At 35.9% G+C, this 55,865-nt stretch carries 49 protein-coding genes, 1 tRNA gene and 1 pseudogene; 18 read left to right on the top strand and 33 right to left on the bottom strand.

Annotation, left to right across the window (positions count from 1 at the left end; all coding sequences use genetic code 11):
• The 3 genes from BUB96_RS06435 to ant(9) form a co-directional block, all read right to left on the bottom strand.
• The coding region (locus tag BUB96_RS06435; protein ID WP_143274291.1) for a helix-turn-helix domain-containing protein at window positions 1-198 on the bottom strand (198 nt) is incomplete at its 3' end.
• A gap of 84 nt (window positions 199-282) precedes the next feature.
• Window positions 283-495: a MerR family transcriptional regulator gene (locus tag BUB96_RS06430; protein ID WP_073297970.1), complete on the bottom strand. Its 213-nt coding sequence runs from the start codon at window positions 493-495 to the stop codon at window positions 283-285.
• Between the two features lie 162 nt (window positions 496-657).
• Window positions 658-1,410, bottom strand: coding sequence for an aminoglycoside nucleotidyltransferase ANT(9) (ant(9), locus tag BUB96_RS06425; RefSeq protein ID WP_063246869.1), 753 nt, complete (start codon window positions 1,408-1,410; stop codon window positions 658-660).
• Window positions 1,411-2,267: 857 nt separating this feature from the next.
• Here ant(9) and BUB96_RS06420 point away from each other — a divergent pair.
• The 4 genes from BUB96_RS06420 to BUB96_RS06400 all read left to right on the top strand — a co-directional run bounded on the left by BUB96_RS06420 (window position 2,268) and on the right by BUB96_RS06400 (window position 4,835).
• Window positions 2,268-2,690, top strand: coding sequence for an RNA polymerase sigma factor (locus BUB96_RS06420; RefSeq protein WP_073297968.1), 423 nt, complete (start codon window positions 2,268-2,270; stop codon window positions 2,688-2,690).
• Between the two features lies 1 nt (window position 2,691).
• Window positions 2,692-2,922, top strand: coding sequence for a helix-turn-helix domain-containing protein (locus tag BUB96_RS06415; RefSeq protein ID WP_073297966.1), 231 nt, complete (start codon window positions 2,692-2,694; stop codon window positions 2,920-2,922).
• 492 nt (window positions 2,923-3,414) lie between these two features.
• Window positions 3,415-3,615 (top strand): DUF3173 domain-containing protein, encoded by a 201-nt coding sequence (locus tag BUB96_RS06405; protein WP_073297964.1) that lies wholly within the window; start codon window positions 3,415-3,417, stop codon window positions 3,613-3,615.
• A 26-nt stretch (window positions 3,616-3,641) separates the two neighbouring features.
• The gene (locus BUB96_RS06400) at window positions 3,642-4,835 is read left to right on the top strand and encodes a site-specific integrase (RefSeq protein ID WP_073297962.1); all 1,194 of its coding nucleotides are present in this window, start codon (window positions 3,642-3,644) and stop codon (window positions 4,833-4,835) included.
• Between the two features lie 67 nt (window positions 4,836-4,902).
• On the opposite strand, the gene guaA is transcribed toward BUB96_RS06400, so the two are convergent.
• Window positions 4,903-6,456, bottom strand: a complete 1,554-nt coding sequence (guaA, locus tag BUB96_RS06395) for a glutamine-hydrolyzing GMP synthase (RefSeq protein ID WP_073297960.1) — start codon at window positions 6,454-6,456, stop codon at window positions 4,903-4,905.
• A 41-nt stretch (window positions 6,457-6,497) separates the two neighbouring features.
• The gene (gene coaA / locus BUB96_RS06390; RefSeq protein ID WP_073297958.1) at window positions 6,498-7,421 is read right to left on the bottom strand and encodes a type I pantothenate kinase; all 924 of its coding nucleotides are present in this window, start codon (window positions 7,419-7,421) and stop codon (window positions 6,498-6,500) included.
• A 204-nt stretch (window positions 7,422-7,625) separates the two neighbouring features.
• Here coaA and mvk point away from each other — a divergent pair, with 204 nt between their 5' ends.
• The 4 genes from mvk to fni are packed head-to-tail and all read left to right on the top strand — an operon-like array spanning window position 7,626 to window position 11,732.
• A complete protein-coding gene (gene mvk, locus BUB96_RS06385) occupies window positions 7,626-8,579 on the top strand; it encodes a mevalonate kinase (RefSeq protein ID WP_073297955.1) in 954 nt (317 codons plus the stop codon).
• Complete coding sequence (gene mvaD, locus BUB96_RS06380) at window positions 8,572-9,552, top strand: diphosphomevalonate decarboxylase (protein ID WP_073297953.1); 981 nt, start codon at window positions 8,572-8,574, stop codon at window positions 9,550-9,552. The genes mvk and mvaD overlap by 8 nt, the downstream gene beginning before the upstream one ends.
• A gap of 23 nt (window positions 9,553-9,575) precedes the next feature.
• Window positions 9,576-10,664, top strand: coding sequence for a phosphomevalonate kinase (locus BUB96_RS06375; RefSeq protein WP_159431728.1), 1,089 nt, complete (start codon window positions 9,576-9,578; stop codon window positions 10,662-10,664).
• Between the two features lie 12 nt (window positions 10,665-10,676).
• Window positions 10,677-11,732, top strand: a complete 1,056-nt coding sequence (gene fni / locus BUB96_RS06370) for a type 2 isopentenyl-diphosphate Delta-isomerase (RefSeq protein WP_073297951.1) — start codon at window positions 10,677-10,679, stop codon at window positions 11,730-11,732.
• A gap of 393 nt (window positions 11,733-12,125) precedes the next feature.
• Here fni and BUB96_RS06365 read toward each other — a convergent pair whose 3' ends face one another.
• The 11 genes and pseudogenes from BUB96_RS06365 to tsaE all read right to left on the bottom strand — a co-directional run bounded on the left by BUB96_RS06365 (window position 12,126) and on the right by tsaE (window position 25,907).
• Window positions 12,126-13,025, bottom strand: a complete 900-nt coding sequence (locus BUB96_RS06365; RefSeq protein ID WP_073297949.1) for an ROK family protein — start codon at window positions 13,023-13,025, stop codon at window positions 12,126-12,128.
• Window positions 13,026-13,117: 92 nt separating this feature from the next.
• Complete coding sequence (locus BUB96_RS06360; protein ID WP_073297946.1) at window positions 13,118-14,422, bottom strand: pyrimidine-nucleoside phosphorylase; 1,305 nt, start codon at window positions 14,420-14,422, stop codon at window positions 13,118-13,120.
• A gap of 27 nt (window positions 14,423-14,449) precedes the next feature.
• On the bottom strand, window positions 14,450-15,124 hold the full coding sequence (gene rpiA, locus BUB96_RS06355; RefSeq protein ID WP_073297944.1) for a ribose-5-phosphate isomerase RpiA: 675 nt from the start codon (window positions 15,122-15,124) through the stop codon (window positions 14,450-14,452).
• A 156-nt stretch (window positions 15,125-15,280) separates the two neighbouring features.
• Complete coding sequence (locus tag BUB96_RS06350; protein WP_073297942.1) at window positions 15,281-16,351, bottom strand: ABC transporter substrate-binding protein; 1,071 nt, start codon at window positions 16,349-16,351, stop codon at window positions 15,281-15,283.
• The gene (locus BUB96_RS06345; RefSeq protein ID WP_073297940.1) at window positions 16,348-17,160 is read right to left on the bottom strand and encodes an ABC transporter permease; all 813 of its coding nucleotides are present in this window, start codon (window positions 17,158-17,160) and stop codon (window positions 16,348-16,350) included. The genes BUB96_RS06350 and BUB96_RS06345 overlap by 4 nt, the downstream gene beginning before the upstream one ends.
• Complete coding sequence (locus BUB96_RS06340) at window positions 17,153-17,995, bottom strand: ABC transporter permease (protein ID WP_073297938.1); 843 nt, start codon at window positions 17,993-17,995, stop codon at window positions 17,153-17,155. Before BUB96_RS06340 ends, BUB96_RS06345 begins: the two co-directional genes overlap by 8 nt.
• A 2-nt stretch (window positions 17,996-17,997) precedes the next feature.
• Window positions 17,998-19,098 (bottom strand): annotated as a pseudogene (locus BUB96_RS06335) (ABC transporter ATP-binding protein).
• Between the two features lie 648 nt (window positions 19,099-19,746).
• Window positions 19,747-20,667, bottom strand: coding sequence for a UDP-N-acetylmuramate dehydrogenase (gene murB, locus BUB96_RS06330; protein WP_073297935.1), 921 nt, complete (start codon window positions 20,665-20,667; stop codon window positions 19,747-19,749).
• A 181-nt stretch (window positions 20,668-20,848) separates the two neighbouring features.
• Window positions 20,849-22,243, bottom strand: coding sequence for a hemolysin family protein (locus BUB96_RS06325; protein WP_073297933.1), 1,395 nt, complete (start codon window positions 22,241-22,243; stop codon window positions 20,849-20,851).
• Between the two features lie 236 nt (window positions 22,244-22,479).
• Complete coding sequence (locus BUB96_RS06320) at window positions 22,480-25,179, bottom strand: cation-translocating P-type ATPase (RefSeq protein WP_073297930.1); 2,700 nt, start codon at window positions 25,177-25,179, stop codon at window positions 22,480-22,482.
• 263 nt (window positions 25,180-25,442) lie between these two features.
• Window positions 25,443-25,907, bottom strand: coding sequence for a tRNA (adenosine(37)-N6)-threonylcarbamoyltransferase complex ATPase subunit type 1 TsaE (tsaE, locus tag BUB96_RS06315; protein WP_143274290.1), 465 nt, complete (start codon window positions 25,905-25,907; stop codon window positions 25,443-25,445).
• Window positions 25,908-26,107: 200 nt separating this feature from the next.
• Here tsaE and BUB96_RS06310 point away from each other — a divergent pair, with 200 nt between their 5' ends.
• Window positions 26,108-26,737 (top strand): MBL fold metallo-hydrolase, encoded by a 630-nt coding sequence (locus BUB96_RS06310; protein ID WP_073297928.1) that lies wholly within the window; start codon window positions 26,108-26,110, stop codon window positions 26,735-26,737.
• Window positions 26,738-26,833: 96 nt separating this feature from the next.
• Here BUB96_RS06310 and BUB96_RS06305 read toward each other — a convergent pair whose 3' ends face one another.
• Entirely contained in the window at window positions 26,834-27,577 is a 744-nt protein-coding gene (locus tag BUB96_RS06305; protein WP_073297925.1) for an acyl-[acyl-carrier-protein] thioesterase, read from the bottom strand.
• A 222-nt stretch (window positions 27,578-27,799) separates the two neighbouring features.
• Here BUB96_RS06305 and BUB96_RS06300 point away from each other — a divergent pair, with 222 nt between their 5' ends.
• Together BUB96_RS06300 and alr are read left to right on the top strand one after the other, a co-directional pair.
• Complete coding sequence (locus tag BUB96_RS06300; protein ID WP_073297923.1) at window positions 27,800-28,135, top strand: hypothetical protein; 336 nt, start codon at window positions 27,800-27,802, stop codon at window positions 28,133-28,135.
• An 18-nt stretch (window positions 28,136-28,153) separates the two neighbouring features.
• Window positions 28,154-29,284, top strand: a complete 1,131-nt coding sequence (gene alr / locus BUB96_RS06295) for an alanine racemase (protein WP_073297920.1) — start codon at window positions 28,154-28,156, stop codon at window positions 29,282-29,284.
• 649 nt (window positions 29,285-29,933) lie between these two features.
• Here the strand turns inward: alr and groL are convergent.
• Together groL and groES are read right to left on the bottom strand one after the other, a co-directional pair.
• Entirely contained in the window at window positions 29,934-31,562 is a 1,629-nt protein-coding gene (gene groL, locus BUB96_RS06290; RefSeq protein WP_073297918.1) for a chaperonin GroEL, read from the bottom strand.
• Between the two features lie 59 nt (window positions 31,563-31,621).
• Window positions 31,622-31,906 carry a co-chaperone GroES gene (groES, locus tag BUB96_RS06285; RefSeq protein ID WP_073297916.1) on the bottom strand — a complete coding sequence of 95 codons (285 nt, stop codon included), beginning with the start codon at window positions 31,904-31,906 and terminating at the stop codon, window positions 31,622-31,624.
• 258 nt (window positions 31,907-32,164) lie between these two features.
• Between groES and BUB96_RS06280 the strand changes: the two genes are divergently transcribed.
• Window positions 32,165-32,383 (top strand): hypothetical protein, encoded by a 219-nt coding sequence (locus BUB96_RS06280; RefSeq protein WP_073297914.1) that lies wholly within the window; start codon window positions 32,165-32,167, stop codon window positions 32,381-32,383.
• 175 nt (window positions 32,384-32,558) lie between these two features.
• On the opposite strand, the gene BUB96_RS06275 is transcribed toward BUB96_RS06280, so the two are convergent.
• Window positions 32,559-33,212: a redox-sensing transcriptional repressor Rex gene (locus tag BUB96_RS06275; RefSeq protein ID WP_073297912.1), complete on the bottom strand. Its 654-nt coding sequence runs from the start codon at window positions 33,210-33,212 to the stop codon at window positions 32,559-32,561.
• A gap of 298 nt (window positions 33,213-33,510) precedes the next feature.
• Between BUB96_RS06275 and BUB96_RS06270 the strand changes: the two genes are divergently transcribed.
• Window positions 33,511-35,508, top strand: a complete 1,998-nt coding sequence (locus BUB96_RS06270; protein ID WP_073297979.1) for an ABC transporter ATP-binding protein — start codon at window positions 33,511-33,513, stop codon at window positions 35,506-35,508.
• 73 nt (window positions 35,509-35,581) lie between these two features.
• Here BUB96_RS06270 and BUB96_RS10410 read toward each other — a convergent pair whose 3' ends face one another.
• From BUB96_RS10410 to tsaB, 5 genes are all read right to left on the bottom strand, one after another.
• Window positions 35,582-37,330: a DUF2207 domain-containing protein gene (locus BUB96_RS10410; protein WP_159431727.1), complete on the bottom strand. Its 1,749-nt coding sequence runs from the start codon at window positions 37,328-37,330 to the stop codon at window positions 35,582-35,584.
• A 68-nt stretch (window positions 37,331-37,398) separates the two neighbouring features.
• The gene (gene tsaD / locus BUB96_RS06260; protein WP_073297910.1) at window positions 37,399-38,400 is read right to left on the bottom strand and encodes a tRNA (adenosine(37)-N6)-threonylcarbamoyltransferase complex transferase subunit TsaD; all 1,002 of its coding nucleotides are present in this window, start codon (window positions 38,398-38,400) and stop codon (window positions 37,399-37,401) included.
• A 62-nt stretch (window positions 38,401-38,462) separates the two neighbouring features.
• On the bottom strand, window positions 38,463-38,957 hold the full coding sequence (rimI, locus tag BUB96_RS06255; protein WP_073297908.1) for a ribosomal protein S18-alanine N-acetyltransferase: 495 nt from the start codon (window positions 38,955-38,957) through the stop codon (window positions 38,463-38,465).
• Complete coding sequence (rimI, locus tag BUB96_RS06250; protein WP_084136937.1) at window positions 38,935-39,537, bottom strand: ribosomal protein S18-alanine N-acetyltransferase; 603 nt, start codon at window positions 39,535-39,537, stop codon at window positions 38,935-38,937. Before rimI (BUB96_RS06250) ends, rimI (BUB96_RS06255) begins: the two co-directional genes overlap by 23 nt.
• A complete protein-coding gene (gene tsaB, locus BUB96_RS06245) occupies window positions 39,524-40,261 on the bottom strand; it encodes a tRNA (adenosine(37)-N6)-threonylcarbamoyltransferase complex dimerization subunit type 1 TsaB (protein WP_073297906.1) in 738 nt (245 codons plus the stop codon). Before tsaB ends, rimI (BUB96_RS06250) begins: the two co-directional genes overlap by 14 nt.
• Before the next feature lie 238 nt (window positions 40,262-40,499).
• Between tsaB and BUB96_RS06240 the strand changes: the two genes are divergently transcribed.
• The 3 genes from BUB96_RS06240 (at window position 40,500) to BUB96_RS06230 (ending at window position 44,918) form a co-directional block, all read left to right on the top strand.
• The gene (locus tag BUB96_RS06240) at window positions 40,500-43,391 is read left to right on the top strand and encodes an insulinase family protein (protein WP_073297903.1); all 2,892 of its coding nucleotides are present in this window, start codon (window positions 40,500-40,502) and stop codon (window positions 43,389-43,391) included.
• A gap of 220 nt (window positions 43,392-43,611) precedes the next feature.
• Window positions 43,612-44,403, top strand: a complete 792-nt coding sequence (locus BUB96_RS06235; protein WP_073297901.1) for a tryptophan-rich sensory protein — start codon at window positions 43,612-43,614, stop codon at window positions 44,401-44,403.
• 44 nt (window positions 44,404-44,447) lie between these two features.
• Window positions 44,448-44,918, top strand: a complete 471-nt coding sequence (locus tag BUB96_RS06230; protein ID WP_073297899.1) for a glutathione peroxidase — start codon at window positions 44,448-44,450, stop codon at window positions 44,916-44,918.
• Window positions 44,919-44,978: 60 nt separating this feature from the next.
• Here the strand turns inward: BUB96_RS06230 and BUB96_RS06225 are convergent, their stop codons facing one another.
• Window positions 44,979-46,013 (bottom strand): patatin-like phospholipase family protein, encoded by a 1,035-nt coding sequence (locus BUB96_RS06225; RefSeq protein ID WP_159431726.1) that lies wholly within the window; start codon window positions 46,011-46,013, stop codon window positions 44,979-44,981.
• A gap of 690 nt (window positions 46,014-46,703) precedes the next feature.
• Between BUB96_RS06225 and BUB96_RS06220 the strand changes: the two genes are divergently transcribed.
• A tRNA-Lys gene (locus tag BUB96_RS06220) sits at window positions 46,704-46,776 on the top strand.
• Between the two features lie 276 nt (window positions 46,777-47,052).
• Here the strand turns inward: BUB96_RS06220 and BUB96_RS06215 are convergent.
• From BUB96_RS06215 to BUB96_RS06205, 3 genes are read right to left on the bottom strand one after another with little or no spacing between them, the layout of a single operon-like run.
• Entirely contained in the window at window positions 47,053-47,745 is a 693-nt protein-coding gene (locus tag BUB96_RS06215; RefSeq protein ID WP_084136931.1) for an SGNH/GDSL hydrolase family protein, read from the bottom strand.
• A gap of 14 nt (window positions 47,746-47,759) precedes the next feature.
• Window positions 47,760-49,256 carry a UDP-glucose--hexose-1-phosphate uridylyltransferase gene (galT, locus tag BUB96_RS06210; RefSeq protein WP_143274289.1) on the bottom strand — a complete coding sequence of 499 codons (1,497 nt, stop codon included), beginning with the start codon at window positions 49,254-49,256 and terminating at the stop codon, window positions 47,760-47,762.
• Between the two features lie 21 nt (window positions 49,257-49,277).
• On the bottom strand, window positions 49,278-50,444 hold the full coding sequence (locus BUB96_RS06205) for a galactokinase (RefSeq protein ID WP_073297895.1): 1,167 nt from the start codon (window positions 50,442-50,444) through the stop codon (window positions 49,278-49,280).
• Between the two features lie 152 nt (window positions 50,445-50,596).
• Between BUB96_RS06205 and BUB96_RS06200 the strand changes: the two genes are divergently transcribed.
• Window positions 50,597-51,307 (top strand): zinc metallopeptidase, encoded by a 711-nt coding sequence (locus BUB96_RS06200; RefSeq protein WP_073297893.1) that lies wholly within the window; start codon window positions 50,597-50,599, stop codon window positions 51,305-51,307.
• Between the two features lie 106 nt (window positions 51,308-51,413).
• Here BUB96_RS06200 and BUB96_RS06195 read toward each other — a convergent pair whose 3' ends face one another.
• From BUB96_RS06195 to cdaA, 4 genes are all read right to left on the bottom strand, one after another.
• Complete coding sequence (locus tag BUB96_RS06195) at window positions 51,414-52,193, bottom strand: DUF975 family protein (protein WP_073297891.1); 780 nt, start codon at window positions 52,191-52,193, stop codon at window positions 51,414-51,416.
• Window positions 52,194-52,279: 86 nt separating this feature from the next.
• Window positions 52,280-53,632: a phosphoglucosamine mutase gene (gene glmM / locus BUB96_RS06190; RefSeq protein ID WP_073297888.1), complete on the bottom strand. Its 1,353-nt coding sequence runs from the start codon at window positions 53,630-53,632 to the stop codon at window positions 52,280-52,282.
• 35 nt (window positions 53,633-53,667) lie between these two features.
• Window positions 53,668-54,627, bottom strand: coding sequence for a CdaR family protein (locus BUB96_RS06185; RefSeq protein ID WP_073297886.1), 960 nt, complete (start codon window positions 54,625-54,627; stop codon window positions 53,668-53,670).
• Window positions 54,628-54,649: 22 nt separating this feature from the next.
• Entirely contained in the window at window positions 54,650-55,516 is an 867-nt protein-coding gene (cdaA, locus tag BUB96_RS06180; protein WP_073297884.1) for a diadenylate cyclase CdaA, read from the bottom strand.
• Between the last annotated feature and the right edge of the window lie 349 nt (window positions 55,517-55,865).

Below are 55,865 nucleotides of genomic sequence, written 5' to 3'. Positions count from 1 at the left end.
ATTCTGTATCTGTTTACGTTTTTGAGTAAACGACCCTTTTTTAATCGCATTATTAATCGTTTGAGGGCTACGGCCAAGCAAACGAGCAATCGCCCTATTTGAGCGATTTTCTGCCTTATAACCTTCAATCTTATCCATTTCACTTTTTGTAAGGTGTGTTCCTTTGTGTGGTTTTGTGTTAGTATTATTTTGGGTCATGTGAATTCTCCTTATATTGGTTAGTGGTATATTCAATATAACATGAATTTCACATGACTTTTTTATTTTAGGTGACTAACTTCATTATACAATCTTCATATTTAAAGGAACACCTAACTTTTTGTAAAATAATATCTGCTGAAGTTTTATTAAGTCTTTTTTAGTATAGTATCTTTTTTTGCTACTTTCTTGTCTATTCGCCTTTAATAAACCTATTTTATCGTAATATTGAATTGCTCTAATGGTAGTGCCTGAAATTTCAGCTAATTCTCCTACAAAATAAATTTTTTCAGTCATAGTATAACCTCCTTATCATTATTAAAACATATTACGTCGCGTCATATGCAAGGGTTTATTGTTTTCTAAAATCTGATCACCAATTAGAATGAATATTTCCCAAATATTAAATAATAAAACAAAAAAATTGAAAAAAGTGTTTCCACCATTTTTTCAATTTTTTTATAATTTTTTTAATCTGTTATTTAAATAGTTTATAGTTAAATTTACATTTTCATTAGTCCATTCAATATTCTCTCCAAGATAACTACGAACTGCTAACAAAATTCTCTCCCTATGTTCTAATGGAGAAGATTCAGCCACTGCATTTCCCGCAATATCTTTTGGTATGATTTTACCCGTGTCCATAGTTAAAATCATACGGCATAAAGTTAATATAGAGTTGGTTTCATCATCCTGATAATTATCTATTAATTCCTCTGACGAATCCATAATGGCTCTTCTCACATCAGAAAATGGAATATCAGGTAGTAATTCCTCTAAGTCATAATTTCCGTATATTCTTTTATTTTTTCGTTTTGCTTGGTAAAGCATTATGGTTAAATCTGAATTTAATTCCTTCTGAGGAATGTATCCTTGTTCATAAAGCTCTTGTAACCATTCTCCATAAATAAATTCTTGTTTGGGAGGATGATTCCACGGTACCATTTCTTGCTGAATAATAATTGTTAATTCAATATATCGTAAGTTGCTTTTATCTCCTATTTTTTTTGAAATAGGTCTAATTTTTTGTATAAGTATTTCTTTACTTTGATCTGTCAATGGTTCAGATACGACGACTAAAAAGTCAAGATCACTATTTGGTTTTAGTCCACTCTCAACTCCTGATCCAAACATGTAAGTACCAATAAGGTTATTTTTTAAATGTTTCCGAAGTATTTTTTTCACTTTATTAATTTGTTCGTATGTATTCAAATATATCCTCCTCACTATTTTGATTAGTACCTATTTTATATCCATAGTTGTTAATTAAATAAACTTAATTTAGTTTATTTATAGATTTCATTGGCTTCTAAATTTTTTATCTAGATAATAATTATTTTAGTTAATTTTATTCTAGATTATATATGATATGATCTTTCATTTCCATAAAACTAAAGTAAGTGTAAACCTATTCATTGTTTTAAAAATATCTCTTGCCAGTCACGTTACGTTATTAGTTATAGTTATTATAACATGTATTCACGAACGAAAATCGATGAAAAATTAATTATTAAGGGTTCCAAAGAAATCAAAAGAAAAAAAATATCCATATTATTATTAAATCTCAAATTTTTGCTAACAGATCATTATAAAAGTACTACCACTGGTAATAAAAAATGTAATTCAGTAGGCCTTTTTATGAAAAAAAGTATTAATTACTTTAAAATGACGGTTTAAAAGTCATCATTTTTATGTTATCTAACTTTTGATAGAAAAGTAATTTCTTTAAGATATTAGTATTTAAATGGCGACTATTGGAGGTTAAGTTGCCATGAAATATACTAATTATTTTCAATTCTTTCTTAGTGTTATTATTAAAAACAATTATCTATCATTTATAGATAAATATAACTATCAACGTGAATTTTCGTGTCAAATTGAAAGAAATAATAAAGCATGTAAACAGATAAATCAATCTGCTTACGTGCTTTTTTTGTTGTTAAATCATTTATTTCAAAGATTTTCAACTATTTATGCAACAAATCCCTCTTTCCTGTCGGGACTAAGTGTGAAGGGAGATAGAGATACAAGCTCACTTCCTTTTACGACAAGAAAGGGGGTGAGAAGCTATGAAGCCATCTACTTTCCAAACCACAATCGAGAATCAGTTTGATTATATTTGTAAACGAGCTATGGAAGATGAACGAAAAGATTATTATAAATATCTTTCCAGACTTTCAAAACATGAGATTTCATTTTCAGATGTAGGAGATCATATTGTCAGTCAATTTTTCACACTAGATAACAGAAACGAGACAACGGATTTTCAAATTTGTACACTCAATGGGATAACCGTAGGTATAGAACATGACTTATTGAGTGAAGCATTACGTGAGTTGCCAGAAAGGAAACGTGAAATTCTACTGATGTATTATTTTATGGACATGAGTGATTCTGAAATTGCTGAATTATTGAAATTAAATCGCTCCACAGTTTATAGACATAGGACAAGCGGACTAGATTACATTAAGAAATTTATGGAGGAAGAATAAAATGAGAAAAGCTTATCAGATGATTCCTTTTTCCTTAATTGTAAAGGCCACAGATGGCGATACAGAAGCACTCAATCATATTCTAAAGTATTATAAGGGTTATATTGCTAAACGTTCCCTACGCCTAATGAAAGACGAATACGGACATCAAAGTATGGTCGTTGATGAAGTCTTACGAGGAAGAATGGAAACAAGATTGATTACAAAGATTTTAGCATTTGAAATTAAATAATACCCACTCTCTTTTCGTGGAAGTGTGCTATTAAGTTCCACGCTTCCCGAGTAGAGAGGGTTTGTTACTCAATCAAAACATATTGCTTTTTCAGTATGTTTTGATAGGCTAACGAGCCATAGTTCTTTGACAACTTAATAAAGTAATCGAATACATTTCGATAAGAAAAAAGCCAACGGACTAATACGCCATGACCTATCAAGATAGCGAGCGGTTCATGTTAGTGATCCGTGAGCAATCTTTTGCAGGATTGTAGCCATGACTTTCTTATCGTGATAATGATACTCCCGTATAGCCACAGTCCGAGCGTTAAAAGCGTCGCAGGCAATGGGTGCGGCTACATGAGAACCATGCAGGGGTAAAATTCCCGTGAGCTTTGCTAAAGCTGTTCGATTACTCGGGTTATTTTTATAACTACATTATTATAAAATCTTTGATATAATTATAGGTGAATATTGGATTTTTCCTAGCCTATAATGGAAAGGAGTATTTATGGTAACAATCACTAAAAAAGACTTGATTGAGCTAGGATATGGAACTTCTTTTTCGGCTGATATTATAAAAAAAGCAAAAGAATTAATGATTACTAAAGGACATTCTTACTATGAATCCAGAAAATTGGATAGAGTCCCTCGTGAAGCTGTAGAAGAAATTCTTGGAATTAAGTTTTCAAATGAAAACAGGTCTGATTAGTTTTTGCACGGTAAGGAGTAAAAACTATGGCTAAAGACCCAATTAAAAAAGCAAAGAATGGAACATATTATTTTCGTGCAAATTTAGGTTACGATTTCACGGGAAAAAAGATACAGAAATATCGTAGTGGTTTCACTACTAAAAAAGAAGCAAGAGAAGAATACTCAAAGCTAATTCTAATGAAACCAGAAGAATTGAGCGAAACTAAAGATAAAATGATGTTTGAAGATTACATTTTAGAAATATTTCTTCCTTGGTATAAAACGCAAGTAAAACTAAGAACTTATGAGAATCGCTTACCAAGTGTTAATAAGCATTTTCCTTACTTTTACAAAATGGCAGTTTCTGATATTGAACCAATTCACGTACAGAATTGGCAATTGAAACTATCAAAGAATCTCAAATCTTCCTATGTAAGAGCGGTTCAAGGGCTATTTTCCATTGCTATGGATAGAGCAATTGTACTAGGTATTACAACAACCAACCCGTCTAAAATTATAGGTAATGTAAAAAAACAAAAACCCAAGATAGAATTTTGGACAAAAGAAGAATTTGAAAAGATAATTTCTTTGATTTATAAAGAAGATTACTACCAACATTTTCTTTTTATTTCTCTATGGTTCTTGTTTATGACAGGAATGAGAATTGGTGAAGCTGCTGCCATCCAGTGGGAAGATATTGATTTTGATTCAGGAGTACTGACTATTAATAAAAATCTTTACTATAAAAATCAAACAAATTATCGTTTTGTTGAACCGAAAACAAAGTCAAGTGTCCGCAGTATTGTATTAGATGAGGGTACTTTAAATTTCTTATCAGAATGGAAGAATATCCAGCAAAACTTAATCAAAACAAACTTTGTAATGAGTTATAATGGTATTCCTACACAGAAGCATACTCTCGCTCATGCAATTGACCGATATGCTAAATTGGCAGGTGTTCATAGAATCACAATTCACGGATTGCGTCACTCCCACGCTTCATTATTAATCAGTATGGGAGAAAATCCTCTTATCATTAAAGACCGTTTAGGACATGAAGATATTCAAACGACATTAGGAACTTATGGACATCTTTATCCTAACAGTAATTTTGAAGTAGCGAATAAGTTAAATGGAGTTATTACCTTTAAAGAAGCAAAACAAAACTATGATTCTTCTCCTAAAAATCAATTTACTGTAGATTATATAAGGAATAAAAAAATTAAAATAGTGCAATGAGAGTGCAATTTTTAAAAAGTAAAAGCTCCAAACCCTTGTTATATAAGGGTTTGAAGCTCTCCTGTAACTACTCCCACTCTACCGTTGCTGGCGGCTTGCTGGTGATATCATACACGACGCGGTTAATCCCGTCCACTTCATTTGTAATTCGTTTAGAAATTTTATCCAGTAAGTCTAATGGGATTCTTGCCCAATCAGCGGTTACTCCGTCAACTGAGTTAATGGCACGAATTCCAATGGTGTAGTCATAAGTTCGTTTATCATCTGTTACACCAACTGTTTTAAATCCTGGTAATACTGTGAAGTATTGCCAAATATCTCGTTCAAGTCCTGCATTTTTAATTTCTTCTCGTAAAATGGCGTCACTTTCACGAACCACTTCTAATTTTTCACGAGTGATTTCTCCTAATACACGGACACCCAATCCTGGTCCTGGGAAAGGTTGACGCCATACTAAATCGGCGGGCATACCGAGTTCTTCGCCTAATGCTCGAACTTCATCTTTAAACAATGTATTCATTGGCTCAATTAATTCGAATTCTAAATCTTCAGGAAGTCCTCCCACATTATGGTGAGATTTAATAGTTTCAGCTGTTTCTGTACCACTTTCAATAATGTCTGTGTACAAAGTTCCTTGAGCTAAGAACTCTACTCCATCCAATCTACGGGCTTCATCACTAAAGACTTCGATAAATTCGTTTCCGATGACTTTTCGTTTTTCTTCTGGATCACTTACACCTACTAGTTTTGAAAGGTAACGGTCTTGGGCTTCAACATGCACAATATTTAGTCCAAATTTACCAGACAAGTTTTCCATCACTTGTTCCGCTTCGTTTTTACGAAGTAAGCCATGGTCTACAAAGATACAGACGAGCTGATCCCCAATGGCTTTGTTTAGTAAAACACCTGTCACAGAAGAATCTACGCCTCCTGATAACCCAAGTAAGACTTTTTTATCGCCCACTTGTTTGCGGATTTTCTCAACTTCTAAGTCGATGAATTGACCCATATCCCAGTCACCTGCAAACCCACAAATATCTTTTACGAAGTTTTCGATAAGTTGTTTCCCTTTTTCCGTCTGACCCGTTTCTGGATGGAATTGAACCCCATAAAAGCTCTTTTCTTTATTGAAAATTACGGCATTTTCATCATGGTCTGCATTCGCTATCACTTCAAATCCTTCAGGTAAAGCTGCAATTTGATCGCTAACACTTTGCCAAACTTTTTCTTCAGCATTTAAACCTTTAAATAGGGAATTATCAGTCTCTAAAAGGTTTAGCGTTGCAACTTCTGTTTCGCTATGTTCAACTTCTTTGACCATTCCACCAAGTTGGTCGACCATTAATTGTGCGCCATAATCAATCGCTAAAATAGGTAAACCTAGTTCATATATCGCAGGATCTACCTTAAAAGCATCCGCATGTAAAACTCGTCTTGGGCCACCTGTAAAAATTAGCCCTTGAACATTATTCTCTTTTAAAGTCTCCATTGAAACATTGTATGGAAACAATTCAGAATATACGCCTAGTTCACGAACTCTTCGCGCAATGACTTGATTAAACTGACTTCCAAAATCAATGACGGCTAGTGTCGGTACATTTTTTGTGACTAATTCATCCATTTTATAAAAACCTCCAGTTTATTGAGTAACTCAATCTTTCATTAGTGTTTACGAAGTAAGATTTGGTCGATATAGTGATCGGTTGTCTTATGTATTATAGCATCTGCTCGAAAACGTGTGGGTAAAATATAGTCAACCAAATTTCTAAGATTTACTTCTTTCCACACACTCTGTGCAAAATCAAAAGCTTCCACCCGATCAATGTCTGTGAATCGGTTATAATAATTCGTTGGGTCTTTAAAGGCCGTATCGACTAAAATTCCAAATCGCTGCAAGTACCATTTTTCGACATTTTCCGGTTCAGCATCTACATAAAAACTAAAATCAAAAAAATCACTCGCATAAATTTTTTCATTGGCAGGTAATTGCAAAGTATTGATTCCTTCCACGATCAAAATATCGGGTTGGTCAATCATCTGAAATTGTCCAGGTACAATATCATAAATATTATGTGAATATTTTGGGACTTGCACCTTAACTTTTCCGCTTTTTACATCCCCCATAAAAGTAATCAATCGATGCATATCATAACTTTCAGGAAATCCTTTTCGATTCATGATTCCTTTTTCTTCTAGTATTTCATTAGGATACAAAAAACCATCCGTTGTGATCAAATCAACCTGCTGATCTTTATAATATTGCGCAAGGATTGTTTGGAGTAACCGCGCTAATGTACTTTTTCCAACCGCTACACTCCCAGCAATACCAATAATATAAGGTGCTCTTTTTTGTGGGGTATTTAGTAATTTTCTTAATTGCTCTTGTTCTTTATTATAACTTTTTATAAATACGTCTAAAATCGATGCGAGAGGTACATATATTTCACGTACGTCTTTAAGCGAAACGTTATCATTCAAGGCACTCAACGCTTCTAATTCTTCATCGGTCATTGAGAAGTTCTCGGCAGTATTTAAAGATTTCCAATCTTCTCGATCGAATATATAAAAAGTATTCGATTTTTGCATTGTCTTCCTCCCGTCCCCCTGTTAATCGCCATTATAGTGTAACAAAAAAAGCGGAAAATGAGTATCTTGAAACGAATTTTCTTTCATTTCTTAAAACATTTTTAAGGTTCAAATGATAATATGTTAAAGTACGAGAGTAATTATACTATAATAATAAAGATGAGAAATATATTTTTTCGTTTTTTTAATAAACAGGAGGTAAATATGAAGGTTCTATCAAATACAGCATCTGGGCATGCTCATGGAAAAATAATTTTGATCGGTGAACATGCTGTCGTGCATAATGAACCCGCAATTGCTATTCCGTTTACTTCAGCAAATGTAAAAGTAACGATTGAACACATCTTGGGTGAAAGTACTATTGATAGTATTTATCACACAGGAAAATTAACCGACGCACCAAAAACGCTAAATAATTTAATAAAAACTTTAGAAGCCGTTTGTCTTCATTTTGAAACAAGGCCAGATAATATGCATATCAAAATTACTAGCAATATTCCTGCAGAACGTGGAATGGGATCTAGCGCGGCTGTAGCTACGGCTTTAGTTCGTGCTCTATTTAATTATTTTGATGCGGAATTAACTGATGAATTATTAAATGATTTTGTGTCCATTTCTGAAATGGTTGCGCATGGAAATCCAAGCGGTCTCGATGCAAAAGTCGTTCGCTCAGAAGAATCGGTATATTTTGTCAAAAATCAAGGCGCTGAGTTTTTCAAAGTTGAGTTACCGGGTTACCTGATTGTTGCCGATACGGGACAATATGGGGAAACGGGAGTAGCCGTTACCGATGTAGGGACATTAGTCGCGGATGTAAAAACGTGTGCGAAAGCAATGATTTCGGAACTTGGGGAATTAACGAACCAAGCACGAAAAAAGATTGAAGACAAAGATATGAAAGGTTTAGGAAAGATCCTTTCTGAAGCGCAACTTCGTTTAGAAAAACTTACGGTCAGTAATAAAACTCTTGATTTATTCGTAAATACAGCCAATCGTCATGGGGCTTTAGGTGCCAAACTTACAGGTGGTGGACGCGGAGGCTGTATGATCGCTCTTGCGGATTTACCAGAAACGGCCGAAAATATTGCTAAATCCCTACTCGATGCTGGGGCTGTTGATGTCTGGATTCATTCGCTAGGAGTGCAAACGTATGATTAAACAATCAAAATGGGTACGTGCCCATACAAATATTGCTTTTATAAAATATTGGGGAAAGGAAAATGAAGAACTTATTCTTCCTAAAAATAATTCCTTATCTCTTACCTTAGATGCTTTTTATACCGATACACAAGTGAGCTTTGATGAGGATTTAAATAAAGATATTTTGTTTATTGATGGTGAGGAACAAGATGAAAAAGCTTTAAACAAAGCGCAAGTGATTTTAGATTTAGTGCGTGAGGAAGCTGATATTCATGATTTTGCAAGAATTGACTCTAAAAATCACGTGCCTACAGCAGCTGGACTTGCTTCTTCGGCTTCAGGCTTAGCTGCTCTAGCAGGTGCTGCAAGTTTAGCAGCTGGTTTGGATTTATCAAAAGAAGAGCTTTCTCGATTGGCTCGCCGCGGATCTGGGTCAGCTTCACGGAGTATCTACGGTGGCTTTGCTGAGTGGGAAAAAGGAACTTCGGACTCTAATTCTGTCGCTATCCCTATTGATAAAGCGGATTGGGATATTGGCATGCTCTTCATCATTGTCGACGACGGAAAAAAAGATGTATCGAGCACGGAAGGAATGCGTCGAGTCGTTGAGACCTCTCCTTATTATGAGGGGTGGATTTCTTCGGCAACGGAGGATTTGGCGGCCATTAAATCGGCGATTAAGAAACAAGATATTGTGGAAGTTGGTGAAATTGCTGAGCGAAGTGCATTGAAGATGCATGCGCTGAATTTGAGTGCAAATCCCCCCTTTAATTATTGGTCACCGGAGAGTATTGTGGCTATGCGAAAGGTTGAGGAATTTCGCAATCAAGGTTATTCTGTATACTTAACGATGGATGCGGGGCCAAACGTGAAATTGATTGGTAAAGCTTCTCAAATGGATGAGTTATATCAGGCATTGCTAGAAACGTTTCGTAAAGAGCAACTAGTTATTGCAAAACCTGGACCCGGTATTCAAATATTAGAAGATTGAGGTTTGGATTAGGAGAATTTAGCGTGAAAAATATTCAAGTAAAAGTTCCTGGAAAATTATATGTTGCTGGTGAATATGCTGTTGTTGAGCCTGGTTATTCAGCCATTGTGACTACGGTTGATTTATTCCTTCATTTAAAAATATTTGAATGTATAGAAAAACGTGGGAGCATCTTCTCTAAAGACTTTACGGCTCAACCCCTATGGTGGAACCGAGTGAATGATAAAGTTCAATTGGAACACCCCTCGTCAGCTATGAAATATATTTTAGCTGCCATACATACAGTTGAAGATTACGTACAGGAGCTTGAAATTCCTTTACGCTTTTATCATATTGAAGTAAACAGTGAGTTAGATAGTCAATCGGGCCAAAAATTTGGTTTAGGATCTTCCGGTGCGGTAACAGTAGCGATTGTCAGAGGACTTCTTCGATTTTATGAAATAGAAGCACATGATTTACTTGTATATAAGTTGAGCGTTTTAGCACAATTACACTTAAGTGTTAATAGTTCTTTTGGCGATTTAGCTGCAATTACTTATACAGGTTGGATCAAATACACAAGCTTTGATCGCCCCACTGTTTTAGCCATGCTTCGCGAAATGACTGTGAAAGAAATTGCTGAAACGACCTGGCCTTCTTTAGATATTCAACGATTAAATGTCGCAAGTGATGTGCACTTGTTAATTGGTTGGACAGGCTCCCCTGCTTCAAGTAATGATTTAGTTGGCAATGTACAAAAAAGAAAGCAACAAAGCGAAAAACAGTATCAACATTTTTTAAATGAAAGTAAAGTCAATGTAGATCTTTTACTTGAAGCATTAAAAACGAATGATTCTCAAAAGATAAAAGAAGCTGTTGAGAGAAATCGGCAAGCCCTATTGAAAATGGGACAGCAGACAAATGTACTCATTGAAACTCCACAATTGACAAAGCTATGTGATATCGCAAAAACATATGGTGGTATTGCGAAAACATCTGGAGCTGGCGGCGGCGACTCAGGAATTGCATTTGTATTTGATCATAAGACTGCCCTTCAAATTATTGAAGCTTGGAAAAATATTGGAATCACAAATTTACCACTCTCAATTTATGATAAAGAAAGTATAAATTAATGGAGGATATTGATGCCTAAGCAAACAAATCGTAAAAATGAACATGTTTCACTTTCAGAAAATTTTTATAAAGATGGAGATTCATCTTTTAAAGATATCCATTTTGTTCATCACTCTTTCCCAGGAATTAACGTTGCAGATATTGATTTATCTGTTTCCTTAGGAGAAATGGAATTTAGTGCTCCTTTCTTTATCAATGCTATGACGGGTGGTAGCGATTGGACAGGAAAGCTGAATCAAAAACTAGCAATCGTTGCGCGAGAAACTGGACTTGCTATGGCCACTGGATCAATCAGTGCTGGTTTAAAACATCCCGAATTTGCCAATTCTTATAAAATTGTGCGCGAGGAAAATCCAAATGGTTTAGTCTTTGCTAATCTTGGGGCTGGCCACGGCCCTGAAAATGCGAAAAAAGCAATTGATTTAATTGATGCAGATGCCCTACAGATTCACGTTAACGCTCCACAAGAAGTAGTCATGCCTGAAGGAGATCGCGAATTTGACCAATGGATTACAAATATTCAAGACATTTTAGGAAATATTGATGTGCCATTAATTGTTAAAGAAGTTGGTTTTGGAATGAGCCGGGAAACAGTCACTCTCCTTCAAAACATCGGAGTAAAATATATCGACATCAGTGGAAAAGGCGGTACGAATTTTGCACAAATCGAAAATTTCCGCCGCAGAGAGAAAAAACTTGATGGTTTAGAATCTTGGGGACAAACGACCACTGTTTCTTTATTAGAAGCAATGGAGGTTCAAAAAGACAGCCATATTATATCTTCAGGTGGTATTCGAACGGCTCAAGATATCATTAAATCATTAGCACTAGGCGCTTCCCTTGTCGGAATTTCTAGTGAATTTATGCATATGATTTTAACGGATATTGACACTGCAATTGATCGTGTATATGAATGGAAACTTGAATTAGAACGCACGATGACTTTGCTTGGTACTAAAACTGTGCCAGAATTAACAAATACGGATGTCATTATTTCTGGAGAAACCGCTCATTGGGGAGAATTACGAAGAATCAATTTACAAAAGTATGCAAATCGATCAATATAGTAATTTATTATTTATATAAGAAGTAGTAGAAGTAGTAGAAGTAGTAAAAGTAGGATTTTTATCCTACTTTTTTCTTTTGAGATGATGTAGAAAATTTCAGCAGAAATTTTCATCTTTTGAATGATTTTTAGTGTTTTATGACGACGTTCACTCATTTTTTCTATATCGAGGGTGCTCGGACTTCAAATAAGTTGCTCGCGGTCAAGCTCGCTGCGCTTGAACGTCGACAAGAAGGTTGGCGGGCGGACTTGCTGACCTTGAACGTGAACGAGAGGGTTGGCGGTCAAGCTCCATAATTTTAGCTTATTCTCCTCTATTTTCCTCTCAATTAAATATTTAAGCATTATACTATCAAAAAACCTGGCAACTTTCTGTCAGATTCTAAAAATTCCATTAAATTTTATCTTGTTCTAGTAACAATTGATACAAGGCACCTAATAAGTTGGCATTACTTGAGAATTTACAAGAATCGATAGATAGAGGTTCAAAGTCATTTCTAAAACGAGGAATATTTTCACGGATGAGGTTGTATTGATGATTTAGCTCTTCGATTAAAATGGGTTGATTACTAATTCCTCCACCAATGACCACATGTGAAATATCTAATGTTGCTTGTAAATTACACATGAAAATGGCAAGTCGTTTACAATATGCCGCAAATATTTTATTCACTTCTTCATTTTCACGTGAATTAATGACTTCAAATACCCCTTGCCCATCGGTTTTGTCTTCTAGCCCGATAACATCCGCGAGTTCTGCAACTAATTTTACTGCTGAATTCGTATAAGCTAAATTATGCATAAGCGGCTCCTCTGTTGGGAGGACATAGCTAAACTCTCCCGCCATGAAATTTCTACCTTGTATTACTTTTCCGTCTACAATCATTGACCCACCAATACCTGTACCTAAAGCAATGGCAGCGGCATTCTTTACTCCTTTTAAATTTCCTAGCCAAAGTTCTGCTTGCCCTGCTGCTTTTCCATCGTTTACAAGAGAAGCAGGTAAATTATATTTTTCTTTGAAATATTTTTTGAAATTAATATGATCTAAATAAGGAAGGGCACGACCGATGTGAATCACACCTTCTTCTACATCAATACGTCCAGGTGCGCTAATCGCTACTCCAGAAATTTTTTCTGGTTGTTCAGTCACTAATCGATCAAAAATTTTAGCTATTTCTTCCCATGTTTGAGGCGTTACTACTTGGCTATTACTTAAAATTTCCCCTTCTCCAGTAACAATTCCATACTTAATCGCACTCCCACCAATATCTAACACTAAGTATTTCTCCATTTTTCCACTCCTTGATTTCTTAACAATCTATTTCTCACAAAAATATTCCTCAAGATTTTCATCGAGGAATATTTTTATAATATTTTACAATTTTAATGAATAACCTCATGAATTAACGTTACTGGCTCTGCATGGTCACTAATTTTAATATTATTTTTAATAATTTTAACGGATGCATCAACATCTTTCTTATTGGAATGAATGGTCAGAAGACTGTCGCCTTTTTTCACTTCATCACCAATTTTTTTATGTAACATTAATCCTGCCGCTAAATCTAACTTGCTGTTGATGGTTTCACGTCCAGCTCCTAAAATCATGGCTGCTACTCCAAGCTCTTCTGCATCTACTTCGGAAATGATACCATCTCTGTCCGCAGTCACTTCTACTTGATAGCTTGCTCGTGGTAATAACTCATCTGGATGATCAGCAACTTTAGGATTTCCCCCCTGAGCTTCTATAAATAACTTAAATTGTTCGAGAGCTTTTCCGTTTTTAATATTTGCTTCAAGCTTTGCTCGAGCATCGTCGAGATTATCACCCACACCACCTAAGTAGGCCATTTGACTTCCTAAAACTAAACATAATTCTGTTAAATCTTCTGGGCCTTCGCCTTTCAAGGTGTTAATGGCTTCTTTCACTTCCATTGCATTCCCTATCGCTTCTCCTAGAGGTTGACTCATATCGGAAATAACAGCCATCGTATCACGACCGACTGAATTTCCAATTTCTACCATCGTTTCAGCAAGTTCTTTGGCCTCTTTAATATTTTTCATAAAAGCGCCGGTACCTACTTTTACGTCTAAGACAATCGCATCCGCTCCTGAAGCAATTTTTTTACTCATAATGGAGCTTGCAATTAATGGGATAGAACCTACCGTGCTTGTCACATCACGTAAAGCATAGATTTTTTTATCGGCAGGGGTTAGATTACCCGATTGCCCGACCAAGGCTAATTTATTTTTATTGACGAGATCTACAAATTCATCTTGAGTAATTTCAATATGAAAACCTTCTATCGATTCTAATTTATCTAGAGTTCCTCCGGTATGACCCAAGCCTCTTCCACTCATTTTCGGAACGGGAACACCAACGCTGGCAACAAGAGGTGCTAACACAAGTGTTGTCGTATCTCCGACTCCACCTGTGGAATGTTTATCAACCTTAACTCCCTTTATTGCAGATAAATCAATTTCGTCCCCTGATTTGACCATCGCTACTGTTAAATCGCGCAATTCTTCTTTGGCCATTCCTTGAAAATAAATGGCCATCAACATGGCACTCATTTGATAGTCTGGAATCTCACCTATTGTATAGCCTTCGATCATCCATTTTATTTCTTCGGTTGTTAATGTTTCGTGCTCTTGTTTTTTTTCAATAAGATCTACCATACGTACCATTACATGCATTCCTCCTTATTCAATCGGTTATTTTGTCTTCACTTCAATTTCTCCAGTCGCTGTTCCAGCAATGACTTGATCAACAATATCAATGAATAAGCCATGTTCTACCACACCGACTTCGCTTTTTAGTTCATTTGCGAAGGTTTTAGGGTCTTCGATTTTATTCAAATATAAATCAATAATTAAATTTCCAGAATCTGTAACGAATTTGGTATCTGCATCGTCTTTTCGATATTCTGGTTGATACCCTTTTTCTACAAATTTTCTAAATACATGCTCACTACCAAAAGGAACTACTTCAACAGGCAAAGGAAATTTGCCTAATGTGTCGACCAATTTTGAATCATCCACAATCCAAATATTTTTCTTTGAATTCGTGGCTACAATTTTTTCATAAAGTAAGGCTCCGCCGCCACCTTTAATGCCATGAAAGTCTGGTGAGATTTCATCCGCACCATCTATGGTCAAATCAATTTCATCAACTTCAGACAAATCTTTCATATTTAAGCCCAAACTTACTGCTAATTCTTCTGTGGCTTTTGATGTCGAAACACAAACAATGGAAAGATTTTCATTTTTCACTCGTTCAGCCAAGGCTTGAACCATAAATATAGCCGTTGACCCTGTACCTAGTCCAACAATCATTCCATCTTCAACAAAAGTTGCCGCTTTTTCGCCTACTAATTGTTTTTGATTCATTAAATCTTCCAGCTCCTTATTAAAACGTTCTCAATTATACTCCCATAGTATAGCATAATTCCCTGGAAAAATTGAGCTTTAATCCGTGTTTTATCCTCAGAGATTCCATGAAAAAGGCATCTTGTCTTTTTTAAACAAGATGCCACTTTTTTGCTGCTAGTTCATTTTAAATTCCAAAAATAAATCATTATAAACTTCAATAAATTCTTGTCCTAAATTCTCATAAACTTCCAAATTCTTAATGTTGTCTAAGGGAGGGTAGAACTGTTCGTCGTTAACAATTTCTTTATCCAAATAGTGTTCAATCGCGGTCTGATTAGGTGAGCTGTAACCAATATATTCTGCATTCAAGGTCGCATTTTCAGGACGAAGCATGAAGGAAATAAAGGCATATGCGCCTTCTAGATTTTGGGCGTTTTTTGGAATGACCATATTATCGAACCATAAATTTGAACCTTCCTTAGGCAGTACGTAATGTAAGTGTTCATTTTCAGTCATCATATCGGCGGCTTCTCCCGAAAAAGTTACCGCAATGGGGGCTTCTTCTTGAATCATGTACATTTTGATTTCATCGGCTACGATCGCTTTTACATTTGGGGCTAGTGTGGACATTTTATCTTTAGCTTCTTTTAATTCTGTTGGGTTTTTCGAATTTAATGAATAACCTAAATTTTGTAACGTTAATCCAACAATTTCTCTTGCGCCATCTATCAGCAGTAAATTATTTTGATATTCTGGCTTCCATAAATCTTCCCAGGAAGTGATCTCGTCTGGTGCAATCATTTTATCATTATAAATAATCCCTAGTGTCCCCCAAAAATAAGGAACAGAATATTGATTACCTGGATCAAAAGGTAACTCTCGAAAATCTTCAATCAAATGATCCATTCCTTCGATCTTTGAGTCATCAAGTTTATATAATAAATCTTCATCAATCATCCGCTCAATCATATATTCACTTGGAATAACGATATCATAAGCTGTTCCGCCTTGTTGGACTTTTGTGTACATGGCCTCATTTGAGTCAAACGTTTCATAAATAACTTGAAGGCCGGTCTCTTTTTCAAAGGCAGTAATCAAACTTGGATCTATATAGTCGCCCCAATTATAAATTGTTAGCGTTCCTTCAGCAGAATGGGACGATGACTGGGTCATATAGCGATCCATTCCAAGCAATAACAATATAAGTGCTAGAATGACTAGTATAAGCTGAACAACTTTTTTCATTTCCCTGTCACCGCCTTTTTCTTTTTATGCATCTGGCGACTATATTGTGAAATATAGTAATAACCAAAAACCAACAACAAAGATGCGATAAACAATAACGTACTTAAAGCGTTGATTTCTAGGCTAATTCCTTGTCGTGCTCGAGAATAAATTTCTACAGATAACGTTGTAAAGCCATTCCCCGTCACAAAAAAAGTTACCGCAAAATCATCTAAGGAATACGTAAAAGCCATGAAAAATCCAGAAAATATTCCAGCTGTGATATTTGGTAAAATGACTTGGCTAAGTACTTGCCAACGATTTGCGCCTAAGTCTTCTGCTGCTTTAATCATGGATTGATTTAATTCCTCTAAGTTTGGCAACACCATCAAGACCACAATGGGAATACTAAAAGCGATATGCGATAAAATAACGGACATATAGCCTAGTTGATAACCAACAAGCGTAAAAAGTAATAGAAAACTTGAACCAATAATAACATCTGGCGAAACCAGTAAAATATTATTTGCATTAAGGAGAGCTTCTTTGAGTTGGCTACTTTTAACAAAATGAATACCAATAGCACCCAGAGTACCAATTATGGTTGCCACGGTTGACGAAATTAAGGCAACAAGTAGCGTGTGTATGACAATTTGAATTAAACGCTGGTCTTGTAAAACATTTGAATAATGTTCAAGAGTAAAACTCGTAAATTCATTCATGGTTCCTCCTTCGTTAAATGAAAAATAAACCAAATATAAAATAGGTAAGTAAAGTAATACGAAGACAAAAAAGAGATACAGTTTGGACCATTTTAAAGAATTAGTCATTGCTTACACCTCTTCTCGCTTTCTTATTACTCGTTAGCTTTATGACGATAAACATCAAGACAATTAAAATGATCCCAATAGTTGAACCCATCCCCCAGTTTTGGGTGACTAAGAAATGTTGTTCAATTGCCGTCCCAAGTGTAATTACACGATTTCCGCCAATTAAACGAGTCAACATAAATAGAGAAAGAGATGGGATAAAGACCGCTTGCACCCCACTACGTACACCATTCATGGATAGAGGAAGAATCACCTTTCTAATTGTTGCCCAAGTATTCGCTCCTAAATCATGGCTCGCCTGAATGAGCGACGGGTCGATTTCACTTATTGCATTCATAATCGGCATCATCATAAAAGGCAATTCGATATAAGACGCCACTAGTAAAAAACTGAAATTCGTAAATAAAATTTGTTGGCGACCTATGCCTATGAAATCTAAAAAACGATTGACTATCCCAGACTGACTTAAAATCCCAATAAAGGCGTATGCTTTAAGCAAAATATTAATCCATGTTGGTAAAATGAGTAACATGCGCCATAATTCTTTGTGTTCCGTTTTTGTCAGAATATACGCCGCAGGATAACTGATTATCAGAGTGACAAGCGTAATTAAACCCGCATACAAAAAAGATTGAAAAGTCATACTTAAATAAGTCACTGATGTAAAATATCTCAAGATATTTTCAAACGTAAATGCTCCATCGACATTTAACAAGGATTGATAAACTAAAAGGAAGATTGGAGCCAATACAAATAAAACAATCCACATAACGTAAGGGAACATTAATAGAGTATCTTGTTTTTGAACGGATACTTCTGAATTATTTTTCCGCATATTTACCCCTCCGTTTGATCAAATGAGTATTTTTCTAAACGTTTATAAAAGTCTTCTTCTGATTCCTTTCGGCGCATGACATGGATACTTTCTCTAGAAAAATCAAGGCCTACTGTTGAACCTTCAACCGCTTTTTTCGTGGAATGCACCATCCACTCATTCCCAACTTGGTCATACAAAATAATTTCATAATGGACCCCTCGGAATAATTGCGTGTCTACTGTTGCAACGAATTTTCCTGTTTCAGGTGAAGTAATTTTTAAATCTTCTGGGCGAATCACAAGATCAATGGTCTCATTGGAAGGAATTCCCCCATCTACGCAATCAAGTTCATAACCTGCAAAGGATACACGATAATCTTGCACCATATGACCTTCAACAATATTACTTTCTCCAACAAAATCAGCTACATAGCGATTAAGCGGTTCATCATAAATATCGATAGGACTTCCTTTTTGGACAATTTCTCCATCTTTCATTACAAAAATCATATCACTCATGGCAAGAGCTTCTTCTTGGTCATGAGTAACAAATAAAAAAGTAATCCCTAATCGTTTCTGAAGTTCACTTAATTCATATTGCATATCTGTTCGTAATTTTAAATCTAGTGCTGATAGTGGTTCATCTAGTAATAAAACTTCTGGTTCATTTACTTAGGCTCGCGCAATAGCTACCCGCTGCTTTTGTCCTCCAGACATCCCTGTAATGGAGCGATTAGAGAATTCTTTTAATCGAACCATTCCTAAGGCTTCTTCTACTTTTTCTTTAATTTCTTTCTTTGGACGTTTTTTCATGCGGAGTCCAAATGCCACATTATCAAAAACATTCATGTGTGGAAATAAAGCATAATCTTGAAATACGGTATTCACTTGTCTTTTATAAGCGGGGACATTATTAATTTCTTGATGGTCAATCGTTATATTCCCAGAACTCGCTTCAGTAAAACCAGCAATCAAATTTAAAATAGTTGTTTTTCCGCATCCTGATGGTCCTAATAACGTATAAAACTTCCCTCTTTCCAATTGGAAGGATATGTCCTTCAATACAGTTGATTCATCATATTTTTTCTCTACATTTTGAAAGGTCACAATGGCTTCTGTCAATTTCTTCACCTCAATTTATATACATTTTAGCTTCATTAATTATATTTATTTTTCTGTGAAATACAATCCTTTTTTACACGAATTTGTATGTTTTTATTTTAATTTGAGTCTTGTAAATTGTTATTAGCTTGTTACAGACGATCCACTTACACTAATTGGTCAAATAATCATTAAAAGTACCTTCACTGTTGAAGATAATCCTTCTACCCTCAGGAGTTAGTAATAAAAAATACGTTACTTCTTAGGGTAGCTCCTCTATCTTTAGGAGTTGGTGATAAAAAATACGCTACTTCTTAGGGTAGCTCCTCTACCTTCAGGAGTTGGGGATAAAAAATACGCCACTTCTTAGGGTAGTTCCTCTATCCTTACAAGTGAGCGTGAAAATGTGTCCGACTTGTGAGGGTAACGGCTCTACCCTCACAAGTAAGTGAAAAATTGAGTCCAACTTGTAAGGGTAATCCCGCTATCCTTACAAGTGAGCGTGAAAATGTGTCCAACTTGTTAGGATAGCAGCTTTACCCTCAGGAGTGGGTCCTAAAAATCTGCTCACTTCTTAGGGTAAAATGACTATCTTCAATTAAAGACTAGCCAATCAAAAAAGCCGACCTTCATTTTAATGAAAGTCAGCCTTTATATTTAATTATCCTTTTAGATTCTTGATGTTTCTTCGATGCTTTCACCTATAATACGCACTTCTCTTTCAAGTTCAACATCAAATTTTTCTAAAATAACTTCTTGAATATGTTCGATAAGTTCAATGTAATCTGTAGCCGTTGCGTTATCAATGTTCACAATGAAACCAGCATGTTTTATCGAAACTTGTGCTCCACCCCAAGTTAGCCCTTGAAGTCCTGCATCTTGAATAAGTTTTCCAGTAAAGTGCCCAGTTGGACGTTTAAATACAGAGCCACAAGATGGATATTCTAGAGGTTGTTTTGACGTCCTTAAGAAGGTTAATTCATCCATTCGATCTTTAATTTTTTCAGGATTTCCTGATTTTAATTTAAATGTCACGTCTAAAACAATATCGTGGGTGCTTTGTAGCTTACTGGTGCGATAACTAAATTCTAAGTTTTCATTAGATACTTCAATAATATCACCATCTAAGGTAAGAATAGTTGCTTTTTCAATGACATCTTTAACTTCTCCCTCATAAGCCCCCGCATTCATATAAACAGCTCCCCCAGTACTTCCAGGGATTCCACAAGCAAATTCAAGCCCTGTTAGTTCCGCTTCGTATGCTGCTTGACTGACTTCAATAATTGGTGCTCCAGAGTCTGCGATTAGACGATTTTTATCCACAGTAATTTGGTTCAGTTCCGTTAAAATGACCGTAACTCCTCGTATTCCACCATCGCGCACAATTAAATTACTGGCATTTCCTAAAATGGTTAGTGGATAACCTTCTTCTCGTGTCCAATTGATCACAGCCGTTACTTCCGCAATAGAAGCGGGAAAAAACAAAATATCTGCTGGTCCACCTGTTTTTGTATAAGAATAATTTGAAAGTGGTTCATTTTCTTTTATGATTAAATTTGGAAATTGTTTAATTAAATTAGTATAATTCACTAGATTCTATCCTTTCGCGTTTAAGCCGATCTCGAGTCTGATAAATTAAGCGTCTTAATAATAACATGAACACAAAAAGAAATGTAGTGAATTCTCTAGTGTAAACGTCAACACTTCGAACATAATGAGTCTACAAATAAAAAATACTTGCTTGTTTTTTATTCAAGTAAGTGTTCTTCAGTTATTCGTCTGTTCCATCATTATTTTTATCTTCAACTAATATTCTGTCACCAGAATCATCTGCCGCTACATAGTCGACCTCAATCATTCGCTCTTCATCAATATTCAAAAGAACGCCATAAATACGGCCATTTAAAATCTCGCTGGTGGTTAGGACATAGCTATTAATCCGAAGGGAAACTCGCTCTTCCGTATCGGGTACATAGCCAATCTCATGAATAATAAAGCCAGCGATAGTATCCACATCATCAGCTTCAATATCTTCATCGAAATAGTCATTAAAGTCTTCAATAAGCAAGCCACCATTTAGATAATAATTAAAATCATCAATAATTCGAATATCGCCCATGGTGGTTACATCAGATTCGTCATCAATTTCACCCACAATTTCTTCGAGTAAATCTTCCATCGTTACGATTCCTTCAACTCCACCATATTCATCAATTAAAATTGCCATATGCTGTTGTTCTCGTTGAAATTCGATTAATAAATCATCGGTATAAATGGTTGACGGAACTAACATCGGGCGATGCGAGATTTCTTGTAAATCAATCTCCGAAAAGCCACGGGCACTAGCTTCTTTTAAAAGAGTCTTCATGTGTAAAATCCCAATCACATTATCTTTTTCATTTTTATAGATGGGAATTCGTGAATAGGGGCTATCAATAATAATGTTTAAATTCTCTTCATAAGGGTCATCAATATCAATCATAATAGTATCGGTTCTTGGAACCATGACCTCACGAGCAATCTTCGTATCTAATGAGAGAACTCCTTCCATCATATCCAACTCATCCGTGTCAAAACTATCACTTTCCCGACTCTGTTCCAAAATGACCCGCATTTCTTCACGAGTGAATTTTTCTTCTTTTTCAGTGAAATCAATGGGTGTGATTTTTTGCAATAAATCCGTTGAGACCGATAATAACCAAATAAAAGGTCGGAATAATTTTTGAGCAACAGATACAATACCACTTGTGCTCATGGCAATCGTTTCTGGCATTTGAAGAGCAATTTGTTTTGGAAATAACTCCCCTAAAACCAAGGTAAAATAAGATAAAATCAAAGTAACGACTAATTTAGCTAGGGTTTCTGTTCCTGGGAAATTAGGCAAATATTCAGCAAACACTATAGCAAAACTTGTAGCGGCTTGCGCACTCGATAGAAAACCAGCAAATGTGATGGCTACTTGAATGGTTGCTAGAAAATCATCTGCATCGTCCAATAATTTCAATACTCGAATCGCTTTTTTGTCACCTTCTGCTGCTAATTGATTCACCTTGTTTTTGTTAATTGAGACATAAGCAATCTCAGCGGCCGCAAAAAATGCATTGATAAAAGTTAATACAATAATGATGAATAACTCTGTGTATAGGGAACTCCCGGAAGAATCCATAATTCAACTCTCTCTCCTTATTCTTTCAGAACATTCGCTTCTTGCGAATTTCTATCTTTCTCACTGTTCTTTATTCACAGCTTACGGAACTATTTTATAACAACGTTTTTTAAAAGGGCATCCCTTTAAAAAGATAAAATTTCAATTTGTTTTTTTAGACTTCTTTAAGTATGGAAAAGCGGCTTAGCTTTTAACACTAAACCACTCTCCTCTTGTTATTATTATAAAGTAAACTCTTAAAGTTTAATAGCTTTTTTCTTGTATTTATCAGCAAATCCAGTTTTACGGAAAATCCATTTAATAATCTCTACAAAAACAATAATACTTACGGAAGCTCCAATAATAATTAACCAACCTTCAGTCGTTGGCAAAGTAACATCAAAGAAGTTGTTAATTCCTGGAATTAAGATTACACCATATAATAAAGCGGCTGAAAGTAGGGAAGCACCGTTTAAATATTTATTGTTAAAGGGTTTAGTACTAAATAGTGAATCAAAAACATGTTTCACATTAAAAGCATGGAATAGCTGAATAGTACCCAATGTGGCAAAGGCCATCGTTTCAGCCAAGTTAATCGCATCTACTCCTGGTCCAAGGGTTGGTGCATACTGATAACGACCAAACCAATAAACAAATAAAGTAACTGCTCCTTCAAGAATTCCTTGATAAATAATACTTGGAAGGACACCATTGGATAAAAAGCTAGATTCAGGGGATCGTGGTTCATAATCCATACTATCTTTCTCTGCTTCTTCCATTCCTAAAGCAATCGCTGGGAAAACATCGGTAACTAAGTTAATCCACAAAATATGAATCGGTTCTAAAATTTGCCAGCCAAGTAAAGTCGCTATAAATAAAGTGAGGACTTCACCTAAGTTTGCAGATAGGAGATACTGGACGGCTTTTTGGATATTTGTAAAAACTTTACGTCCTTCTTCGACCGCTTTAACAATGGTCGCAAAATTATCATCTGCTAAAACCATGTCGGAAGCTCCTTTAGAAACTTCTGTACCGGTAATTCCCATACCTACACCAATGTTAGCTTGTTTCAAGGAAGGCGCATCGTTGACACCGTCTCCCGTCATGGAAATGACTTTATTTTTACTTTGCCATGCACGAATAATTCTTACTTTATGCTCAGGAGAAACGCGCGCATACACGGAATAATTTTCAATATTATGAGCAAGTTCTTCATCACTCATCTCAGAAAGTTCTGCCCCGGTGATGACATGATTTTGATTATTTTCATCCGCTTCATCCAGAATCGTTAATCGTTCGGCAATCGCTTGAGCAGTAATTGCATGGTCTCCTGTAATCATAATGGTACGAATTCCTGCACGACGCGCTTTCTCAATAGATCCACGAGCTTCTTCGCGTTCCGGATCGATCATTGCTACTAAACCAGTAAAGATTAAATCTTTTTCGATTGTATCTGTATTTAATTCAGATGGTACTTCTTCAATGATTTTGTAAGCTCCACCTAAAACTCGTAAAGCTTGTTGGGCTAATTCTTTATTTGAATCTAAAATATGGGTTTTATCTGCATCTGTTAATTCACGAACGTCCCCTTTTTCAAAAATTTGGGTCGTTCGATCAATTAATTGATCGGGTGCTCCCTTAACTGTCACTAGATATCGTCCATCCTCTAATTGGTGAATGGTAGACATCAGTTTACGATCCGAATCAAAAGGAACTTCACCAATACGAGGTGTTTTATTTAGTTCTTCTTCTAAATAAAAGCCTTTATCTAAAGCATAGCGAACCATAGCGACTTCTGTCGGATCTCCCACTAAATTTCCTTCATTATCTGTATCTGTATCATTGGCAAAGGTCACTGATTTTACTAGAGGATGTGTCAAATCTATTTCTTCATCATCGTCATGAATCGCTCCATCATAATAAACTTTTTCGATAGTCATTTGATTCAAGGTTAGGGTCCCTGTTTTATCTGAACCGATTACTTGAGTACTTCCTAAGGTTTCAACAGCGGGCAATGAACGAACTAAAGCATTTCTATTCGCCATATTTTGCGTACCAATCGATAAAATAATTGTAGTAATCGCTGGTAAGCCTTCTGGAATGGCGGCTACCGCTAAGGAAACAGCGACTAGCAACATTTGATCCCATGGAATATTTTGGAAGATGGTTCCGACAAAGAAGGTTAGGATAGCAATTCCTATAATCATATAAGTTAAAGCTTTTCCTAGATCTTCTTGATCCTCTTGTAAGGGGGTCTTTTTAGCTTCTGTCGTCTCAAGCATGGAAGCAATATGTCCTACTTCTGTATCCATAGCAGTACTTGTAACAATACCTAACCCACGTCCGTAAGTGACATTTGTACTTGAATAAACCATATTTGTTCGGTCGGCGATTTGAGCTTCTTCATCGAGAGGTGTCGCATCCTTTTCAGTAGGAACTGATTCACCGGTTAAAGCAGCCTCTTCAACTTGTAATGAGTTTTCTTCAATGAGGCGCATGTCTGCTGGAACGACATCTCCAGCTTCTAATAAAACAATATCCCCTGGTACAATTTCTGTACTTTTCATCACTTCTGTTTTTCCATTCCGTCGAACATGTGCTTCTGGTGAAGCCATACTTTGTAAAGCATCAATCGCTTCTTCGGCTTTACTTTCTTGGAAAACACCCATAATCGCATTTAAGAAAACAACAATTAAAATAACAACCGCATCGGCAAGATCACCACTTACCAGCCAAGACACAATCGCTGCAACCAACAAGACAATGATCATAAAGTCCTTAAATTGTGCAATGAATTTCTGTAAAAGCGAAGTATGCTCCCCTTTTTGAATTTCGTTGGGTCCATATTTTTCTAAGCGTTTGGCTGCCTCGTCTGAGCTTAGTCCTGTTTTGGCGTTCGAACCTAATTTTTCAATGACCTCATCACTTGACTGCCGATAAGAATCCATTTCATTCATTTTTAATTTTCCTCCTTATATTCCTTTTTTGGTATTTTTTTAGAGAAAACTATTAAAAAAGAGACTTATGCACAGCCCAGTTTAAAAAACCGGGGGCATAAGTCTCACCATTTAAGTGCAGTACCAGTAAACTAATTTAATTAGTTACTTATCGTTGTTGATACTGACGAGGGTTCCCCCTCCAGTTACTCCCTTATGAATATTCAGTTGCCCGTATTATAATAGAAAGAATACCTTAAATGCAAGTCAATAAGACTCCTTATTTAATCATTTTGAAAATGTTCAAGTACCTCTTCATATTCTTTCCCTACGGCTTCAAGAGTTATCACACGTTTCTCTGGATTTTCATCCTCTCGTTTAAGCTCAATTTCTAAATGATTGTTTGGAAGATCTTCTGGGGCTACAGAAGGCCACTCCACCACCGAAATGCCGTCCCCTTCAAAATATTCATCTAATCCTAAATCTGGAACTTCATTTTCTGTCAAACGGTATAAATCCACATGGTATAAAGGAATTTTTCCATTAGGATATTCACGAACAATTGTATAGGTAGGACTCTTAATAATACGGCCAACATCTAGTCCTTCACCTATTCCTTTCGTAAAGGTTGTTTTCCCAGCCCCCAAATCGCCCTCAAGCAAGAGGGTCATTCCTGGTTTTAAATATGTCGTTAGCTTTTTAGCAAACTTTATCGTTTCTTCTTCATTATTTGTCACTATCGTAATCATAAGACTCTCCTTATTTAACTATTTATTTCTCTATTCTAATTTCTCGATGCTTCTCGGTCTAGTATACCAATTTTTTTAGGAAATGAGTATTGTTTCATTTCAAAGCTAAACTCGCTATAATAAAAGGTAGAATAAATTACTTAAACAATTAAAGTCATTTTCGAAGAGAAAAGAGAGCAAAACAAGAAAGGAAGAACGCTATGTTACAAGTGAATGCTTTGACTGTGGGACCTGCTCAGTCCAATTGTTATATTATTTCCAATCCAGAAAATCATGAAGCCTTGGTTGTGGATCCAGGAGCCGAGCCGACAACTCTGATCAGTCGCATCGAAGAGTTGAAGGTTAAACCTGTGGCTATTTTATTGACTCATGCGCATTATGACCATATTGGAGCAGTCGATACCCTGCGCGATCGCTATGAGGTTCCAGTCTATTTGGCAGCTGAAGAAGAGGAATGGTTAAGCAATCCAAATAAAAATTTATCCGCGATGTTAGGAGAATCGGTTACTGCTCGACCAGCTGAATATTTATTTAAACCAGAAGAAGTGATAGAAATCGCCCATTTCACCTTTAAAGTTGTCGCAACTCCTGGCCATTCTCCTGGAGGCGTTTCTTTTATTTTCGAGGACGATGAATTTGTCATCACCGGGGATGCTCTATTCGCTGGAAGTGTCGGTCGGACAGATTTTCCGGGAAGTGAACCCAAAGAACTCATTCCCAATATCCGCCAAAAATTATTCACGCTCCCCAGTTCCTTTACAATCTATCCTGGGCACGGAGAAAGTTCAACCCTCGCCCATGAAATGACTACGAATCCATTTTTTAATTAAATTTGTTTTCGTCGCAAGCAAAAAAAGCCTTTAGGAGGAAATCCTAAAGACTTTTTTATATGCTGTAAATTTTCATCTTGTAAGTTGGTCAACTGTTTAGCTTTCTTTCCATGTAAAAGTACCCGTACACTTTACGGTGTCATTGACTTGGATTTGGTGACGAGAAATTAGCTGTCCTTCTTCATTGGTAGCTAGTTCTGTATAGGAGTCTACTTCCTCACCAATATGTACTTCTTTTTCAAAAACAATATTACCGTGTATCGGTTCATGAGTGGCTAAAAAGTCATCACTCAAAGCCTCTAACATCCATATAAAGTACGTTGAATTATTCGCATGGAAATTTGTATCAATATCAAAATAGCCTACTTGAATTTTTCGGTGTTGGGCGGTTTCTATATTTTTTGGAACTTCTGGTTTAGGCATCCGCTTAATTCGACGATTTTCTGTAGACCCATAGCCTTCAACAATTTCAGGTGAGATTTTCGATAATTTTCGATTCGTATTTATTAAAGCAAATACCGTCATGACATAAACAATAAGTTGATCATTTTCATCATAAACCTCAAATTCACGATAAGAAAAAATTCGGTTATACTCTCGAGCAAAGGTTTTTACTTTAATCATTTCATCCGTTTTGGGTATCCGATGAATCTCTAGATCATATTGAATAATTACCCAACTCAGCCCATGTTCTCTAACTGAAAGTGCGCCAATCTCTTCCGTCTGTTCCCCTGAAACTTCAATCAGCACATTCATTAAATGCGGTAACGTGATTCTTCGATAACGATCACCTAAATAATGGGGAATTTTCAGTTGTTTTTCATAGATATGTGGTTGCATGTGTTTCCTCCTGCTTCATTTCTACCTTCATTATAACTCTGAATTTATTATAAAGTTTATCATCTGTTATTCTAACGGTTTTATCGCGTAAAGTATAGAAATCAAAGGAACATTCTTTTGAATTCATTGAATAATTTTTGCGAATACATTTAATTTATCATGCTCTATGGTATAATTTTCATAAGAAAACGATTGAATCGATTAAGGGAGTATAAAGTAGATATGAAAATGGATATCAAAAGAAGAAACCAATTATTAAGCGTTGCCGGTGGTGTTATTGGAGCGATCGCTGGATATTTTTATCCTGCACTCGTCCAAGGATATTTACCTATCTTAGGAATAGGCGCCGGTCTATTTTATTTCTTTGGCACAAACTCGGTTAATAAAAATCCAGAGAAAAAGAGAGTCACCAATTTTGATGAATATACTTGGTATGTGATTTTAAGAATTTTAATGGGCTTTTTAGTGGGTGGCGCAATTACCTCAACCATTGTATTAACCATGGATATTTTAGAACAACAAAAGCAACAATCTTTATTTTGGAATTACTTTATTTAAGTGAAAGGCGTTTTATAAATGAATTTTACTGATGTATCTTTATCTAAAGCTACGATTCAAACCAATAAATTATTAAATAATATCAAAACCTTTAAGTCTTTGTTATCTGAACACACAAAATTTATGGCTGTCATTAAAGCAAATGCTTACGGTCACGGTGCCGTCCCTCTCGCCCGTAAAATGGAAGAAGTAGGTGCAGCCAACTTTTTTGGCGTTGCGCAACTTAGTGAAGCATTGGAACTCCGTGATGCAGGAATTCAAACCCCAATTTTAGTTTTTAGCCCAACGCGTCCCAGCGAGATTGAATTAGCCATTCAACAAGATGTGACCCTAACCGTATTTTCGAAAGAGGTTGCCGAAGAGATTGTTCGTGTTGCTGAAAAACTGGAGCATCAGGCCCGTGTCCATCTAAAAATCGATTCAGGAATGGCTCGTTTGGGAATCACTACTTTTGAAGAAGCTTTGAATGTTTATCAGTCCTTAACTTCAGAATATGTATGGATTGAAGGAATTTATACGCATTTTGCGGATGCGCCAAATATTCAGCCTAATAATTTTACACAAGAACAGTTTGCTCGTTTTAAAGCCATTTTGGACGCTTTTTCTGAGCAACAAATTTCCTTTGATCTTCGTCATAGTTGTAACACCGCAGCTACCTTAAATTTCCCAGAGTATCATTTAGATATGGTGCGAGTTGGCTTGGGTTTATATGGATTAGATCCTACTTTGAGTGCTGAAGGCAAAGCCACTTTAGAACCGATTGAAACCGTTCAGGGTATCGTCACTCATGTAAAAAACTTTCCAGCGGGACAAAGTGTCGGCTACAGCCGTACTTTCTTCTCAGAAAAACCTATGCGTATCGCTACGGTAGCCATTGGATATGCGGATGGCGTCGCTAAATCTCTATCTAATGAAGGTTCTTTTACCTATAAAGACCATTCCTTACCTATTATAGGTGAAGTTTGTATGGACCAGTTAATGTTAGATTGTTCAGAAGTTGATGACTTAGCTGTCGGTGACACCGTCACTTACTTTGGTGATCCTAAAGATGGTCATTTATTAATGACAGAGGTCGCAAAAAAAGCAAAGGCTTCGCAATACGATTTATTGTGTCGTATTGGAAATCGCGTAGAAAGAATTTATCAATAATTCAAAATTAAAAATAAAATGAAGCCCAAGTTGAAATTTGGGTTTCATTTTTCATTAAAGGAGGATGAAAGGACAAAAATGAAAGCAAAAAATTCAAAAAATAAAACAAAGTCAATATCTCTTAATTTATGCAGCAAAGGCCTCACACTATGACCAGGATTTAAAGGCTGCGGAAGATTTAATAGACAAAGGCGAAAACCACACGCACCTATCCCCTACTCTCACGGACGAAAAATTTGAAGAAACAATGTATCAATATCTAAGAGAAGAATTAAACGCGATGAAGCAAAGCTTTTGATTCAAATCTGGTAGATTGTGTACGGAGAAAGCCCTGTTATAAAAGATGGTCCATTTTTTATATAAAATTACGTTATTTAGCGAGAAAAAACTATTTACTGGACATTTTCTTAAAAAATGTCTCGTATTTTTTATTTACTGGACATTTTTCGAGAAAATGTCTCGTATTTCTGATTTACTGGACATTTATTGAGAAAATGTCTCGTATTTCTGATTTACTGGACATTTATTGAGAAAATGTCTCGTATTTCTGATTTAAAGGAAGCTTCCTAAATCTCTATTATTTTTCACGAAAAAAGGACTTGCTCTCGCAAGTCCTTTCATTATTTAATCTTTTGTTTTGAAGGGGAAATTAATACATTCCACCCATTCCGCCCATACCACCTGTTGGATCAGCTGCAGGTGCTTCAGGTTCTGGAATTGTAGCAACTGCTGCTTCAGTTGTTAATAGTAAAGCAGATACTGATGCTGCATTTTGTAATGCTGAACGAGTAACTTTTGTAGGATCGATAATTCCTGCATCAATCATATCTACAAGCTCACCAGTCATCGCATTAAATCCAATTCCTTTTTCGCTGTTTTTCAAGCGTTCAATAACAACACTTCCGTCTACTCCAGCGTTTTTAGCGATTTGACGAACAGGTTCTTCTAACGCACGAAGAATAATATTTACTCCTGTTTTTTCATCACCTTCGACATCAATTTCAGCAACTTTTGCTAAAATATTGATGTAAGCAGTTCCTCCACCTGAAATAATTCCTTCTTCAACGGCAGCACGTGAAGCGTTCAACGCATCTTCAATACGTAATTTGCGTTCTTTAATTTCTGTTTCTGTAGCAGCTCCAACTGCAACAACAGCAACTCCACCAGCTAATTTTGCAATACGTTCTTGTAATTTTTCTTTATCAAAGCTTGAAGATGTTTCTTCTACTTGTGCACGTAATAAAGCAACGCGTTGTTCAATCATTTCTTTTTCGCCAGCACCTTCAACAATAACTGTATCATCTTTTGTAACAGTTACTCGGCTTGCTGAACCTAATTGATCAATAGTTGTATCTTTTAAGTCTAAACCTAGATCTTCAGTAATCACTGTTGCACCAGTTAAGATTGCAATATCTTCAAGGATTCCTTTACGACGATCACCAAATCCTGGAGCTTTAACTGCTGTAACATCTAATGTTCCACGGATTTTATTTAAAACAAGTGTTGGTAAAGCTTCCCCATCTACATCATCCGCAATAACTAATAATGGACGGTTTTGTTGCATAATGCTTTCTAATAAAGGAACGATATCTTGTACATTAGAAATTTTTTGGTCTGTAATTAAAATGTAAGGATTTTCTAAATCAGCTTCCATTTTCTCATTGTCTGTGACCATGTATTGAGATAAATAACCACGATCAAACTGCATACCTTCAACAACATCTAAAGTTGTTTCGATACTTTGAGATTCTTCAATTGTAATAACTCCATCACTACCTACGCGATCCATAGCATCAGCAATGATTGCTCCAACTTCAGAGTCTCCAGAAGAAATAGCAGCAATTTGTTCAATTGATTCGCTACTATCTACTTTTGTAGAAATTTCTTTCAAAGCTTCAACTGCTTTATCCGTTGCTTTTTCGATTCCACGACGAATGCCCACAGGGTTTGCACCTGCAACAACGTTTTTCATTCCTTCTTCTACAATAGATTGAGCTAAAACGGTAGCTGTTGTTGTACCGTCACCAGCAATATCATTTGTTTTGCTTGCCACTTCAACGACTAGTTGTGCACCCATATTTTCAAACTTATCTTCTAATTCGATTTCTTGAGCGATGGTTACCCCATCATTTGTAATTTGAGGTGCGCCGTATGAGCGATCTAATAAAACGTTACGGCCTTTTGGTCCTAAAGTAACTTTTACTGTATCTGCTAATTTATTTACTCCATCTACCATTGCTTGACGTGCATCAGCAGAATGTTTAATCTCTTTAGCCATATTTAATTAACTCCTCTTTCTTATTGTATTTTTTCTATTTATGTTATTATTTGGATAGATTATTCAGCAACTGCAATAATGTCTGTGTCTTTAACAACTAAATACTCTGTACCTTCGTATTTAACTTCGCTGCCAGAGTATTTTTCAAAAAGAACTTTGTCCCCTACATTGACTTCTATAGTAGAACGCTCGCCACTATCTAATAATTTCCCTGCACCCACTGCAACAACTATTGCAAATTGAGGTTTTTCTTTTGCTGAATCTGGTAATACAATGCCACTTGGAGTTGTTGTTTCTTCTTCAACAAGCTCAAGTAATACACGATTTCCTAATGGTTTTAACATTTCTTTTCCCTCCAAAATATAATCTTTCATTTAAAAATTAGCACTCGACACCTTCAAGTGCTAATCACATCTATTAGTATAGGAAAAAAATATGAATTATGCAAGAGGGATCTCTTGAAATTCATCAGAATAAAATGTGAAAATATTTTGATTTTCTTTATTTATTTCTTCTATTCGGCTTTAGTATTTAAACATCTAAACGTATTGTGTTATTATAAGTAAGAATATTACAGAGTAATAAAGTTAGGAGTTTACTTTTTGAATCAAAAAAATTTGTTAGGACCTATTATTATCCGTTTTTTATTTTTTGCCGTTAATTTCTTTTTCTTAGTCCAAATTAATGGCATTGATGGTTGGGGTTTTTTGTCCGTTTTACTCGCATTTTTCGCAACCCGAGATTTCGTGCAAGGTGTACGTTTAGCCCAAATTTATTATCATCTTTCTAAAAATAGTAATGATCAAGATAAAAAAGATTAAACTAAAACTCCTTTCCAATTTGGATGGGGGTTTTATCATTATCTTGTTCTTTTTAAACTTAAAAAATTGTCTTTATCCTAAGGAGTCGATGTTTTTTCATCCTCACTCCTCACTTTAAATTTTTCCAATAAAAAAATTCCTTCTTATTTTAAGAAGAAATTTTTTATTTAATGAGTTATTCCATGTCTTCATCCATAATTGAATCGCTATATTGGACAAAATAAATAAGCGATTGTAATTCATTACTTAAATCCACATTTAAAATACGAACTGTATCGGGTACGGTTAAGCGCAAAGGTGTAAAGTTCATGATTCCTTTTACCCCTGCCTCCGCTAAGTCGTCTGCAATTTCTTGTGCTCCCGGTCCAGGAACTGCAATAATAGCAACCTCAAATTGTTGGGCTTCTACCTGTTCTTTTAATTCATCTCGATGATAAATCGGAACCCCTTCATAAATAGTATTGACAATCTCTTCATCAATATCAAAGCCTGCACTAATTCGAATACTATTTTGACCTTGGAAATTGTAATTTAATAAGGCTCGTCCTAAATGACCTACTCCAATGATGGCAACATGAGTGAGTTGTTCTTGATTTAATTGTTTACTGAAAAAGTTCATTAAATCTTCCACATCATAGCCATATCCACGTTTTCCTAAAGCACCGAAGTAAGAAAAATCACGGCGAATAGTAGCACTATCAATTTTTACAGCTTCGCTTAAGTCTGCAGAAGAAACTTTCTTTTTCCCTGAACTAAATAGATATTTTAAATATCGATAATATAGTGGCAATCTTTTAGCAGTTGCCTTAGGAATTTTTTTATCATTCATTATAATTCTCCGTTCCTATTCTGATATCTTCTAATGTTCAAATCACTTCGATAAAATGAAATATAGTGAATTCACAAACATAGATTATAGTTTCTATCTATTAGTCATTATACCAAGACAAATTCTACAAAGAAAGACATCCAGGCATTTTTTTCACAATTTCACATAAGTAAAGAAAAATTGCCCCAAAGCGTTTACATTCGCACTCTTTTCCTTGCGATATCCCTCACGATCACAATTGGTAATCTTTCGAGATTGTGATAAAATAAAGAAGTATTCTAGAAATGAGGAAATTTTAATTATGCTTTTACAAACACAAAATGTTACCCGTCGATTTGGTGGTGAAGAATTATTCAATGGTATAACTTTTGAAATTAAAGAAAATGCCCGTATTGGCTTAGTTGGCCGAAACGGAGCTGGAAAATCAACACTTTTAAAAATCTTAGCAAATATAGAAGCTCCTGATGAAGGACGCGTCATGCGTAAAAAAGATTTAACTATTGGCTTTTTAGATCAACATGGAGGGTTAGAATCTAATCGAACGATCTGGGAAGAAATGAAACATATCTTCGCTCCAGTCCTTGAAATTGAAAAACGATTACGAGCTGTTGAACAAAAAATGGCGACTGAAGATTCTTCTGACGAAGCTTCTTTTCAAGAGTTACTAAAAGAATATACCCGTCTACAAGAAACTTTCGAACAGCAAAATGGTTACGGATATCGCAGCGAAATAAAAATGGTTCTCCACGGGTTTAAATTTTACGAAGAAGATTATGATAAACCTATCGCCTACCTTTCTGGAGGACAGAAAACACGTTTATCTTTAGCCAAATTACTTTTACAGAAAAAAGACTTGCTGATCCTTGATGAGCCGACCAACCATTTGGATATCGAAACTCTCTCTTGGCTGGAAAATTATCTCACTAATTACACAGGAGCTTTAGTCATTGTTTCCCATGACCGCTATTTTTTGGATAAATTGACTATCGAAACTTATGAATTAAGCTATGGACAGATATATTATTTTAAGGGAAATTATTCAAGATACCTTAAACAAAAAGCAGCTCATATTGAAAAGCAGACCAAAGATTATGAAAAACAACAAAAAGAAATCGCGGAAATGGAAGACTTTATTGCGCGAAACCTTGTCCGAGCTTCAACCACTCGGCGAGCGCAATCTCGACGAAAGCAATTAGAAAAAATGGATCGTATTGAAAAACCGTTGGGAGATGAACGCTCGGCCTTCTTTTCCTTTAGCCCAGAGCGGCAATCAGGAAATATTGTGCTTCAAACAAAAGATCTAACAATCGGCTATAGTCAAAATGATGTATTGAGTCGAGAGATTGATTTGGATATTCGTAAAGGTGACGTTATTGCATTGATTGGACCGAACGGAATTGGAAAATCAACCCTGCTTCGAACGCTAGTTAAACAGATTGACCCGGTTGGCGGAGAGTTTGAATATGGAACAAAAGTAGATATTGGATATTATGAACAAGAACAAGAAAATCTAAATCCCTCAAACACAGTCTTAAAAGAAGTTTGGGATGAACATCCGCTAATGACTGAAGAAACCGTTCGAACGTTTCTAGGAAGTTTTTTATTTAGAGGAGAAGATGTTGAAAAAACTGTTTCTACGTTAAGTGGTGGTGAACGAGCCCGTGTTTCTTTAGCAAAACTAGCATTAAATCATGATAATTTCTTAGTCTTGGATGAACCGACGAACCATTTGGATATCGATTCAAAAGAAGTTTTAGAAAATGCTTTAATCAATTACCAAGGGACATTGCTTTTTGTTTCTCATGACCGCTATTTTATCAACCGTTTAGCGACTAAAGTTTTAGAAATAGGTCCTAATGGTACGACTCTTTATTTGGGTGATTATGACTACTACCTTCATAAAAAAGAAGAACTTTACGAACAGCAACAAGCAAAAGAACAAGCTGTTTTAAATGAAAAAAATTCCCATACTGATTCTTTAGAACATTCCTCTAAAGAAAACGAACAGGATTGGGTGGATCGTAAAGAACAAAAACGTCAAACTCGTCGTCTTAAACGCGAAATTTCTTCTATAGAAGAAAAAATAGCAGCGATCGAAGAAGACTTAGAAAATTTTACAAATGAAATGAATCAACTTTCTAATAGCGAAGAGGTTTTAAAAAGTGGCCTTTCTGCAGAAGCCCATCATTCATTAAATGAATTATCAAAGTCATTTGACGAAAAAAGTAAAGACCTTGAAGATTTGTATGAGAAATGGGAAATTCTTCATCTAGAACTTGACGAATATACAGAATAAAAAGATAAAAGGGCTAGTGAAGGAAAACTTTCCATTCACTAGCCCTCTTTATATTCATTTATGCTTTGCTTAATTAGCGGGATCCGCCACCGCCTCCACCGCCAGCGCCTGCTCCTCCCCCACCTGAGGAGAAGCCTCCGCCACCGGTACTGGAGTAACCTGCGGATTGCATCCCAGTTGTATTACTGATGTACATATAATGCCAACCATAGTAACGGCCATATACATAAGGATAGGTTTTTTCTAAATAAGCCCAAGTGCTAGGCTCGAATTCTTCTAAATATTTAACAACTTCTTCCGCTTTACCAAATAAAGCCGCCCAGACAATAAGTTCTTGCCAATTTTCAAAATCTGTTAAAGATAATTCATCAATCTTTTTAATAAAGTTATCAAATTGAATAATCTCGTTAACAGTATTCTCACCTTTTTCTGTGAGTGATTCAATATCTACAGACATTCCATAGACTTTTTCCTCTTTTAGGGTCATATAGTCATTTTGATCGAGCCAATCTAGAGAGACTTCATCTAAAAGTTGAACAAGATCATTGACACTTTCTGCATTGTCCTCTGACCAATCTGTAACGTCTTTACCTTCAATAAATCCATCTTGATCCGCGATTTCTAATAAGATTCCCCAAATAACTTCTTCTAGTGTGCTCTCTCCTATTTCAAATAAATCAACGTATTCATCAAAGGATAGTAGATTGATTTCAATCTCTTCTTTAAAGTTTCTAATTTGTATTTGGCCGGTTGTTTTAGGACCTAACAAGAAACGATCTTTCTCATCGGTTTCGATTTGTAGGCGATCTTCAAAGGACCAAATGAGAAGATACGCAAAGAAATAATTGGCGAACCCGCCACCATCTAGAACAACTCTCTTCAATAGATATGCATAGTCTCCAATATCTCCATTAAGCTTTGGTGGATTCTGAGAAGTCTTCCCTTTATTTTTACTGATCCATTCTGTGGAATAAAAATGATTGTTTTCTTTACGCTTTTTTCGAGTTTTAAGTCCGTAAGCAGCAGAACCTCCTGCTATTCCTACACCCATGATTCCCATTCCTGAAAGCAAAACGATTAACCAAGTAGGCATGGGCTCTTCATCGTTATAAGAAGAACCTTCTGTTGCCATCTCTTTTTGTTCAGCTAAAGTCATATCGACCGTTGAACGGGTGTTAAACGTTCCTGATGGGAATTGAGTTAAAACAATCACATCATTTGAGTCCGTTAGTCCATAACCGGTCCATTCCAAATGACCATCAACAATATCAATCGGTCCTTCAAAGCCAAACCCATAAAAGTCAAGAATCTCTTCGTCTAAAGGAAAAGGAGCATGGACTTCTAAAGTCATTTTGTCTGTAGGATGAGAAAGGAAGGTGTCAAAGTTCCAAAATAGAGCTTGACCATCTTCTAATTCACGAACCATATTTGAAAGGGAGTAGGTCACATTATACTCTTGTAGACCATAATCACTAATTCCCCAAGCTAATTCATACCCATCATCGACATCTATCAATCCATAATGATAGGCTTTATCTTCAAAGGAAGCATCGATATCCCAATCAGGTTCTTCGGTAAAACCTTCCACTTGAAAATCTAGCAATTCTGAATCTTGTAAATTATTCAATTGAATATAAAGTTCTGTATCTTCATACATTTCAGTTTCACGATTTTCGCGAATCGTTGCTGAACCATCTTCATGTAGTTCAACATCAATATGGATATCTTTTATTTTATTTTCTTGAGCCGAAACGACGTAACCAATAGGCATGATAAATAAAAAAATGATAGCAGTCATAATAAACTGTAAAAACTTACGCATTCCTTCACCTCTATTTATTTGTCATTTTTTTCTGCATCTTCTTTATTTTTATAATCGTTTAATTTAGTCTACAAAGTTAACCCTGGTTGTGCATTAAGAGCAAGGTTGGCTGTATGATTCTTTTCCAGTTCAAGGAAAGCAGCAGCCCCAATCATTGCAGCATTATCTCCGGTTAATGAGAGCGGTGGAATAACTAAGCAAACATTCTCTAATTGCTCTTCAACCGCTTTTGAAAGTCCCTCACGAAGACCGGAGTTTGCAGCAACACCTCCCGCTAGAATAATTTGTTTAACTGGATATTCTTTAGCAGCTCGTATGGTTTTGTCTATTAAGACATCCACTACCGCATATTGAAAACTGGTTGCTAAGTCATTGTGATTGAGCTCTTCGCCTTTTTGCTTTGCGTTATGAACGGTATTAATAAAGGCCGATTTTAACCCACTAAAACTAAAGTCATAATTATCTTCATGAATCATCGCCCGTGGAAAATTAAAGGTGTCTTCCCCTAATTGCGCCATTTCATCAATATACTTTCCACCCGGATAAGGAACACCAAGAACGCGGCCAATTTTATCATACGCTTCCCCTGCTGCATCATCGCGAGTTTCACCAATAATTTCAAAAGCCCCGTGTTCTTTCATATAAACAAGTTCTGTGTGCCCCCCACTCACAACAAGGGCCAATGATGGAAATTCAAGAGGCTCAATTAATTGGTTTGCATAAATGTGTCCTGCTAGATGATTCACCGGAATTAGCGGTAGATCATGCGCAAAAGCAATCGCCTTCGCCGCATTCACCCCTACAAGTAAAGCGCCCACTAGACCTGGACCTTCTGTCACTGCTACCGCATCCAAATCCTCAAAAGTAACTTTTGCTTCTTTCATAGCCTCTTCAATAATTAACGTAATATATTCTACATGATGGCGACTAGCAATTTCAGGGACAACACCGCCAAAACGTTTATGACTATTTATTTGAGAAGCGACAATATTTGATTTGATGGTATCGCCATTTTCAATAACAGACGCACTTGTTTCATCACAACTTGTTTCGATTGATAATATTAACAATTTCGTTTCTCCCTCCTACAACATTTCTTCTACAGTCTATTTCTTTCAAAAGTTAAAGCCCTTTAAATGTTTAATTGCATGACAATCGCATCTTCAATCGGCTTACTATAATAGGCTTTTCGTAGAGCGATTTCTTCAAAACCGATTTTTTTATATAAACCGATTGCTGGGACATTGGATACACGCACTTCTAAATAAAGGGTTTCTACTTCGCGTTTCCGACAATATTCAATCAATTGCTCAAAAAGTTGGTAAGCAATATGGCCCTGTTTATAGTCTTCATCCACGACAATCATATAAATATCCACTTCTGATAAAGCAATAGAAGCAATAAGGAAACCAATTGTTTTTTCCTTTGAATGCTCATTGATGCTCGCTGTGAAAACCACCACATTTTCCGCTTCTAGCGTATGATAAAAATGCTGGGTTTCCCACGGAGATTCGTTTTTAAACCCCGCCATGGCTATTTTATATAAAGTCGCTGCCCAATCTTTTCGATTTTTATCTGATGGAATTTTCTGAATGTTTAGGTAATTATTTGATTTGTTGGTATTCATTGTACTCATCCATTTTATTTAAATTCATCCGCATATCTAACGCATCTTCTCCATTATTATGGTAATAATTTTTCTTGATTTTCCCATCTTGAAAACCAATTTTTCGGTATAAGCGTTTGGCGCCTTCATTAGACATTCGGACTTCTAGAGTCATGACTACTCGCTGAAGTTTTCTCCCAATATCTGCAGCCATTAAAATTAAAAAAGTGGCTAATCCTTGCTTTTGATAAGCAGGAATGGTTGCAATATTTGTAACGTGCACACTTTCTGGACGCAATGAAACCCCAATAAAAGCAATCGGTAAGCCCACATGATAACTAATCAAGAAAAAAGACGTTCTCTTCCGCAACTCACTATGTACAGCTATCCTTCCCCAAGGCGCTTTTCCATCATAGCAAGCTTCTTGAATCTGAATGATGGCCTCTAAGTCGGCATTTGTCGCAAAAAATACTTCCGTAACTTCTCCATTTTTTAATCGATAGCTTTTTTGGAGTAGCATACTTTCGTCTACCATGGGTTGAAATAACACGTACTCAACCTCCTCTTTTTTCCCAGTAATCCATTCTTTAAATTTTCTCAACCCAGTTGCCTCCTTCAGAATCAGGATGCTCCTTCAACCAGTTTTCTTCTGCTTCGGCTAATTTCAAATAAGTCGGAGTGAATGAATGAGCTGACGTCGTTTCTTCTTTTTGGGCAAGAAAAGCTAACACAGAAGCTCGCGGTAAGTGTTGTTCAGGTCTAGCCAATCGAACTTGATCCCCTAATTTCTCGTGGAAAATTTCAAAAAAAGCTGAGGCATCCGCTCCGATTAATGTCAACGGACTCGACCACTCTCTTTGAGCCAACATCTCAGCCCATTGCTCCGCAGCCACATGCACTTCTTCCATAACTTCAAGAAGTTCTCCATCTTCTCCTCTTGTATATAAACCCGTATAAATATTTTGACGACGAGCGTCAAAAATCGGAAGTATCAGCTCACCCGTATGCTCATCCAAACGATTTCCAGCCACCACTTTCAAACTAGAAACCCCCACCAAATCAATACCTTTCGTCCAAGCCAATGACTTCGCAATGGTCACAGCAATTCGAAGACCCGTGTAAGATCCCGGTCCCTGAGCCACCGCGATCCGATCTATATCATCCAAAGAGAGTTTCGCTTGCTTTAGCACCTCATCAATAATAGGCATCAGTTGTACACTATGGTTTCGTTTCACATTAATCAATTGCTCTGCCAAAATTCGATCTCCCTCAACAACCGCGACACTCAAGGGCTGATTCGACGTATCAAATGCGAGTATTCTCATTCCTGTCACTCCAATTTCCTTTGACCTAATCTATTTTTCATTTCCTATTTTATCACAGATTAAAGGTGCATGGTAGATTTCTCTCTTTCCGCTTCGCAAATGAGTTAAAGAAACTTTCAGAAATTATTCTGACTATTTTTATTCCGTTTGTGTAAAGATAAATGCATTTTTTAGAATTTTGTGAGAAAATAGGAAGAACAAGCTAATAAATTAGATTTAAAGGAAGGGAAGCGAAAGAATGACTTTTAGAGAAGTAGAAAAACATGATTTACCAGATATTCAATCTGCTGGACACTTATATGAACATGAAGAAACAGGCGCTCAAGTTTTATATCTAAAAAATGATGACCCCAACAAATCGTTTACCATTGGTTTTAAAACACCTCCATACAATGATAATGGAATCACGCATATTTTAGAGCACTCGGTTTTAAATGGGTCTAAAAAATATCCTTCCAAAGAACCTTTTGTTGAACTCATCAAAGGCTCTTTGAATACCTTTGTGAATGCGATGACTTTTTCAGATAAAACAATTTATCCGGTCGCTTCGACCAATCAAAAAGATTTTCGTCACTTAATGGGTGTTTATTTGGATGCGGTTTTCCAACCTTTATTTATTGAAAATCCCCAAATTCTAGCTCAAGAAGGTTGGCACTATCATTTAGAAGATCCCGAAGACGATTTAATCTATAAAGGCGTTGTGTATAACGAAATGAAAGGGGCGTTTGGTTCCCCAGAACGTCAGCTCTACCAACAAATTTCTGCACAACTTTATCCAAATAGTATTTATCGCTATGAATCTGGAGGAGATCCAGCGGCTATTCCTGGCTTAACTCAAGAAGAATTTGTAGACTATCATAAAAAATATTACCATCCATCAAATTCTTTCACTATCTTGTATGGTGATTTGGAAATTGATCAGGCATTTGCTGACTTAGAAGAATACTTTAGCGGCCATGGGAAGCTGTCTGAAGAGATCAATTTAGCTTTTGACCTTTCCCAACCTGAGGCAATTGAATTTGAAGACTCCTATTCAATTACTGCTGGCGATGATCCAAAAGATAAAGACTATCTCGCCATTGGTTGGCATGTTGCAGACCCTACACAGGCATTGGATAGTTTTGGTTTGAAGGTCCTTGAAGAAATTCTACTCGGTAACAATCAATCTCCTCTTAAAAAGGCTTTACTAGATGCGAATATTGGAGGCGATATTGATGGAGGTTCAGAAGAATTAGGTTACCCTACAGCATTTTTTGTCTCTGCAAAATATTCAGACACGCAAAAAATGATGAAATTCAATGAGGTCTTAATTGAAACTTTACAAAGCCTTGTAGAAAATGGCATCGATCCAGAATTAATTGAAGCTTCCCTAAATAAAATTACCTTTCAAACAAAGGAAGCAGCAATATCTGAAGACAACCCACGAGGTGTTTTATATGCAATCACAGCATTAAGCACTTGGTTATATGGTGAAGATCCTTATGTGAACTTAGAATTTTCAAAATATTTAGACCAATTGGCTGAACTTGCAAATACAGGTTATTTCGAAAAACTAATTGAAGATAAATTATTAAACAATCCACTCCGTATTGAAATTTCACTTAAAGCAGAACCAGGTAAAAATGATGAGAATGAAGCGGTTGTCCTTAGAGAACTACAAGAATTCAAATCAAACTTATCCACTGAAGAAATTAATACGCTCGTCAAAGATACACAAGACTTGATTAAACGACAAGATGCTCCTGATAGACCGGAAGATTTAGCTAAAATTCCAACATTAAAACGAGATGATTTAACTACAAACGTTCCTGATTATCCTTTGACAGAATCTTCTTTTTATACAGAAACAAGCTTCTACCATGCGGAACAATTTACTGCAGGAATTGACTATGTTAGTTTATATTTTGATCTTCGTGATTTTGAAGCTGAAGAATATGAAGCTTTAGGTTTCCTAAGCAATTTATTATCAAATTTAGGAACTGAAAAATATGATGTAGCTAAATTACAAACTGAACTAGATACCCATACAGGTGGAATTTATGGAACCCTTTCTATTTTTGAAGACCAAGAAGGAAAAGTTCAACCTTACTTTGTTTTAAAAGGAAAAGCTTTGGAAGGCTCTTTTGACCGCTTAGCTGAGTTATTAAAAGAAATTGTAACAGCTACAGACTTTACAGATACACTTGAAATTAGTAAAATTACACAACGGCTTATTTCAGGCTTTGAGGGGGCTATCAATAATCGTTCGCATGTTTTAGCCGCCAATCGAGCCCTCAGTCAGATTCGTCCTGCAACTAAATTAGGCGAATTATCTGGTGGGATTGATCAATTTAATTATCTAAAAGCTGTTAGAGAAGAAGTCAAAGGAGAAGCTACGAACTTAAGCTTACAGCTCTCCCATTTACTTCGTCGTTTACTTAATAAAAATCGCTTAAACGTCTTATATACGGGAGAACAAAGTCGTGTTGCGACAGTGAAAGAGACCTTGCAAGATGCTTTTATAGGGTTAAGCGATGAACCGCTCGGCGCAGCGATTGATTATCAACCAGGGATTAAACAAAATGAAGCTTATGTTACTGCCCAAGATGTGAATTATGTGGGCATCGGCGCTGATGCGAAGAATATTTTAGATTTTACTGGAGCTTCTAATGTTTTAGCAACGGCTATTCGCTACGATTATTTATGGAATCACATTCGTGTGAAAGGTGGAGCTTACGGTTCTCTTTATACTCATCGCAGAAATGGGAATTTTGCTCTTGGCTCTTATCGTGATCCAAACTTACGCGCTACTTTAGATGTTTATCGAAATCTTCCAGAATATGTAGAGAATTTATCGATTTCAGAAGATGAATTAAATAAATATATTATTGGGACGATGAGTCCACTGGAACAACCTAAATCGGCTGAAAGTAAAGGTTTGGCTGCTTTAAGTCGGTTGAAAAATGATATTTCAAGAAAAGATCTTGTGAAGCTAAAAGAAGAAATTCTTGCAACCGAAGTCGATGATCTAGCTAAATTAGCAAACGATATTCAAAATGTTTTAGAAGATGATACAGTCGTCGTTATCGGAAATAAAACGCAGATTGAAGCTGAAGAAGCATTATTTGATGAAATCTTTACTCTGTACTAAATTGATTGGATAAACATAAGAAACTGGGAGATCCCTTATGGTCTTCCAGTTTTTTTGAGAGGAATCCTTATCTTACAAGGCTTAACTTTTGTACTAAAACAAAAGCATGCTAAACTTAATTTTAGAAGAAAGCGTTTGTTGTGATTATCTGTGATCCTTTGGCAGATGAGCTGGGAAATGTTTGGTTGTTTGGAAAAGAATATAGAAAGTAGGGGTTTATATGAAAACAAAGACAAAAGCGTGGATCAACATTTTGCTCTTATTGTTAACTTTAGGCGTCAATTTTTTAGGTGGAACCGGTAAGATTAATAACGCTTCTCAGCAAGATGTTTCAGATATGTATCATACGCTCATTACGCCAGCTGGTTTTACTTTTAGTATTTGGGGCGTTATTTATGGGTTACTGTTAATTAGTTTAGTTGTGATGCTGATTAAGGAAAAAGACTCTTATTATCAAGCCGCTATTGACCGAATAACTCCACTTCTTTGGATCGCTTTTGTTACAAATATGATATGGATTGTAACCTTTTCTTATCTACAAATTGGGATTTCGACAATTTTTATTTTTATTTATTTGATTAGTTTAGCGATCATTGTACAAAGGCTACGTCATTTAAATAACCATAAATACTGGCTCTTGCCACTAACCTTTGGATTAAATACCGGTTGGTTATTTATTGCCACGGTGGTTAATATAGCCGCTTACCTTGTTCAAATTGAATGGGATGGCTTCGGGCTGGCTGAAGATACTTGGGCGTTAATTATCATGATCGTTGCTTTACTACTAGCTATTTTTGTTCAGTTCCAAGTGAAAAATGCTGCTTTTTCTCTTCCAATTGCTTGGGCATTTTTTGGTATTTATCAAGAATTACACACAACCGGAGCCTATCCTACTCTTGGGATTCTTGCGTTGATTAATTTAGGTATATTAATTCTTTTAGCTATATATTCTTTTATTCGTAACCAATACAGTATTTATCCTTTACGACAAGGATATAGGGCTTATAGGTAAGTTTATAAAAAGTGACAGATTTCGAATTCTATTGGAGGTAACATATGGAAATTTATAATATTGAAGTGACTCTTGAAAATGGAGAAAGTTATACTTTAGATCAATACAAAGGAAAAACGATGCTTATTGTTAATACGGCTACAAAATGCGGATTAGCGACTCAGTTTGAAGCTTTACAAGAACTTTATGATAAATTTAAAGACCATGATTTTGTTCTTTTAGGTTTTCCATCAAATCAATTCAAGCAAGAAGTTGATTCCGCAGATGAAGCAGCCGCTGCTTGCCGTTCAGAATATGGTGTGACGTTTCCTATGCATGAAATTGTTGCTGTAAATGGAGACGAAGCCCATCCGCTTTTTAAATTATTGACTGAAGAAACAAAAGGAGTCTTTGGCAAAGCCATCAAATGGAATTTCACAAAATTTTTAGTAGATAAACGGGGAAACATTATCACTCGCTTTGCCCCAACGACTACTCCTTTATCCTTTCAAGATGAAATTCAAGCAATTTTATAGTCTGTTTTTTCTTTAAAAAAAGAGCCTAGTGACCAGGCTCTTTTTTTGCTTTATAACCTTTTAAATTTTAGCTTTCATCCGATTCCATAAATCAATCATCTGATCTTTCATTGTAACAGGTTTTTCTATGATAATCTCAACAGAAGAAGCTGAATCTTTCTTCTCATCCTCTTCCCTTTTAGGCACTATTTCTTCGAAAATATTTGACGTATCCAGCGGATGGTCTTTTACATAGTCTATTCCTGCCTGAATAATTGGTTTACTATCGCCAAATTCAAATAATCCCGGAAGCTTTACATCTAAAAAATAATTCAAATCTACATTTTTAGCTAAAATCTCTTCTTGATTTTTAACCATAATACGGATAGAACGCAAAGCAATATCTAACCGTTTATCTAATGGACCCGTTTTTTCTAGCATCGGAATACGAATTGCCACCACATGCTCAATTTTTTCTTTAGAAAATAAAGCCGCTGGAGAATTCATCATCAAACCACCATCGACTAACTGATAATCGTCTATTTTTACGGGACTTAAAATAATAGGATAAGCGCTTGAAGCTAAACAAGCTTGAACGAGTGGAATATCCTCTTCGTAAAATTTAGCATTTTTGTAAACCGGTCGAAAATATTCCGGCTGATTTGAGAAAATAATCAATTGATTACTAATAATATCTACCGCTGGAATAGCAAGAGGCTTTGGAATATCAGAAAGCATGACTTCCCCATATAATTTACTGACCGGACGAATCACCTCTGCTAGTTTATCTACTAATACGAGTCCCATAGGCTTTCGTAAAGAAAATAAACTTAAAACTGCTTGTGGTCCAAATAAACTACTTTCATTAATCGCTTGGTCGGTAGCATAAATAACTTCATAGACTTCATCTGAAGAAAGACCACTAGCAACTGCCGCGGCTAAAAAAGAACCCATGGATGTTCCGGTCACAGCATCGATCTCTATTCCTTGCCTTTCTAAATCCGCATAAGCAGCTACTTCTGCCCAAGACTGAACGCCACCACCTGCAAAACTTAGACCTACTGTTTTTTGACGTTTCGTTTGCTTTTGATAATCTATTTTAATCTCCTCCTTCAAACACAAACTGAACAATTTCTCTTATATTTCCTATTGTATAGAAATTTATGCCTTTATAAAAATAAGAACCCTTTAAAAGAAGGTTTGTCTAAAATTTTAATGGCTTTTTATAGATTGCACACCACTTGCACGTTTTTATTTGAGTTTTGTGCGAGATAGAAGATTCTGCACGCTTTTATTTTATTTTTCTGCGTGATAGAAAGTCCTGCACGTTTTTATTTGAATTTTGTGCGTGATGGAAGGATCTGCGCGTTTTTATTTGAATTTTGTGTGTGATGGAAGACTCTGCACGTTTTTATTTGAATTTTGTGCGTGATGGAAGGATCTACGCGTTTTTATTTGAATTTTGTGCGTGATGGAAGGATCTGCGCGTTTTTATTTGGATTTTGTGCGTTTAGAAGGTTTCTGTACGCTTTTATTTTATTTTTATGCGTGATAGAAAGTTCTGCACGCTTATATTTGGATTTTGTGCGTGATGGACATCGCCACGGTACTTTTAGGACTCTTTTAAAGTGGCTAGAAAAGTTTAATGAAAGTAAAGCCTAAGGAAATTAAATTCTGGGAACAAAAAGGAGTCAAAACACTCTCCACAAGAAAAATTCGATACACACAAATTTATCTCTTTACATTTTTTCTAAGCAGCGTTATAATATTTAACAGTTGTCATGAAGTTAATCAACGACACACAAAGGACCGCTAGCTCAGTCGGTAGAGCAACGGACTCTTAATCCGTGGGTCAAGGGTTCAATCCCCTTGCGGTCCATAATTAATTATTAAGTTCCATAACACGAAATAAACAGCGCTAAATTAGCATTTAAGCAATTAAAAAATAATCTGTTTTTTTGGAATACCAAGTATTTAGATTTTATCTAAACACTTTTTATATCATAAAAGAAGGTTCCTACAATTTTTTGTTGATTATAGGAACCTTCTTTTTGTATTTTTCATTTAAAAAATAATTAAAATTTAAAAGAGAGAATACAGAAAATTAAATCTGTATTCTCTCTTTTCATATATTTACATGCTTTAACCTAAACATTTATAGGTCTAGATGATGAAGCCATGCATCCGCAATTAAAGCATGACCCGTTAATGTGGGATGTACTCCATCGTCTCCAGTATAGGTTTGAAAATCGTTCTCAATTCCTTTGGCATTCAACGTTCCGTCTAAAGGAATAAATGCAGCATGGTAATCATTGGCTAGGCGACGAACGATTTCAATTCTAGGATCTAAATGAGCACGCCAATTTTGACGATCTCTTGGATAAGGGAGAACAAAAGGTTCCATTAAAACAACGCGGGCATCTGTTCTTTGTGCTAATGATTTTAATAAATAACGATAATGATCTTCAAATTCTTGTAAATCGTCTTCGGTCTCTCCTAATCCAGCATCCATGGTGCTCCAAACATCATTAATACCAATTAAAATAGACACCACGTCAGGATTTAATTCTAAACAGTCTTGTTCCCACCGCTTCTTTAAATCGCTCACTTTATCGCCACTAATCCCCCGATTTAATATCTTTAAATCATAATTTGGGTATTTATGCAGTAAGTGAGCCGCTACTAAAGTGGGATAACCATGTCCTAAATCCTCATCGATTTCACGATCTCGATTCACGTCGGTGATACTGTCACCAATAAATAGGATGGTATTATTTGGTTCAATTTTTATTTGTTCTGTACGTCGTTTACTATCGATATCTTGATTTAATAATTCTTGTTTATCCATTTTATTCACCATTTTTATATTAATGTTTTTTCAATAAATTGAATAAAGGCTGCTTGTCCTTCTTCGTCTGTTTTAAAGACTCCCGCATTTTCTAGTACTTCTAAAAAGACTTCCGCTACGCCTGCTTGAACAATCTGTTTTGCATGTTCTTCAGTAACTTCTTGGTTTGCTTCTTTTAATTGATTGGCCCATTCTTGATGAATAGCTGCCACTTTTTCGCGTTTTCCTAGAAGGAATTCTTCAACTTCATAAAGTTCATCTTTCAAACGTGGAGGCAAAATTGCTAGCCCCATCACTTCAATCAAACCGATATTTTCTTTTTTGATATGTTGTACATGAGGATATGGATGGAAGATTCCATCTGGATATTCTTCTGACGTTCGATTATTTCTAAGGACCACATCTAACTCATACAAGTCACCATTTCTACGAGCAATAGGTGTTACCGCATTGTGAGGCGTTTGTTCCGTATAGGCATGAATACCGACAGACTCATCCGAATAATTTTCCCAAGCTTTCATGATCTTACCGGCTGCTTGAGCCACTTCTTTTGAATCTTTACCTCGTAAACGGATGGCTGACATGGGCCATTTTAAGATACCAGCTTCAACATTTGGTGTTTCGGCCATTTCAAATTCATAGACATAGGGTGCATCTTGAATTGGAAAATGATGACGTCCTCCTTGATAATGGTCATGACTTAAAATAGATCCGCCAACAATAGGTAGCCCCGCATTAGAACCTACAAAATAATGGGGAAATTGGGTGATGATCTCAAGCAAATTATCAATGGCATGAATACCAACATCCATTGGGCGGTGTTCAATCGCTAAAAAGATGGAATGTTCATTATAATAAGCATAAGGAGAATATTGAAAGCCCCATTCGTCTCCATTTAAGTCCATTCGAATAATTCGATGATTCGTTCGTCCAGGATGGGTGAGATTTCCATTAAATCCTTCATTTTCGACAACCAAAGCATTTGCTGGATAGTTTAAAGCTTTTTTATTTTCTAACGCTAATGCAATTTCTTTTGGATCTTTTTCTGGTTTTGATAAATTAATGGTTATTTGGATTTCACCATATTCTTCATGAGTATATGTAAATGCAATATTTTGAGCAATCTCCCGTGTCTTAATATAGTTATTACGTTTACTCATTTCAAAAAAGTTGTCCGTTGCTAACTTAGGAGCCGTTTGGTAATCTTCCCAGAATATTTGGTTCACTTCCGATGGGCGTAATGTCACTAGATCCATAATTTTAGAAGACAATACATCCCGAGTAGCTGCTAAATCTTCAATGATTCCTTCTGCTACTGCATATTCAACTAGCTCATCTAAAATTTTTAAACGAGATTTTGGCAAGTCGGTTAGATCTTTTGATTTTTCATAACTTTCTACTTGCAAAAGATCTAGCAAACGGTTCGTTATATAATACTCATCCAATGGGTTTAAATCGCCAATGCTTAAACTCTTTTGAATAAATCCTGTAATTAATTGATTAATGTTCATTTCTACGCTCCATTTTCATCCTTAAATTTTTTGTGCGCCGTCTTCTGTTTCCGCAATATAAAATTCTGGTGCAAAATCAAATTCTTCTTCATAATCTGCACCCACATGGTCTATAAATGCATCTACTTCGTCATTTTCGACAATCGCAATACAGCAACCTCCGAAACCACCACCGGTCATACGTGCACCAAGGACACCTTCTTGTTTCCAAGCAGAACGCACGAGGAAATCTGTTTCTTTAACAGTAACTTCATAATCTTTATGCAATGAAAGATGTGATTCATTCATTAATTGCCCAAAAGCTTCTAGTTGATTATTTTTCAATGCTTCGGCTGCTTTTTCTGTTCGTACGTTTTCATATACCGCATGTTTAGCTCGACGGGCAACCACAGAATCTGTAATCGCATATTTATATTTTTCAAACTCGCTTTCAGAAAGGTCTCCTAAGCTTGAAATAGAAACAACTTTTTGTAACATTTCTAAAGCTTCCTCGCATTGTTCGCGGCGTGTATTATATTCGGAATCGACTAATTCTCGACGAGTGAGAGAATTCATAATAATAATTTTATGATCCGGTAGGTTTAAAGGAATTTGTTCATATTCTAACGTATTTGTATCTAATAATAAAGCATGCCCTTTTTTGGCATTTGCTATAATAAATTGATCCATAATTCCTGAATTTAAATTTAGAAACTTGTTTTCAACCCGCATTCCAAGTTTTGCAATGGTCTCTCCACTTAAGTTCGCTTGATATAAGTCATTGGCGATAACGCCCGTCAGTACTTCTAAAGAAGCGGATGAAGATAAGGATGCGCCATTTGGTATCGTTCCATAAATGAAGAGGTCAAAACCATGCGAGAAATTACCCAATTTTTCTTGGATGTATAATAGCATTCCCTTTATATAATTTGTCCAGCTACTCTCTTTTTCATAGACAATACCTTCTAAAGAGAAAGAAAAAGTTCCTAATTCTGGTAAATTATCGGAAAAAGCATAAACCATCTTATCTTCTCGTGGCGCTACTACTGCATAAGTTCCCATAGTGATTGCACATGGGAAAACTTTTCCTCCATTATAGTCAGTGTGTTCGCCAATTAGATTAATTCGCCCCGGCGAGAAGTAGAGATTTTCTGTTGGATAACCATAAATATCTTCGAAACGTTGGAGTAAATCTTTTGTGTGATTCATATCAATAGTCCTTTCTAAAATATCCTTTTTATAAAAATTGTTAATACTTTATTCAAACTAAACTCATTTTCTATTCTTAGGTCTGTGCTATAATGGGTACAAATGTAAGAAATTATTCAATTTATTAAATATGAGAAGGAGTTGATTTCATTATGTTTTATCCTTTTTACTTTGATTCAACCTATATACTCGTAATTATTGGTTTAGCTATTTCTGGATTAGCTTCTAGTTATGTACAGAGCACATTTAATCGCTATAGTGACGTGCATACAAAACTTGGTTATAATGCCTCTGAAATCACGCGTTATATTCTTGATTATGCTAATTTAGAAAATGTGGAAATTGAGCGGGTTCCTGGCAACTTAACCGATCATTACGATTCCAATAATAAAGTCTTGCGTCTATCTGATGCGACTAACGACTCAACATCCGTTGCAGCGATTGGAGTTGCTGCTCACGAGGCGGGACATGCTTTACAAGATCGTGATAATTATATTTATTTACGTTTGCGTAGTGCGTTAGTTCCCATTACCAATATCGGTCAAACGGCTGCTTTTCCTATTTTATTAGTAGGTGCTATTATCGGTCCTGGAGCTGGTCAAACCTTAATTAATCTTGGATTAATCTTATTTTCATTGACTTTTATCTTCCAAATTGTGACCTTACCTGTTGAGCTCAATGCTTCTAACCGCGCTTTATCTATTTTGGAAGCAGAGCAAATTTTGGTTGGAGATGAATTAGAAGGTGCAAATAAAGTCTTACGTGCAGCTGCTTTAACGTATGTTGCTGCAGCTATTGCTTCTTTCTTAAATGTCTTCCGTCTCTTTTTACTTTTCGGCGGCGGCAACAGAAGAAGGAATTAATTCACGTATACAATTGTATCATCTTAAGCGATGTAAGTGTATTCTTAATTGAAAATAAGTAAAAAAAGCGTGAACCCTTTAATGCGGTTCACGCTTTTTTCATGCTCTAAAAATCTTCAAAATCTCTGAAATCATCGGGATTTTGTCCAACCTCTTCATAAGGATCGGACGGTTCCCGATAATTTTTATCTCTTGTTTGTTCTTCATCTGCGCTAGACATATACATAGAACCCGCAATATTTTCATAGAAAACAGTATAAGCCATTGAAGTATAAGGATTCAACCAAATAAATAAAACACCGATCGTCAAAAATCCGAGAAAATACCAGCCAATAAAACTAAGGTGAAGGGTAAATAAATCTAAACGATATCCTTTCATTAAACGTTCACTTTCTCGCATACATTCTTTCGCAGTCGGTTGTACACCTGTTCGATCCACAATATCTTTATAGATATATTCAGCTTGTGAATAAGAATAAGCTTTAAGAATCCCCGGAACAAGTAAAAGAAGTGACCATAGAAAAATATAAAAATACTTGGTTACTTTAATCAATAATAAATTTGTAAAATATTTTTTGCGAAACGCTTTGATAACTCCTTGAAGCGGATCAATAAATTCAATTCGCTGACGAATAAAATCTAAAAATGTAAAACTCACACCAAGAAGTAAAAAGGTATGAATAATATTCAAAAATACATCTACTAAATCTGCAATTAATGTTTGATTCATTGGATCCCGAGCGGTCGTTCCAACAAAAAAGACTGAAAATAAACTGGGAATTAACGCAAGAATCACAGCTGACCGCCAATTTCCTCGTAGCTGTGCTTTTGCTTCTCTTTTAATATCTCCTGATGTATAGAGAACATCTTGTGTAATAAAATTCACGTAACAATCTCCTTTTTAAGAAAATATCCATCTACAATAAATCGATCAAAGACGACATAAAGTCAAAAAGTTAAAGCGATTTTTCTCTAATCTTCTAATCCAAATTCTTCCCGGACAACATCAGCTATTCTTGTACAGTATTCTGTAACTTTTTCTTGAGTAGGGGCTTCTGTCATCACACGTAATAAAGGCTCTGTTCCACTTGCTCGGACCAATACACGCCCGTCTCCAGCCATTTCTTCTTCCACTTCATCAATGACTTTTTTAACACGTGGATGTTCCATCACTGCCTCTTTATCTGTTACTCGGACATTGATTAATTCTTGAGGATATGTAGTCACTTCGGCCGCTAATTCTGATAAAGGTTTTCCAGTATCTTTTAGAACATGAAGCAATTGAATACCTGTTAATAAGCCATCTCCTGTGGTTGAATGGTCTAAAAACACTACGTGCCCTGACTGTTCCCCACCTAAGTTATAGCCATTTTCACGCATCTCTTCCACTACAAAGCGATCGCCTACTTTTGTTTTAACCGATTTAATCTCTTGTTCTTCCAGTGCATGATAAAAACCAATATTACTCATTACTGTTGAAACAACGGTTGAATTTTTTAAGAGACCATTATCATTCAAGTATTTTCCACAGATATAAAGAATTTTATCCCCGTCTACGATATTTCCATTCTCGTCGGCTGCGATTAATCGGTCACCATCTCCATCAAAGGCTAGACCTACATCCGCTTCTTTTTCAGTCACGGTTTCAGCCATTAATTTTGGATGAGTGCTTCCTACTCCATCATTGATATTTAACCCATCTGGAGAATCGCCTACTACAAAAAAGTCGGTCTCTAAATCTGCAAATAATCGATTGACAATGGGACTGGTTGCACCATTTGCTGCGTCTAAAACGACTTTAATTCCTGATAAATCTCCTGAAATAGTTTGTTTTAGATATTGAACATATTTTAAAACACTCTCTTTATATTCTTCAGCATTTCCAATTCCGTCTGCACTAGGACGAGGTAAGTCATCGCCAGCTGCATTCGCTAATTCTTCAATTTCCCTTTCTTGTTCATCTGAAAGTTTGAAACCATCTGATCCAAAAAACTTAATACCGTTATCCTCTGCAGGATTATGTGAAGCTGAAATCATAATCCCTGCTGTCGCGTTTTGTTGGCGCGTTAAGTAAGCCACTCCAGGTGTTGAAATAACACCTAAACGAAATACTTCTGCTCCAATCGATAATAAACCGGCTACTAATGCATATTCCAACATACGCCCACTGATTCTTGTATCTCTTCCAACAAGAACACGAGGTCTGTCTTCTTCAATATGTTGGGCTAAAACATAACCACCGAAACGTCCTAATTTAAATGCCATTTCTGGTGTTAATTCACTATTTGCAACTCCCCTAACACCATCCGTACCGAATTTAATCATTTAAAATACTCCTTTATTTTCAATTCATCTTGAATTTAATTATCTTTATTATTCGTTACATCAATTAAAACTTCAACACTCTCTTTATTAATTTCTTCAATCCCTTCTGGTAATGACTCAATAGGAACAGTCACCAAAGTTGACTCTGTAATATTATCAAAATCTACGGTAATTGGAAAGTTTTGTAATTCATCTATCGCATCTGGCTCTCCTCGAACAGTGACCGATTCAGCCTCTGAATTACTTAACTTCAACTCATAAGAGTAGCCAGAAGCCTTTCCAGATCCTTCTCTTAAAACAATTGGAACTTCTTTTTGAGTTCGAACAACAGGTGCATGAATTTCCACTTGACTTGGATTGGCATTTACATTCAATGGATTTCCATCTTTATCTAATACAAGAATAGGAGCTAACAACAAAATATCTTCATTAATTTTTGTTTCATCGGAAGCTATTTCAACAATGACTTTATCAATATTTTCCATCGTAGAAGCAGCTCCAGTTAAGCTGACTAAGTTATTTGATAAAGTCGGTTCTACAATTTCATAGCCTTCCGCAAGACTTAAGTCTTCAGAAATTTCCACCGCTATTTCATGTTGTTCCACTCTTTTTTCCTCAATGGTTAAGGTGACACGAGAAGGGCTCACACTAGCTGTTAAGTCACTGGATAAACCATTTACTTGTAATTCAATTTGGTGGGTTCCTTCCCCCAATTCATTTAGATCAGGCGTTTCCACTGTGAAATTTTGTGTCGCAACGGTTTGGAATAATACCGCTTGTGGCCCCTCGATTCGAACAGTCGCTGAATCAGGAATCCCCGAAACAAAAAAATGGTCACTATCAATATTGACTTCAATTGGTAAATTGGTAATAATTTCTGATCCGCTTATACTTGCACTATCTGTTGGGTTATTGGAGCGAAATCGTGTTTGATTTTCGTAATTCACAAATAAAAATAAACCCACCGCAAGAGCAATAGAAAATATACGTTTCATCCAAGGATTCTCAAAATTAATATTAATCCCCCCTCATAACCTTACGAATCATATCGGTTATGTTATTGATATGTTCCGCAAAGGCTGTTGTTTCTTTTTCTTCAGTTTCTGGTTGTAAGTGTTCTGTGAGATAATTTTGCATCTGTTCAACAGATAATTCCGGCATAAGGTTACTTCTGTGCGCGATACTAATATCGCCTGTTTCTTCGGAAACAACAATCGTAATCGCATCCGTTTCTTCAGAAAGACCGATCGCCGCACGATGTCTTGTTCCATATTTTTTAGGTATCGCCGCACTTTCAGATAACGGTAAATAACTAGCAGCCGAAGCAATTTTAAAATTCTTTAAAATCATTGCGCCATCATGCAAAGGCGTATTCGGGATAAAAGCATTAATAATAATTTCTGACGAAATTAAAGCGTCTAAAGGAATCCCCGTTTTGATATATTCACTAAGCGATGAATCCATTTCGATAGAAATAAGAGCCCCAATATGTCGTCTACTCATATAATGAACTGCTTCTGATATTTCATTAATAGTTTCATCGACAGGATTTGTTTTCTTACGAATAGAAAATAAACTACCTCGGCCAATATGTTGGAGCCCTCGACGCAGTTCTGGTTGGAAAATAACAATTAACGCAATCGCAGACCATTGAATAATAAAATTAACAATATATTCAGTGGTATGTAATTGAAAGATAGAGCTAATAAATTTGATAATGATAATAAATAGGATGCCTTTTAATAATTCTGTTGCTCTGGTCCCTTTTGTAATTTTAATTAATTGATAGATAAAGAAAGCAACGATGACAATATCTACCACACTTGCTAGTGTTGTCCAAGACCAAAGATTGACCCCATCAAAGTTCTCAAGCCATGTAAGCATGTTGCACCACTTTCATTAATTTTCTCGTGTTCCTAGTATATCATAGCTATGAAAAAATACGATCAAAAACAAGGTTTTTTTCATAATAAAGCCAATATTCTCATTCCTCCACAAACCATATTTCAAAATACGATAAAGAAAGAATAAAAAGGTAAAATCTGCTTCTGCCCCTTTAGATTCAAATAAAGTATCTGCAAATAATTATTAAAACGCTCATAGAAGAAGGCGTTTTTACGTCTGCATACACTTTTTTACTTTTTGTGTGCGGTAGACTACTCCTGCACACACTTTTTTACTTTTTGTGTGCGGAGATCACTTTTACACGCACTTTTTTGCTTTTTGTGTGCGG

Source organism: Atopostipes suicloacalis DSM 15692 (genome assembly GCF_900129085.1).
In the GTDB taxonomy this organism is placed as follows: Bacteria; Bacillota; Bacilli; order Lactobacillales; family Carnobacteriaceae_A; genus Atopostipes; species Atopostipes suicloacalis.
This window is presented reverse-complemented; position numbering and strand designations above follow the sequence as displayed.

Coding starts and splice junctions, on each gene's coding strand:
- BUB96_RS06430 (WP_073297970.1), bottom strand. CDS start 495: ATGACTGAAAAAATTTATTTTGTAGGAGAATTAGCTGAAATTTCAGGC.
- BUB96_RS06420 (WP_073297968.1), top strand. CDS start 2,268: ATGAAGCCATCTACTTTCCAAACCACAATCGAGAATCAGTTTGATTAT.
- BUB96_RS06415 (WP_073297966.1), top strand. CDS start 2,692: ATGAGAAAAGCTTATCAGATGATTCCTTTTTCCTTAATTGTAAAGGCC.
- BUB96_RS06405 (WP_073297964.1), top strand. CDS start 3,415: ATGGTAACAATCACTAAAAAAGACTTGATTGAGCTAGGATATGGAACT.
- BUB96_RS06400 (WP_073297962.1), top strand. CDS start 3,642: ATGGCTAAAGACCCAATTAAAAAAGCAAAGAATGGAACATATTATTTT.
- guaA (WP_073297960.1), bottom strand. CDS start 6,456: ATGGATGAATTAGTCACAAAAAATGTACCGACACTAGCCGTCATTGAT.
- coaA (WP_073297958.1), bottom strand. CDS start 7,421: ATGCAAAAATCGAATACTTTTTATATATTCGATCGAGAAGATTGGAAA.
- mvk (WP_073297955.1), top strand. CDS start 7,626: ATGAAGGTTCTATCAAATACAGCATCTGGGCATGCTCATGGAAAAATA.
- mvaD (WP_073297953.1), top strand. CDS start 8,572: ATGATTAAACAATCAAAATGGGTACGTGCCCATACAAATATTGCTTTT.
- fni (WP_073297951.1), top strand. CDS start 10,677: ATGCCTAAGCAAACAAATCGTAAAAATGAACATGTTTCACTTTCAGAA.
- BUB96_RS06365 (WP_073297949.1), bottom strand. CDS start 13,025: ATGGAGAAATACTTAGTGTTAGATATTGGTGGGAGTGCGATTAAGTAT.
- BUB96_RS06360 (WP_073297946.1), bottom strand. CDS start 14,422: ATGGTACGTATGGTAGATCTTATTGAAAAAAAACAAGAGCACGAAACA.
- rpiA (WP_073297944.1), bottom strand. CDS start 15,124: ATGAATCAAAAACAATTAGTAGGCGAAAAAGCGGCAACTTTTGTTGAA.
- BUB96_RS06350 (WP_073297942.1), bottom strand. CDS start 16,351: ATGAAAAAAGTTGTTCAGCTTATACTAGTCATTCTAGCACTTATATTG.
- BUB96_RS06345 (WP_073297940.1), bottom strand. CDS start 17,160: ATGACTAATTCTTTAAAATGGTCCAAACTGTATCTCTTTTTTGTCTTC.
- BUB96_RS06340 (WP_073297938.1), bottom strand. CDS start 17,995: ATGCGGAAAAATAATTCAGAAGTATCCGTTCAAAAACAAGATACTCTA.
- BUB96_RS06325 (WP_073297933.1), bottom strand. CDS start 22,243: ATGGATTCTTCCGGGAGTTCCCTATACACAGAGTTATTCATCATTATT.
- BUB96_RS06320 (WP_073297930.1), bottom strand. CDS start 25,179: ATGAATGAAATGGATTCTTATCGGCAGTCAAGTGATGAGGTCATTGAA.
- tsaE (WP_143274290.1), bottom strand. CDS start 25,907: ATGATTACGATAGTGACAAATAATGAAGAAGAAACGATAAAGTTTGCT.
- BUB96_RS06310 (WP_073297928.1), top strand. CDS start 26,108: ATGTTACAAGTGAATGCTTTGACTGTGGGACCTGCTCAGTCCAATTGT.
- BUB96_RS06305 (WP_073297925.1), bottom strand. CDS start 27,577: ATGCAACCACATATCTATGAAAAACAACTGAAAATTCCCCATTATTTA.
- BUB96_RS06300 (WP_073297923.1), top strand. CDS start 27,800: ATGAAAATGGATATCAAAAGAAGAAACCAATTATTAAGCGTTGCCGGT.
- alr (WP_073297920.1), top strand. CDS start 28,154: ATGAATTTTACTGATGTATCTTTATCTAAAGCTACGATTCAAACCAAT.
- groL (WP_073297918.1), bottom strand. CDS start 31,562: ATGGCTAAAGAGATTAAACATTCTGCTGATGCACGTCAAGCAATGGTA.
- groES (WP_073297916.1), bottom strand. CDS start 31,906: ATGTTAAAACCATTAGGAAATCGTGTATTACTTGAGCTTGTTGAAGAA.
- BUB96_RS06275 (WP_073297912.1), bottom strand. CDS start 33,212: ATGAATGATAAAAAAATTCCTAAGGCAACTGCTAAAAGATTGCCACTA.
- BUB96_RS10410 (WP_159431727.1), bottom strand. CDS start 37,330: ATGCGTAAGTTTTTACAGTTTATTATGACTGCTATCATTTTTTTATTT.
- rimI (WP_073297908.1), bottom strand. CDS start 38,957: ATGAATACCAACAAATCAAATAATTACCTAAACATTCAGAAAATTCCA.
- tsaB (WP_073297906.1), bottom strand. CDS start 40,261: ATGAGAATACTCGCATTTGATACGTCGAATCAGCCCTTGAGTGTCGCG.
- BUB96_RS06240 (WP_073297903.1), top strand. CDS start 40,500: ATGACTTTTAGAGAAGTAGAAAAACATGATTTACCAGATATTCAATCT.
- BUB96_RS06235 (WP_073297901.1), top strand. CDS start 43,612: ATGAAAACAAAGACAAAAGCGTGGATCAACATTTTGCTCTTATTGTTA.
- BUB96_RS06230 (WP_073297899.1), top strand. CDS start 44,448: ATGGAAATTTATAATATTGAAGTGACTCTTGAAAATGGAGAAAGTTAT.
- BUB96_RS06215 (WP_084136931.1), bottom strand. CDS start 47,745: ATGGATAAACAAGAATTATTAAATCAAGATATCGATAGTAAACGACGT.
- galT (WP_143274289.1), bottom strand. CDS start 49,256: ATGAACATTAATCAATTAATTACAGGATTTATTCAAAAGAGTTTAAGC.
- BUB96_RS06205 (WP_073297895.1), bottom strand. CDS start 50,444: ATGAATCACACAAAAGATTTACTCCAACGTTTCGAAGATATTTATGGT.
- BUB96_RS06200 (WP_073297893.1), top strand. CDS start 50,597: ATGTTTTATCCTTTTTACTTTGATTCAACCTATATACTCGTAATTATT.
- glmM (WP_073297888.1), bottom strand. CDS start 53,632: ATGATTAAATTCGGTACGGATGGTGTTAGGGGAGTTGCAAATAGTGAA.
- BUB96_RS06185 (WP_073297886.1), bottom strand. CDS start 54,627: ATGAAACGTATATTTTCTATTGCTCTTGCGGTGGGTTTATTTTTATTT.
- cdaA (WP_073297884.1), bottom strand. CDS start 55,516: ATGCTTACATGGCTTGAGAACTTTGATGGGGTCAATCTTTGGTCTTGG.